Origin of the sequence: Escherichia sp. WS1450 (assembly GCF_046487395.1) — a bacterium.
Classification (GTDB): Bacteria; Pseudomonadota; Gammaproteobacteria; order Enterobacterales; family Enterobacteriaceae; genus Escherichia; species Escherichia coli.
This window is the reverse complement of record NZ_JBJQJO010000024.1, coordinates 1-57,211: the sequence shown is the minus strand read 5'-3', so window position 1 is coordinate 57,211 and position 57,211 is coordinate 1. Positions and strand designations below refer to the sequence as shown.

Sequence of the window (57,211 nt, the reverse complement as noted above, 5' to 3'; positions counted from 1 at the left end):
GCGCGATCAGCTTAAGGCTATGCCAGAAGCAAAACGCTCCTCGATGTTTCCCGACCCGTGGCGTACCAACCCGGTAGGCCGTTTCTGGGATCGCCTGCGTGGACGCGATGTCACGCCGCGCTATCTGGCTCGTTTGACCAAAGAAGAGCAGGAGAGCGAGCAAAAGTGGCGTACCGTCGGTACCATCCGCCGTTACATTCTGTTGATCCTGACGCTCGCGCAAACTGTCGTCGCGACCTGGTATATGAAGACCATTCTTCCTTATCAGGGTTGGGCGCTGATTAATCCTATGGATATGGTTGGTCAGGATTTGTGGGTTTCCTTTATGCAGCTTCTGCCTTATATGCTGCAAACCGGTATCCTGATCCTCTTTGCGGTACTGTTCTGTTGGGTGTCCGCCGGATTCTGGACGGCGTTGATGGGGTTCCTGCAACTGCTTATTGGTCGCGATAAATACAGTATATCTGCGTCAACAGTTGGCGATGAACCATTAAACCCGGAGCATCGCACGGCGTTGATCATGCCTATCTGTAACGAAGACGTGAACCGTGTTTTTGCTGGCTTGCGTGCAACGTGGGAATCAGTAAAAGCCACCGGGAATGCCAAACACTTTGATGTCTACATTCTGAGTGACAGTTATAACCCGGATATCTGCGTCGCAGAGCAAAAAGCCTGGATGGAGCTTATCGCTGAAGTCGGTGGCGAAGGTCAGATTTTCTATCGCCGCCGCCGTCGCCGCGTGAAGCGTAAAAGCGGTAATATCGATGACTTCTGCCGTCGCTGGGGCAGCCAGTACAGCTACATGGTGGTGCTGGATGCTGACTCGGTAATGACCGGTGATTGTTTATGCGGCCTGGTGCGCCTGATGGAAGCCAACCCGAACGCCGGGATCATTCAGTCGTCGCCGAAAGCGTCCGGTATGGATACGCTGTATGCGCGCTGTCAGCAGTTCGCGACCCGCGTGTATGGGCCACTGTTTACAGCCGGTTTGCACTTCTGGCAACTTGGCGAGTCGCACTACTGGGGACATAACGCGATTATCCGCGTGAAACCGTTTATCGAGCACTGCGCACTGGCTCCGCTGCCGGGCGAAGGTTCCTTTGCCGGTTCAATCCTGTCACATGACTTCGTGGAAGCAGCGTTGATGCGCCGTGCAGGTTGGGGGGTCTGGATTGCTTACGATCTCCCAGGTTCTTATGAAGAATTGCCGCCTAACTTGCTTGATGAGCTAAAACGTGACCGCCGCTGGTGCCACGGTAACCTGATGAACTTCCGTCTGTTCCTGGTGAAGGGTATGCACCCGGTTCACCGTGCGGTGTTCCTGACGGGCGTGATGTCTTATCTCTCCGCTCCGCTGTGGTTTATGTTCCTCGCGCTCTCTACTGCATTGCAGGTAGTGCATGCGTTAACCGAACCGCAATACTTCCTACAACCACGGCAGTTGTTCCCGGTGTGGCCGCAGTGGCGTCCTGAGCTGGCGATTGCACTTTTTGCTTCGACCATGGTGCTGTTGTTCCTGCCGAAGTTATTGAGCATTTTGCTTATCTGGTGCAAAGGAACGAAAGAATACGGCGGCTTCTGGCGCGTTACATTATCGTTGCTGCTGGAAGTGCTGTTTTCCGTGCTGCTGGCTCCGGTACGCATGCTGTTCCATACGGTCTTCGTCGTCAGCGCGTTCCTTGGCTGGGAAGTGGTGTGGAATTCACCGCAGCGTGATGATGACTCCACTTCCTGGGGTGAAGCGTTCAAACGCCACGGCTCACAGCTGCTGTTAGGGTTAGTGTGGGCTGTTGGGATGGCGTGGCTGGATCTGCGTTTCCTGTTCTGGCTGGCACCGATTGTCTTCTCGTTGATCCTGTCACCGTTTGTTTCGGTGATTTCCAGCCGTGCCACCGTTGGTCTGCGCACCAAACGCTGGAAACTGTTCCTGATCCCGGAAGAGTATTCACCGCCGCAGGTGCTGGTTGATACCGATCGGTTCCTTGAGATGAATCGCCAACGCTCCCTTGACGATGGCTTTATGCACGCAGTGTTTAACCCGTCATTTAACGCTCTGGCAACCGCAATGGCGACCGCGCGTCACCGGGCCAGTAAGGTGCTGGAAATCGCCCGTGACCGCCACGTTGAACAGGCGCTGAACGAGACGCCAGAGAAGCTGAATCGCGATCGTCGCCTGGTGCTGCTAAGCGATCCGGTGACGATGGCCCGTCTGCATTTCCGCGTCTGGAATTCCCCTGAGAGATATTCTTCATGGGTGAGTTATTACGAAGGGATAAAGCTCAATCCACTGGCATTGCGTAAACCGGATGCGGCTTCGCAATAAAAACGTAGTTGCCTGATGCGCTACGCTTATCAGGCCTACATCGCTCCTGCAATGTGTTGATTTTGCAAGATTTTGTAGGTCGGATAAGGCGTTCACGCCACATCTGGCAAAAACAACGAGCCAATAAAAATACCGGCGTTATGCCGGTATTTTTTTACGGAAGAGGTATCAAATGCGTTTAATTGTGGTGAGCATCATGGTGACCTTGCTGAGTGGCTGTGGCAGCATTATTAGTCGCACTATACCGGGGCAGGGGCATGGCAACCAATATTATCCCGGTGTGCAATGGGATGTGCGTGACTCCGCCTGGCGTTATGTCACAATCCTTGATCTGCCATTCTCCCTGGTTTTTGATACTTTACTGCTGCCGATCGACATTCATCATGGCCCGTATGAGTAATTAACGTTCATCCCACTCATCAGCTGCTGCGCGTCCTTCCTCGGTATCCAGCGGTGGCTCAAGCTGAAATTCCCCCTCGTCCCATTCATGTAATGTATTCTCTTCCTGCCACTCCTGGCGGATCTCTATCTCATCATAGTCGCCATCAAAGACACTTTGCGCGGCTTCACCGCTAAGCATAGGTAAACATTCACCTTCTTCCCCTTCGTCGGCAAAAAACTCAACTTGCCACATGATGTCGCCGTCCTGCAAAACGTATTTTTGGGCATTGAACTGTTGCACATTCGCATCTTCGGCGTCGATGCCGGGGTTGTCTGCAAGAAATTCTTCGCGTGCAGCGTCAATGGCTTCTTCAAGCGTTGCGTACATGGTCATCACGATTCTCCCTTTGAGTTGATGAGGTTTCAGGGAAAAGGATAGCTGATTCTCCGCTTTTGCAAGTATGAAAGGCGAAAAATCAGTTCGATACCTGGGGTATTCGACGACGACGTAGACTGTTCCATGAATAGGCTGCGTTGAATAACACTACGCCAGCGGTGACGAGAAATACCGCTCTGAAACCGTAGTTCGCTGAAATCGCGGCTCCCATCAATGGTCCGGTAACGTTTCCAATATCACGAAACGACTGGTTATAGCTGAAGATACGCCCGGCTATTTGGTTGCTCGAGTTGTAAACCAACAGTGTCTGTACGGCGGGGAGTAGTGCACCATCGGCGGCACCGAGCAAAAAACGTAAAATCCCAAGTTGTAATGGCGTCTGAACGTATGACATTGGGATCAACAGCAGTACAGAAAAGATCAGCGCCGTAATCAGGATCTTTTCGGGGCCGATTCGATCGCCAAGTTTGCCGAGTCGTGGTGCACTCAGCAGAGCCGCCACGCCTGGCACCGAGGCGATCATGCCACTGATAAAGGCGACGTTACTGACGTTACCCGCCAGTTCGCGGACATACAGCGTCAGAATGGGGGCAATTGAGCCCGTCGCCACCTGGATGATTAACGTAGTGACAAACAGGCTGAGTACCAGTTTCGGGTTTTTAAGTGATGTCACCACTTCCCGCATGTGCAGCATCTCTTTTTTGCTGACCGGCTGGAATTTTTCTCTGATGCAAAACAGGGTGACGAAAAAGCAGAGTATGAGCACACTGGCGGTAATAAAGAATACCGGACGTAAGCCGTAGCTATCGGCGAGCAGGCCGCCAGCCATTGGGCCGAGCAACGCACCACTAACGCCGCCTGTGGAGAGCGTACCCAGCGCCCAGCCGCTTTTATTACGCGGTACTTGTGTGGCGATAAGAGCATTAGCGTTGGGGACAAATCCGCCAAGTAACCCAAGAAGCGCCCGTAGGATCAAAAACTGCCAGATATTTTGTGCCAGCCCCATCAACACCATCACGATGCCCATGCCGAGGGCAGAGCGTAATAGCATGAGTTTGCGGCCTTTACGGTCGGCGAGTCCACCCCAAAACGGTGAGGCGATGGCCGAAAATAAAAATGTAATGCTGAAGACAATACCGGACCACATATTCAAGGCGGAGTGGCCCGTAACGCCAAGCTGCTCAACGTAGAGGGGTAAGAAGGGCATTACCAGGCTGAAGGCGGCACCCGTAAGAAAACAGCCTAGCCAGGCGACGATCAGGTTTCGTTTCCAGTTTATAGGGGTGTCATTTTCACAGGGTGACATAGCAATCCGCTGTTGGTGCGCCAGGCGCGGTGAACATAAGAAGAAAAGATAAGCACACTAATTATGCGCCCGACTTCCAGGGGGCGCAATCCAGAGAGCTTTTATCGCTAAATCAGGGGGATTTGCTGTGGTAATGCCGGATACCCTTCTGAAGCATCCGGCATGGGAGATTTAATAGCGTGAAGGAACGCCTTCCGGGCGTGTTTTAAAGCGACGGTGTAACCACATATACTGCTCTGGTGCCATCATGATGCATTTTTCGACCACTTTGTTCATCCACGCGGCGGTGGTTTCGGCATCATCCAGCGGCGGAGAACACTCTGGCGGCAGCATAATCAACTGATACCCTTTGCCATCTGGCTTACGGCGTGGAACGAAGGGCACCAGACATGCGCCGGACATCCGTGCCAGCATCCAGGTTCCGGTCGTGGTCGCAGCCTGCTCAACGGCAAACAACGGGACGAAAACGCTTGAGCGCGGGCCGTAATCATGATCCGGTGCGTACCAGACCACTTCGCCTTTTTTCAGGGCTTTAATCATGCCTTTTAAATCTTTGCGGTCGAGCATCGATTTATTTGAGCGCAAACGGCCCCAGGTTTGTAGCCAGTCAATCAGTGGATTATCGTTCGGGCGGTAAACGCCAATCCCCGGTTCCTGCATACCAAACTGCCGCGCACCCAGCTCCAGTGTCAGAAAATGGATGCCAACTAACAGGATGCCGCGTTTTTGCGCCTGCACGTCACGAATGTGTTCCATGCCGATCACTTCCGTCCAGCGGGCGATTCTGCGGTCCGGCCAGAACCACGCCATGCCAGTTTCCATCAGTCCCATGCCAACGGATTCGAAATTCTTCACCACCATTTTACGGCGTTCTTGTTCGCTCATTTCCGGGAAGCACAGTTCCAGGTTGCGATGCACAATTTTTGCGCGTCGTTTCATAAAACGTAACGCAAGTTTTCCTAATCCACAACCGAGGCGGTAGATAACCGGGTAGGGCAATTGCACGACTAACCAAAGTACGCCAATACCCAACCAGGTTAACCAATAACGCGGATGAAGTAGTGCGGTGGAGAACTTGGGTAGATTCGTCATATCAATCCTGTTTTTCAACCTATACGGGCAATTGTATGTATTGTCGCATTTTTTCGCCCGCAACCAAAATTTGTGGCTGAAGACTGGGCGAAATTGCCGCGCTTGTAAATAACAAATAATTTTTAATGCGCAAATGTAGCGTAAAATGTGTGGATGTTAATTATCGATAATTGCTATATCATGCCGCGGATTTTTACTTTCCCATCTCGCAGGAACCGTACACCATGCCAGTGTTACACAACCGCATTTCCAACGACGCGTTAAAAGCCAAAATGTTGGCTGAGAGCGAACCGCGAACCACCATTTCGTTTTATAAGTATTTCCACATCGCCGATCCTAAGGCGACCCGTGACGCTTTATATCAGCTGTTTACCGCGCTGAATGTTTTTGGGCGAGTGTATCTGGCGCATGAGGGTGTTAACGCGCAAATCAGCGTACCTGCGAGCAATGTTGAAACATTTCGCGCACAGCTCTATGCCTTCGACCCGGCTTTAGAGGGCTTACGCCTGAATATCGCGTTGGATGATGACGGGAAATCCTTCTGGGTTCTGCGCATGAAGGTACGCGATCGCATTGTTGCCGACGGTATTGACGATCCTCACTTTGATGCCAGCAATGTGGGTGAGTATCTGCAAGCGGCGGAAGTGAACGCCATGCTTGACGATCCCGATGCATTGTTTATCGACATGCGTAACCACTATGAGTATGAAGTGGGGCACTTTGAAAACGCGCTGGAAATTCCGGCAGATACCTTCCGTGAGCAGCTGCCAAAAGCAGTCGAGATGATGCAGGCACATAAAGATAAAAAAATCGTTATGTACTGCACCGGTGGCATTCGTTGTGAAAAGGCCAGTGCCTGGATGAAACATAACGGATTCAATAAAGTCTGGCATATCGAGGGCGGAATTATTGAATACGCCCGCAAGGCGCGCGAGCAGGGTTTACCGGTACGTTTTATTGGCAAAAATTTTGTTTTTGACGAGCGGATGGGCGAACGTATATCTGATGAGATTATCGCGCATTGCCACCAGTGCGGTGCGCCGTGCGACAGCCATACCAACTGTAAAAATGATGGCTGCCACCTGCTGTTTATTCAGTGTCCAGTATGTGCGGAAAAATACAAAGGTTGTTGTAGTGAGATTTGCTGCGAAGAAAGCGCGTTACCGCCTGAAGAACAGCGACGCCGTCGGGCAGGACGTGAAAATGGCAATAAGATCTTTAATAAGTCTCGTGGACGTCTGAATACAACACTGGGCATTCCTGATCCAACAGAATAAATATCATTGCCGGATGCGTGTCATCCGGCAACATTTCACTCTTACTTCTGCTGTACGCCTTCCACTGAAATAATCAGATCCACTTCCTGAGAAGCTGGACCTAAATCTGTTTTGATATTGAAGTCCTTGAGCTTAATTTTGCCTTCGGCCTCGAAGCCTGCACGTTTACCACCCCACGGGTCGTCGCCTTGACCAATTAATTTCGCTTCCAGCGTGACGGGTTTGGTTACGCCATTCAGCGTCAGATCGCCGGTAATATCCAGTTCGTCACCGTCTTTCTTCACGCTGGTGGAGGTGAATGTTGCCTGTGGATATTTTGCGGTATTGAGGAAATCTGCACTGCGAAGATGTTTATCGCGTTCGGCGTGATTAGTATCGACGCTGGTGGTGTTAATTGTCACATTCACTTTATCGGCAGCTGGATTTTTTTCATCAAAGGTAAAAGTACCGTCGAAATCTTTAAAGGTGCCATATAACCAGCTATAGCCAAGATGCTGGATGCGGAAGTTAACAAAGGCGTGCTGACCTTCTTTGTCAATTTTGTAATCGGCGGCAACCGCTGAACCGGCAGAGAACATCAGGGAAGCGAAGGTTAAACCAAGCAGACTTTTTTTCATTTTTTATACTCCATAGTCAGATGACGACTTTCCCAGCATGCGCTTCAGAGTGTCGTCTTTATCGATGAAATGATGCTTCAGGGCCATAAATCCATGCATAACGGACAGTACTACGACGCTCCACGCGAGCCAAAAATGCAGGGCACCGGCAAAGTCAGCCTGTGCGCCAGCGCGGCGAGGGTCGCGGGGACGTCAAACCAGCCAAAAACGCTGATCGGTTTACCATCGGCAGTTGAGATCAGATAGCCGCTGATGCCGATGGCGAACAGCAATAAGTACAATGCGAGATGTCCAGCCTTTGCGCCAAGACGAGTCATGGGCGAATAACTCTGCAGCGGACCCGGCGGTGGAGATATGACGCGCCACAGAACGCGAATAACCAGCCCCATCATTAACAAAATGCCGATGCTTTTATGCACTTCGGGTGCTTTGTGATACCAGCCATCGTAATAACTGAGCGTGACCATCCACAGACCTAAAGCAAACATGCCGTAGACAATAATTGCGCTTAGCCAATGGAAGGCCGCAGATATAACACCATAGCGTTCAGGGGTATTTGTGAATGACATAAGTGCATCCAAAACGAATTTGCGAGAGAAAGAAAATGGCGTGTCGGAGAATGAAATGCAACACAAAAATAACAAATTGAATGATATTTATTTTTATTTCAATAATTTTGAATTAATAATGAAAGAATCTTCATAAGTTTAGTGGATTCAGCATTTGGAAGGTCTGGTGAGTGCTGTAGAGGCAGGAAGAATCTCATTCAATTTTTCACGCTAAATGAAAGGGAGATTAAATATTTGTCAGTTTATGTCAGTACGGAAAACTAAAAATAAAACACATAGATCAGATCCATAATTGCCAACAATCCCCAGAGAAAAAGATAAAGCATCAGATGCTCGCGAATATTATTGATGAGATAGTGCAACAGCCGACGCATTAAATACTCCTGGAAAAACGGCCTCATTCTGGAGGCCGTAATGATGATTATTGGAAGCGGGAAAGCCTGAATGGCGTCAAATCAAAATCGCTTTTTTTGTCTTGCGCAAAATCGGCAGCTATTTCCCCTAAAACTGACGCAAATTTAAAACCGTGCCCACTCAGGCCGGTAATGAGCAGTGTATTATCGTGGCCGGGTAGGGTATCGATAATAAAATCTTCGTCAGGCGAATTATCATAGGTGCAGGCAGCGCCGTACAGGCAGCAACCGATACCCGGCAATACATTGCGCAAGAACGGGAAGGCTTCCGAACCATCGCTGACCACTTCCGCAAACGGAACACGTTCATCCGCTGAATGGATAACCTGGCCTCCGTTATGTTTGCCAATCTTCAACGCGTCGTTTTCTGCCGGAAAACCATAATATTGATCGCCATTGGGCAGTTCACCGGTAAACGCCGGGAATTTATTCTTCACGCTATAGCGACCATCGGCCTGATACCAGGCAAATACTTTGCGTATGGGCTGGACAGGCAGCTCCGGGAGCAGGTCTTTTACCCATGTTCCCGCGCAGACAATCGCTTTTTTCGCCTGATAATCACCGTCAGCCGTTTCAATAGTTACGCCATCATCGTCATGACGAATTGCGGTGACCGGGCAGTTGAACAGCTGCGCACAGCCCGCTTCCTTCGCCAGTTGGATCCAGGTTTTAATCGCCAGTTCGCTGCGCAAAAAACCGGAATCAGTCTCAAATAAGCCGATGTAGTTGTCCGGGACGCGTATTTCTGGCCAGCGGGCCATAATCCCTTGCGCATCGAGCTTTTCAACGTTGAGTTGCCATTGTTTGGCGCTGTGGGCGACGTTGGCGAGAAATGTGGAATCAGCCGGGCCAAGGTTAATGACGCCAGAGCGTACAAAAATGGGATCTTCTTCGTTGTGGCGGGAGAGTTCATCCCACAGCGTTTGCGCGCGGAGAACCAGTGGGACATACTTTTCGCCTTCACCATAAGCATGGCGAATTAATCGCGTATCGCCGTGGTGGCTGCCGTGTTGATGCGGTGGCATATGGGCGTCGGTCATAAGCACGTTTAAACCGGCGCGGGTTGCATAATACCCGGCGGCAGCGCCTACGGAACCGCTGCCAATAGTGATGAGATCGTATTTCATTTTTTTCTCTCTGCTCTCATGGTTTAAGCAGAGTAATTAACTGAATGCAGATATACAACCCAGAAATGGTAAAGGCACCGGTGAGGTGCCTTTTGGGTGGATGGTCATGTCATGTTAATGACGCCGATACTCGTTTACCGGGAAATCACCGGATTCAATTTTGGCGATTCCTGCTTCTAATATCGAAATAAATTGTCTGGCAACATCAGTGGTTAACCAGAGCGTCTGACCAACTTCAGTCCCTTCCTGCTCGGACTTATTTGGGGTCTGGTAGTGCAAACGCAACATCAGCGCATCATAGCTATCAACGGTGCTGATGTCCCACCCTACGAGCGGATGAGTCTGAATGACTTCATTATTTTTTTCCATCATGGCCCCCTAATTCGTGTTACTAGACAACGTTATTCGAGGTTCAATGCGTTTTTATCTGAAGCAACTTCAGTATACCAATAAGTAAGGGTATTCACCGAATTTTTAAAGGGGGGAACAGATAAATTTTTGCTTTTAAGATTTATATGAACAATAAAACAGCATGTCATTCATATTTTTTTAGCATATTGTGCAATTATTTTGAGGAAGTGTAGAAATTTTGTACTCGAAATTTGTAAGTAAAATAAAAAAGCCGGGGCGACCCGGCAAAAACAAAAATCACTGCATATTATTCGCTGACAAACCAGTCATCGGCGCTTTCCCACGTTTCCTGGAGAATTTCGCTAATGCGCTGTTTATCTTCTTTTGTCGCGCCAATAACCGATAAATTATTCGCTGCGGCATAACGTACCGATACGTGGCCTTCATTATCAGGAAACGCATACTGAATACGGCGGGAAAGTTCGCCAGCCAGGGCGTCAATAGCCCCAGCTGGCAATGGAGAAGTTTTCGCTATGGTGACTTCAATTCGCATAATAGCCCCCTGTTGAATATACTGGTTATTTATACAGGTAAAATAACCTAATGACAACAGGAAGCTACGATTTTTATTGTTTAACGGACCAGCGTACCGTTTCCCCAGCGAGGAATGGCACCAGGGTGTCATCAGTCAGTGCGATGCTTTCAGCAACCTGTTGCTCTTCACGTACCAGTTCGATGAATGTGTCGTTGACCGGCAACCCGTAGAACTGCGGGCCGTTTACAGAACAGAATGCTTCAAAGTGCTGCAGAGCATTCATCTCTTCAAAGACGGTAGCGTAACTGCCCAGCGCGGTTGGGGCGTTGAAGCAGCCCGCGCAGCCGCAGCTGCTCTCTTTGCGATGACGTGCATGCGGCGCAGAATCCGTACCGAGGAATACGCGATTAAAACCGCTGGCGACCAGTTCACGCAATGCCTGTTGGTGAATATTGCGTTTGAGGATGGGTAGACAATACAGATGTGGACGCACGCCACCAACCAGCATATGGTTGCGGTTAAACATCAGATGCTGCGGAGTGATGGTGGCAGCCAGCCGTTCATTTCCGTTACGGACATAGTCGGCAGCATCTTTGGTGGTGATGTGCTCAAAAACGACTTTCAGCGCAGTCAGGCGCTGGCGCAGCGGTTCCATCACGCTTTCAATAAAGCGCGCTTCACGATCAAAAATGTCGATATCTGCATGTGTCACTTCACCATGCACCAGTAACGGCATACCGATTTTTTCCATGCGCTCAAGTACCGGCATGATTGCGTCAACTGACGTCACGCCGTGACTGGAGTTAGTAGTTGCGTTTGCCGGGTAAAGTTTTGCAGCGGTGAACACGCCTTCGTTAAATCCACGCTCAAGCTCATTAGGGTCTAGTGAATCTGTCAAATAACAGGTCATCAGCGGGGTGAAATCGTGCCCGGCAGGTACGGCGTCAAGAATACGCTGGCGATACGCCACGGCAGCCTCAACGGTGGTCACGGGCGGAGCCAGATTGGGCATTACGATAGCCCGTCCATAAATTTCGCTGGTATACGGCACGACAGTTTTTAACATGTCGCCATCGCGGAGGTGAAGGTGCCAGTCGTCTGGGCGGCGGATCTTTAATACCTGGGATGGTGCAGTCATTAATCTCTATGCTCCGGCTGAAGGGATGTTTTTGCCGGACACAAAGGATAAGCGGAAACGTTTTCCTTTGCACGAAAAATAAAGGGCGCGAATGCGCCCTCGTGATTAATCAGTAAACGGAATGACAATTTCGCCTGGCTTCACTTCAATGCCTTTCGCCAGTTTCTTCGCCATTGCTTCGCCCTGGCTGCCATCTTCGCGCAGGACGTAAGCAGGTTGCTGGTTAAAGTAATTGCGTAATGCCTGGTTCAGATAGGGAAGCAACGTTTGCATCACCGTTTGCATTTTTTCCGGTTGTACCGTCGCATCGACCACTTCCATCTCTTTCAGGAAGATCGCGCCTTTTTCTTTATCAAACACGGGCAGCGCTTTCAGCTTCAGTTTCATGGTCGCTTTCTGGCTACCGAACAGGGAGTTCATGTCCAGATTGGCGTCTCCGGTTAGGGTAACCTTATTCGGCTCTTCGCGACCAATTTGGCTGGTCAGGTTTGTCAGAACAATATGGGCATCAGCCACGCCGGGTAAACCGATATCTTTTGAGAAATTATTATGTTTCGCAAGCGACTGGTTAATTTCTTGTTCGGTGATGGTGTATTGGGTGAGTTGATTACAGCCAACGAGCAGGCCACTGACGATCAATGCAGCGGCAAATAAAAACTTGTTCATGGTAGTCCTCGACATGAAATCTGCGTCAATATCCTGACACAACGCAGCATGTGTCACCAGCGATAAACGCGCCAGCAGAAAAAACTGAAAACGGCGGCAACCCGCGAATACAGGCTGCCGCGGCGGGTCAGGATTAAATCGCCATTGATGATAACAAATTGATTTGTGTCTGTTTCGCCATATTATCGCGGTAATCAGCAACGCGGCTTGGCCAGTTAATTCCGGCTACCAGCGTCAGATTACGCAGCAGCGGAAATAGCTGAATATCATCTTCCGAAAGTTCGCCATTCACGGCGTTCGGTTTGACGATCAGTTTGTCCAGCGCACGTAAATCATCGCTGATATTCTTAATCAGACCGTCAGAGTGGGCCAGCAGGTCGGCAAAATTACCCGCGCTGGCCTCTTTCTTGTCGACGAAATATTTGCGCGCGGCAGGAGTAGAAAACTCATCAAATGCCGATTTGGCAAAACGCGGCAACAGCAGTTTGTTGGCGTAGCCATTGACCTTGCGCAGCCACTCTTCAATGGCAGGGGAACGTTTGCCGGTCAGTAACGGTTTGCCGTCGAGTTTATCGACATAGTGAACGATGTCCATGCTTTCTGGCATATAGCGGCTGTCATCTTTTTGCAGAATGGGAACCTGTTTTTGACCGACCATCCGGGTGGGTGTTTCTGCGTCGTCGTTGAGCAGAACATGTAATTCGACGGGGATATTTTTCAGGCCGAAAATCATGCGGGCTTTGAGGCAGTAAGGGCAGTGATCGTAAATGTATAGCTTCACGTGACTCCTCCATTTGGCTGTCAGTTCACTTTCAGTATGGAGGAGTCAGGGGGGAGTATCAAATCAGGCGTCGCGTTCCAGCAAACGACGCGCGGCGCGTTTCTGACTAAACTGCCAACCCAGCGCAAGGAAAGTGAAGATGCCAATAATGCCCAGCATCATCCACGGAAGCTCTGGCTGGTGCGCCGATTTGCCCAGGTCAAACAGCCAACCGCCACCGATGTAACCAATAGCGCCGCCAATCGCCAGACCCAGACGGCTAAACCCCATATAGCTGCCGCGAGCTCTTGCGTCCGCCAGCGAAGCACTTAAGGTTTCACGCGCAGGCTCGGCAATGATCGACCCGATATAAAACAGACAAATCAGGGTGAAAAGTTGTTGCAGGCCGCTGACCATGCCCACCGGCATCATGCTTAATGACATTATCAACAGCCCAGCCATCAACCGGTGTTCCAGACGAAAATGCTTTTCACTCCAGCGGGCGATAGGATAGAGCAACGTTAACGACAGACACGCTTCAATGGCATACATCCATTTAACGGCAGAGGGCGCGCCCGCCACGTCGTTGACCATAATTGGCAGCATCAGCATCACTTGTACAGCCAGCATGTAGTAACCCGCCAGCGTCAGGACATAGGTGACAAAACGCTTGTCGCGCATCACGCGGGTCATGCCTTCGCGAACGGGCGTGCGTACGGTGGAGAGTTTCCATGCCGGTAACAACCACGCATTGAACGCTGCACACAGCACAAACAAAACTGCCCCTGTGGCGCAGACCAGGCGAAAGTCGTATTGCAACAGCCAGCTACCCAACAATGCGCCAATGACCGCACCGGCACTGTCCTGCATCATCAACAGCGAGAAAAAACGACCACGCTGTTGTGGACGGATTAGTTTCACCACCAGCGCCGAACGCGGCGGATCAAACAACGTGCCGCCGAGTCCCGAGAGCAGGCATGAAAACCACAATAGCCACGGTTCGTGGGCGATACCCATCGTGGCGAATCCGGCGGCACGCATCAGCATACCGGTAACAATCATCGGTTTGGCACCAAAGCGGTCGGCAATTGCTCCGCCGAAAATACCCAGACCTTGCTGAATAAATTGGCGTAGGCCGAGGGCAATACCGACCATGACGGGCCCAGCCCATTTGATCAACGAAGCGGATAGAGATCAGCGGGAAGACAACAAAGAACCCCAGCACGACCAGCATATTATCGATGAGCAGGAAATATTTACCCAGGTTCCTCGCCTGCGACACGCGGGACATTTCCCCTCCCGGGAAATAAAAGATGAGCACTTTCTATTCTGCATTGCCGCTAAGACTTTTCCCATCACTTCGGGGACAATATTTTTTTATCAAAACGTCGCTTTGATAGAGAGTTTTTATCAAATATGTGAATAATGCAGAAAATGGCATTCTGGACTTTTCACAGGGTCTGGTTGCGCAGGTATAGTAATACTTACAGCGTATTAAAGACGTTACGGGAAGGAGTAGGTATAGAATGTTTGGCTATCGCAGTAACGTGCCAAAAGTGCGCTTAACCACAGACCGACTGGTCGTGCGTCTGGTGCATGATCGTGATGCCTGGCGTCTTGCGGATTATTACGCAGAGAATCGCCATTTCCTCAAGCCCTGGGAGCCAGTGCGCGACGAAAGCCACTGTTATCCATCAGGCTGGCAGGCCAGGCTAGGGATGATTAACGAATTTCATAAACAAGGTTCAGCTTTCTACTTTGGCTTATTCGACCCGGACGAAAAAGAGATTATTGGCGTTGCCAATTTTTCCAATGTTGTTCGTGGTTCTTTTCATGCCTGCTATCTCGGTTATTCGATTGGGCAAAAATGGCAGGGCAAAGGACTCATGTTTGAAGCCCTGACCGCAGCCATTCGTTATATGCAGCGCACCCAACATATTCATCGCATTATGGCTAATTATATGCCGCACAATAAACGCAGCGGTGATTTACTGGCGCGACTGGGTTTTGAAAAAGAAGGCTATGCGAAAGACTATCTGTTGATTGATGGACAATGGCGCGATCACGTACTGACGGCATTAACTACCCCAGACTGGACGCCCGGCCGCTAAGGAGAATCTCATGAAATATCAACTTACTGCCCTTGAAGCTCGCGTGATTGGTTGCTTGCTGGAAAAGCAGGTGACCACGCCGGAGCAATACCCGCTCTCAGTCAATGGTGTAGTCACGGCCTGTAATCAGAAAACGAACCGTGAACCGGTCATGAATCTGAGTGAATCCGAAGTGCAGGAACAGCTGGATAATCTGGTCAAACGTCATTATCTACGCACAGTGAGCGGTTTTGGTAATCGGGTCACCAAATATGAGCAACGTTTTTGTAATTCAGAATTTGGCGATCTGAAACTGAGCGCCGCAGAAGTGGCGTTAATCACCACGTTGTTATTGCGTGGTGCCCAGACGCCGGGTGAACTGCGCAGCCGCGCCGCGCGAATGTATGAATTCAGCGATATGGCGGAAGTGGAGTCGACGCTGGAACAACTGGCAAATCGCGAAGATGGTCCTTTTGTGGTGCGTCTGGCCCGCGAACCGGGTAAACGTGAAAGCCGCTACATGCATCTTTTCAGTGGTGAGGTTGAAGATCAGCCGGCGGTAACGGATACGTCGAACGCGGTTGACGGTGATTTACAGGCCCGCGTCGAAGCTCTGGAAATCGAAGTGGCAGAACTGAAACAGCGTCTTGATTCGTTGCTGGCCCATCTGGGAGATTAAAGTGAAAAAATTACGTATCGGCGTAGTGGGATTAGGCGGCATTGCGCAAAAAGCGTGGTTACCGGTGCTGGCGGCAGCGTCTGACTGGACGTTACAAGGTGCGTGGTCGCCTACGCGCGCGAAAGCCCTGCCAATTTGTGAAAGCTGGCGCATTCCTTATGCCGATTCGTTATCCAGCCTTGCCGCCAGTTGCGATGCGGTTTTTGTGCATTCCAGCACCGCCAGCCACTTTGACGTGGTCAGTACGTTACTCAATGCGGGGGTACATGTCTGTGTCGATAAACCGCTGGCAGAAAATCTGCGCGATGCTGAACGGCTGGTGGAACTTGCGGCGCGGAAAAAACTGACGTTGATGGTCGGTTTTAACCGTCGTTTCGCACCACTCTACGGTGAGTTAAAAACGCAACTCGCCACCGCAGCCTCGCTAAGAATGGATAAACATCGTAGCAATAGCGTCGGGCCACACGATCTTTATTTCACGTTGCTGGATGATTATCTGCATGTGGTGGATACCGCGCTGTGGTTGTCGGGCGGTAAAGCCTCTCTGGATGGCGGTACGCTACTGACTAATGACGCTGGCGAAATGCTGTTTGCCGAGCACCATTTTTCGGCCGGTCCTTTGCAGATCACCACCTGTATGCATCGCCGTGCCGGAAGTCAGCGTGAAACCGTGCAGGCCGTGACTGACGGTGCGCTCATCGACATTACGGATATGCGCGAATGGCGTGAGGAGCGTGGGCAGGGTGTAGTGAATAAACCGATTCCTGGTTGGCAGAGTACGCTTGAGCAACGTGGATTTGTCGGCTGTGCGCGGCACTTCATTGAATGTGTGCAAAATCAGACAGTTCCGCAAACCGCCGGCGAACAGGCAGTTCGGGCGCAACGTATCGTTGACAAGATCTGGCGCGATGCGATGAGTGAATAAACCCTGTAACATCTGGCGGTAGCAATTCACCATAATCCAGGTAGACTATTCGCCTCTTTCAGCGCCTGCCTTGCAGGCGTTTTGCCCGTGGGTCTGGATTAGAACACCGATGAATTTATTAAAATCGCTGGCCGCAGTCAGCTCGATGACCATGTTTTCGCGTGTGCTTGGCTTCGCACGAGACGCAATTGTCGCCAGAATCTTTGGCGCAGGGATGGCAACCGACGCCTTTTTCGTCGCTTTTAAACTTCCTAACTTGTTACGCCGTATCTTTGCCGAAGGGGCATTTTCCCAGGCATTTGTACCGATTCTGGCGGAATATAAAAGTAAGCAGGGTGAAGACGCCACGCGGGTCTTTGTCTCTTATGTTTCTGGTCTGTTGACACTCGCGCTGGCGGTTGTGACGGTCGCTGGCATGCTCGCCGCACCGTGGGTGATCATGGTGACTGCGCCAGGCTTCGCTGACACAGCTGACAAATTTGCCCTGACCAGCCAGCTACTAAAGATTACCTTTCCCTATATCTTGCTGATCTCCCTGGCGTCGCTGGTGGGAGCGATTCTGAATACGTGGAACCGCTTCTCGATTCCGGCGTTTGCTCCAACACTGCTTAACATCAGCATGATTGGTTTCGCGCTGTTTGCCGCACCGTACTTTAACCCACCGGTGCTGGCGCTGGCGTGGGCTGTTACGGTCGGCGGCGTCCTGCAGCTGGTGTATCAGCTACCGCATCTGAAGAAGATCGGCATGCTGGTTTTGCCACGCATTAACTTCCACGATGCCGGAGCAATGCGCGTGGTGAAACAGATGGGACCGGCGATCCTTGGCGTCTCTGTGAGCCAGATCTCCTTAATCATCAACACCATTTTTGCCTCGTTTCTTGCTTCCGGTTCGGTGTCGTGGATGTATTACGCCGACCGCTTAATGGAGTTTCCGTCCGGTGTACTGGGCGTGGCTCTTGGCACCATTTTACTGCCGTCGCTGTCGAAAAGTTTTGCCAGTGGCAATCATGATGAATACAACCGTTTGATGGACTGGGGGCTGCGTCTTTGTTTCCTGTTGGCGCTGCCGAGTGCGGTTGCGTTGGGCATTCTTTCAGGTCCGTTGACCGTTTCGCTGTTCCAGTACGGTAAATTTACCGCCTTTGATGCGCTGATGACCCAGCGGGCGTTAATTGCCTACTCGGTGGGTTTGATTGGCCTGATTGTTGTGAAAGTGTTGGCTCCTGGCTTTTATTCCCGCCAGGACATTAAAACGCCAGTGAAAATTGCCATCGTTACGCTGATTTTAACGCAATTGATGAACCTGGCGTTTATCGGTCCGTTGAAACATGCCGGGCTGTCACTTTCTATTGGTCTGGCGGCGTGTCTGAATGCTTCGCTGCTTTACTGGCAGTTGCGTAAGCAGAAAATCTTTACCCCGCAACCTGGCTGGATGGCGTTTCTGTTGCGTCTGGTGGTGGCGGTACTGGTGATGTCGGGTGTGCTTTTAGGTATGTTACATATCATGCCGGAGTGGTCATTGGGTACCATGCCCTGGCGCTTACTGCGTTTAATGGCGGTCGTGCTGGCGGGGATTGCTGCGTACTTTGCTGCACTGGCGGTACTGGGCTTCAAAGTTAAAGAGTTTGCCCGCCGGACGGTGTAACAAGGCATTCCGGCCTGCAGTGCAGGCCGGAGATAATCTTCAGATCGAAATCTTTTTACTGCCGCGATGGGTTGTTGAGGTCTGACCGTTCGCTCCATATAGCGTCGGTTCCTGATGCGGTTTCAACATTTCCAACGCCTGTTGATTGCGCTCAATCTGTTCTTCCAGTAACCAGCCGTTATGTTGATTCATTTGGCGTAGTTGCTGCGTTTTCACAGTAATTTCCTGCCAGCGTTGACTAATATCAACGCTATTTGCTGTATTGGGTTCTTTCCTGCGTAACTGTTCGAGGTAATCCAGCGTCGCCAGCAGTGAGCTTTTTTGTTCTGTAATCCATTGCAACTGGCTGCCGTTGATCTGCCCCATAGAGAGATGTTGCTGCTCTTGATCCATTACCGTTTTGAGATCGTTAAGCACAGCGGACATCTGGTCGAGGATCTCTGCAAGACGCGTCATACGATCAGTTACTCTGCAAGTCTTGCTGCGCTTCGTTGATCAGCGCATCGGCAATTTTGCCGGTGTCCATTTTTAGTTCACCGTTACGAATTGCCAGTTTTAACGCTTCGACACGTTCAAGATTGATATCACTGCTGCCGGGTTGCATCAGTTTTGCTTGCGCGTCGCTTAACGTCACACTGGTGCTGGTGGAGGCGGTTGTTTTTGCCGCCCGGGTGTTCGTTACCGGCGCGTCAGTGGTTTCGCGCGGTTGAACGGTGCTTACGGGCTTCAGAGGCGAAGTGCGATCAATACTCATGGTTTATTCCTCATTGAGGGCGCTTTTATCATGTGTTGCTTATTTATCGGCAAGGGACGGGTAATCTTTAACAGCTTACAGGTTTATAAGAATATTCCCATCTGCATCAACAACGCCGCTGACCACTTGTCCCGATACCATGCGCACCCGCGCATTCTGTGCGACGGCAGCATTGTTCAGCGCCTGACCTTCTGCGTTGGCGCTAAACCCATCACCGCTGGCGATCACGTTGACGCGTTGTCCCGCTTTTACCCGCCATGCCTGGCGAAACTGGGTTAACTGGATAGGTTGATCGGGTGATAGATCGCGCAGGATAACGGCATCAACAAGTTGATTGATATCCAGCACCGTACGCGGTGGCAAGGTGTCCAGCCGTCCGCGTTTCAGTTTGACATTGCCAGCTTCCAGCTTTCCTCCCCGCACAATGGGCATTGCGGCAACCACATAATTTCCTGTGGCCTGCACATTAACCTGTAAATATCGTTTGTCGTTACCGCAGCGTGCCAACACATTCACATTGCCCCACAGGCGGGAATTATTGCTCATCGAAAGCAATGGCTGCTCGCACGGCGGTAGTAGATTGGGCGCTGTACGAATAGAAACACGAACCTCATCACTTACCCCCGCGAGCTGGGCGCTAAAAAAGGTGTGCAATTGCGATGTGAGATTGCTCGCCGCACTTAACGGACTGAACAGTATCGCGATGATCGCCACGCTACGTTTTATTGCCAGCATTTTCGCCCCCCAGCCATATCTACAACGTGAATTGTACCTGTCCGCAATGACCATCAACGGCATAAATAGCGACCCATTTTGCGTTTATTCCGCCGATAACGCGCGCGTAAAGGCATTTAAGCTGATGGCAGAATTTTGATACCTGCGGAGGAGATATGCTCGATAAGCTCGACGCCGCCTTACGTTTTCAACAAGAGGCGCTCAATCTGCGCGCCCAGCGTCAGGAAGTGCTGGCAGCAAACATCGCCAATGCCGATACCCCTGGTTATCAGGCTCGCGATATCGATTTTGCCAGTGAACTTAAAAAAGTCATGCAACGTGGACGGGATGCAACAAGCGTGGTTGCACTGACGATGACCTCAACGCAACACATTCCGGCGCAGGCGCTGACGCCTCCTACCGCAGAACTGCAATACCGTATTCCGGACCAGCCTTCGCTTGACGGTAATACCGTCGATATGGATCGCGAACGCACCCAGTTTGCCGATAACAGCCTGCAATACCAGATGAGCCTTAGTGCGTTGAGCGGGCAAATCAAAGGCATGATGAACGTTTTACAGAGCGGAAATTAACGGATGGCACTGCTGAATATTTTTGATATCGCCGGGTCGGCGTTAACTGCCCAGTCCCAGCGCCTGAACGTGGCGGCCAGTAATCTGGCGAATGCTGATAGCGTGACCGGTCCCGATGGACAGCCATATCGGGCAAAACAGGTGGTATTCCAGGTTAACGCTGCACCAGGTGCTGCGACAGGCGGCGTAAAGGTTGCCGATGTTATAGAAAGTCAGGCCCCGGACAAACTGGTTTATGAACCGGGTAATCCGCTGGCGGATGCAAAGGGCTACGTGAAAATGCCAAACGTTGATGTCGTCGGAGAGATGGTTAACACCATGTCGGCGTCACGCAGCTATCAGGCCAATGTTGAAGTGCTCAACACGGTGAAAAGCATGATGCTGAAAACCCTTACGCTCGGTCAATAAAGGAGAAAACTATGTCCATTGCGGTAACCACCACCGATCCGACAAATACCGGCGTCAGCACCACCAGTAGTAGTTCGCTCACGGGCAGCAACGCCGCAGATTTACAAAGCAGTTTTCTGACTTTGTTGGTGGCGCAGCTGAAAAACCAGGACCCGACCAATCCAATGGAAAACAACGAGCTGACGTCGCAATTGGCTCAAATCAGCACGGTCAGCGGGATTGAAAAACTCAATACCACGCTCGGATCTATTTCCGGACAGATTGATAACAGCCAGTCGTTACAGGCCAGTAACCTGATCGGTCACGGCGTGATGATCCCCGGCACCACTGTTCTTGCGGGAACCGGCAGTGAAGAAGGGGCTGTGACCACGACCACGCCGTTTGGTGTTGAGCTGCAACAGGCGGCAGACAAAGTGACGGCCACCATCACCGATAAAAACGGTGCGGTTGTCCGTACCATTGATATCGGTGAACTGACTGCCGGAGTCCACAGTTTCACCTGGGACGGTACGTTGACTGACGGCAGCACTGCGCCGAACGGTTCTTACAACGTAGCGATTAGCGCCAGTAACGGTGGTACACAACTGGTTGCCCAGCCGCTGCAGTTTGCTCTGGTGCAGGGTGTGATCCGCGGCAACAACGGTAATACGCTGGATCTCGGCACTTACGGCACCACCACCCTCGACGAAGTACGGCAGATAATTTAAGCCTTCACATTTCAGGAGTCAGTCATGGCCTTTTCTCAAGCGGTTAGCGGATTAAACGCTGCCGCCACCAACCTCGATGTTATTGGCAACAATATCGCCAACTCCGCCACCTACGGCTTTAAATCAGGCACGGCCTCTTTTGCCGATATGTTTGCCGGTTCGAAAGTGGGACTGGGGGTAAAAGTTGCCGGTATCACCCAGGACTTTACCGATGGCACGACCACCAACACCGGGCGAGGTCTGGACGTTGCTATCAGCCAGAACGGTTTTTTCCGTCTGGTAGACAGCAACGGTTCGGTGTTCTACAGCCGTAACGGACAATTTAAGCTGGATGAAAACCGTAACCTGGTGAATATGCAAGGTTTACAGCTGACGGGTTACCCGGCAACCGGTACGCCGCCGACTATTCAGCAAGGGGCGAATCCGACCAATATTTCGATCCCGAATACCCTGATGGCAGCGAAAACTACCACCACGGCATCGATGCAGATCAACCTGAATTCCAGCGATGCGCTTCCTGCTGTTACGCCATTCAGCGCTGGCAATGCGGATAGCTATAACAAAAAAGGTTCGGTGACTGTTTTCGACAGTCAGGGTAATGCTCATGACATGAGCGTGTACTTTGTGAAGACCGGGGATAATAACTGGCAGGTCTACACCCAGGATAGCAGTGATCCAACAGGTACAGCTGAGCCTGCAATGACGCTGGTGTTTAATGCCAATGGCGTTCTGACCTCAAATCCAACAGCGAATATTACCACTGGCGCAATTAACGGTGCAGAACCCGCCACGTTTAGCCTGAGCTTCCTCAACTCCATGCAGCAAAATACCGGCGCTAACAACATTGTGGCAACCACCCAGAACGGCTACAAACCGGGCGATCTGGTGAGTTATCAAATCAATGATGACGGTACGGTTGTCGGCAACTATTCCAACGAACAAACCCAACTGCTGGGGCAGATTGTACTGGCGAACTTTGCCAACAACGAAGGTCTGGCATCCGAAGGCGACAACGTCTGGTCTGCGACGCAATCTTCTGGTGTGGCGCTGTTGGGGACAGCAGGGACGGGCAACTTTGGCACCCTGACCAACGGTGCGCTGGAAGCGTCCAACGTCGATCTCAGTAAAGAACTGGTCAATATGATCGTTGCCCAGCGTAACTATCAGTCTAACGCCCAGACCATCAAAACCCAGGACCAGATCCTCAACACGCTGGTTAACTTACGCTAATCGCTGACGGGATAGCTCAATGGATCACGCAATTTATACCGCGATGGGAGCAGCCAGCCAGACGCTGAATCAACAGGCGGTAACTGCCAGTAATCTGGCCAATGCCTCAACGCCCGGTTTTCGCGCGCAGTTAAACGCCTTGCGCGCAGTGCCGGTGGAAGGGCTTTCACTGCCTACGCGCACGCTGGTAACGGCGTCAACGCCGGGTGCAGACATGACGCCCGGCAAGATGGATTACACCTCGCGCCCGCTGGACGTTGCGTTGCAGCAGGATGGCTGGCTGGCCGTGCAGACCGCTGACGGCAGCGAAGGGTATACGCGTAATGGCAGCATTCAGGTTGATCCCACCGGGCAACTGACAATTCAGGGGCATCCGGTGATAGGCGAGGCGGGGCCAATTGCTGTGCCGGAAGGGGCGGAAATCACTATTGCTGCCGATGGCACAATCTCGGCGCTGAATCCGGGCGATCCGGCAAATACGGTTGCGCCAGTGGGGCGTCTGAAACTGGTGAAAGCCACGGGCAGCGAAGTGCAGCGCGGTGACGACGGCATTTTTCGTTTAAGCGCGGAAAGCCAGGCCACGCGTGGGCCGGTACTGCAGGCAGATCCAACCTTGCGTGTGATGTCGGGAGTTCTGGAAGGCAGTAACGTCAATGCCGTTGCGGCAATGAGCGACATGATTGCCAGCGCGCGGCGTTTTGAAATGCAGATGAAGGTGATCAGCAGCGTCGATGATAACGCAGGCCGTGCCAACCAACTGCTGTCGATGAGTTAATTAAACGATTGATGACATTGCAATAAAAGCGCGCGGACTATTCTCTCGCCCATTTTGGGAGAGGTTAGGGTGAGGGGAAATGCGCACCGCCGCGTGCTTCTGCTCTGCTTGTCAGCAATCCACTACAGGACATTTTATGATCAGTTCATTATGGATCGCCAAAACGGGCCTGGATGCCCAGCAAACCAATATGGACGTCATTGCCAACAACCTGGCAAACGTCAGTACCAACGGTTTTAAGCGTCAGCGCGCGGTATTTGAAGATCTGCTTTATCAAACCATTCGCCAGCCCGGTGCTCAGTCTTCCGAACAAACGACCTTACCTTCCGGGTTACAAATCGGCACGGGGGTGCGCCCGGTCGCCACTGAACGCTTACACAGCCAGGGCAACCTGTCGCAAACCAATAACAGCAAAGATGTCGCGATTAAAGGGCAGGGCTTTTTCCAGGTAATGTTGCCAGATGGCTCATCAGCCTATACCCGTGACGGCTCTTTCCAGGTGGATCAGAACGGGCAGCTGGTGACGGCTGGTGGTTTTCAGGTGCAGCCAGCGATCACCATACCGGCGAATGCGCTAAGTATCACCATCGGTCGTGATGGCGTGGTCAGCGTAACACAACAAGGCCAGGCAGCTCCGGTTCAGGTTGGGCAGCTCAATCTCACCACCTTTATGAATGATACCGGACTGGAGAGTATTGGCGAAAACCTCTACACCGAAACGCAATCCTCCGGTGCACCGAACGAAAGCACGCCGGGCCTGAACGGCGCGGGACTGCTGTATCAAGGGTATGTCGAAACGTCTAACGTCAACGTGGCGGAAGAACTGGTCAATATGATTCAGGTGCAACGCGCTTACGAAATCAACAGTAAAGCGGTATCCACCACCGATCAGATGCTGCAAAAACTGACGCAACTCTAAGGCATAACCGGTGGCAGATTCACCGGTTTACTGATTTTTGAAGATGATAGCCATGCAAAAAAACGCTGCGCATACTTATGCCATTTCCAGCTTGTTGGTGCTTTCACTAACCGGCTGCGCCTGGATACCCTCCACGCCGCTGGTACAGGGGGCGACCAGTGCACAACCGGTTCCCGGTCCGACGCCCGTCGCCAACGGTTCTATTTTCCAGTCTGCTCAGCCGATTAACTATGGCTATCAACCGCTGTTTGAAGATCGTCGACCACGCAATATTGGCGATACGCTGACCATCGTGTTGCAGGAGAACGTCAGCGCCAGCAAAAGCTCCTCTGCGAATGCCAGCCGTGACGGTAAAACTAATTTTGGCTTTGATACTGTGCCGCGCTATTTGCAGGGGCTGTTTGGTAACGCTCGTGCCGATGTCGAAGCCTCCGGTGGTAACACGTTCAACGGAAAAGGCGGGGCCAATGCCAGCAATACCTTTAGCGGCACGTTGACGGTGACGGTTGACCAGGTACTGGTCAACGGCAACCTGCATGTGGTGGGTGAAAAACAGATCGCCATTAATCAGGGTACCGAATTTATTCGCTTCTCTGGTGTAGTTAATCCACGCACTATCAGCGGCAGCAATACCGTACCGTCTACTCAGGTGGCGGATGCGCGCATTGAATACGTAGGCAATGGCTACATTAACGAAGCGCAAAATATGGGCTGGTTGCAGCGTTTCTTCCTCAACCTGTCACCAATGTAAGTGAGGCTGTGGTGATTAAATTTCTCTCTGCATTAATTCTTTTACTGGTTACCACGGCAGCTCAGGCTGAGCGTATTCGCGATCTCACCAGTGTTCAGGGGGTAAGGCAAAACTCACTGATTGGCTATGGCCTGGTGGTGGGGCTTGATGGTACAGGTGACCAGACAACTCAGACGCCGTTTACCACACAAACGCTTAATAACATGCTCTCACAGCTGGGAATTACCGTTCCGACGGGCACTAATATGCAGCTAAAAAACGTCGCTGCGGTTATGGTGACAGCGTCACTTCCACCGTTTGGACGTCAGGGGCAAACCATCGATGTGGTGGTTTCTTCCATGGGTAATGCCAAAAGCTTGCGTGGAGGTACGTTGTTGATGACACCGCTTAAGGGCGTTGACAGTCAGGTGTATGCGCTGGCGCAGGGCAATATTCTGGTTGGCGGCGCAGGGGCCTCCGCTGGCGGTAGCAGTGTTCAGGTGAACCAACTGAACGGTGGACGGATCACCAATGGTGCGGTTATTGAACGTGAATTGCCCAGCCAGTTTGGCGTCGGGAATACCCTTAATTTGCAACTTAACGACGAAGATTTCAGTATGGCGCAGCAAATCGCTGACACCATCAACCGCGTGCGTGGATATGGCAGCGCCACCGCGTTAGATGCGCGGACTATTCAGGTGCGCGTACCGAGTGGCAACAGTTCCCAGGTCCGTTTCCTTGCCGATATCCAGAATATGCAGGTTAATGTTACCCCGCAGGACGCTAAAGTAGTGATTAACTCGCGCACCGGTTCGGTGGTGATGAATCGCGAAGTGACCCTCGACAGCTGCGCGGTAGCGCAGGGAAATCTTTCAGTAACAGTTAATCGCCAGGCCAATGTCAGCCAGCCAGATACACCGTTTGGTGGTGGGCAGACTGTGGTTACTCCACAAACGCAGATCGATTTACGCCAGAGCGGCGGTTCGCTGCAAAGCGTACGTTCCAGCGCCAGCCTTAATAACGTGGTGCGTGCGCTCAATGCGCTGGGCGCTACGCCGATGGATCTGATGTCCATACTGCAATCAATGCAAAGTGCGGGATGTCTGCGGGCAAAACTGGAAATCATCTGATGATCAGCGACAGCAAACTACTGGCAAGTGCGGCCTGGGATGCACAATCGCTCAACGAACTTAAGGCGAAAGCGGGCGAAGATCCGGCGGCAAATATCCGTCCGGTGGCCCGCCAGGTGGAAGGGATGTTCGTGCAGATGATGTTGAAAAGCATGCGCGACGCTTTACCAAAAGATGGCCTGTTCAGCAGCGAGCACACTCGCCTGTATACCAGTATGTATGACCAGCAGATTGCCCAACAGATGACGGCGGGCAAAGGTCTGGGGCTGGCAGAGATGATGGTTAAACAGATGACGCCAGAACAACCATTGCCAGAGGAGTCCACGCCAGCAGCACCGATGAAATTCCCGCTCGAAACCGTGGTGCGTTATCAAAATCAGACGCTTTCGCAGCTGGTGCAAAAGGCCGTACCACGTAACTACGATGATTCGCTGCCGGGTGACAGTAAAGCATTCCTCGCGCAACTCTCGTTGCCCGCCCAACTGGCAAGCCAGCAAAGCGGTGTGCCACATCATTTGATCCTCGCTCAGGCGGCGCTGGAATCTGGCTGGGGACAACGGCAAATCCGCCGTGAAAACGGCGAGCCGAGCTATAACCTGTTTGGCGTCAAAGCCTCTGGCAACTGGAAAGGGCCATTCACTGAAATCACCACGACTGAATATGAAAATGGCGAAGCGAAGAAAGTAAAAGCGAAGTTTCGGGTCTACAGCTCGTATCTGGAAGCATTGTCGGATTACGTTGGGCTGTTAACGCGTAACCCGCGCTACGCCGCCGTGACGACCGCCGCGAGTGCGGAGCAGGGGGCGCAGGCCCTACAGGACGCGGGCTATGCCACCGATCCTCACTATGCCCGCAAACTCACCAACATGATTCAGCAGATGAAATCGATAAGCGACAAGGTGAGCAAAACCTACAGCATGAACATTGATAATCTGTTCTGAATAACTCAAGTCCGGCGGGTCGCTGCCGATAATACTCTGTAATTGAAGGCTTATAAGGAACCTCCATGTCCAGCTTGATCAATAACGCCATGAGCGGACTGAACGCGGCCCAGGCGGCGTTAAATACGGCAAGTAATAATATCTCCAGCTATAACGTTGCCGGATATACCCGCCAAACCACTATTATGGCGCAGGCCAATAGCACGTTGGGCGCTGGCGGCTGGGTTGGCAATGGCGTCTACGTTTCTGGTGTGCAGCGTGAGTATGATGCGTTTATTACCAACCAGTTACGTGCGGCGCAGACGCAAAGTAGCGGCCTGACTGCCCGCTATGAGCAGATGTCGAAAATCGACAATATGCTCTCCACCAGTACCTCTTCGCTGGCAACACAGATGCAGGATTTCTTCACCAGCCTGCAAACGCTGGTGAGTAACGCGGAAGATCCGGCAGCGCGCCAGGCGCTGATTGGGAAATCAGAAGGGTTGGTGAATCAGTTTAAAACCACCGATCAATATCTGCGCGACCAGGACAAACAGGTCAATATCGCGATAGGTGCCAGTGTTGATCAGATCAACAATTACGCTAAACAAATCGCCAGCCTGAACGATCAAATCTCCCGCCTGACAGGCGTGGGGGCAGGGGCATCACCTAACAATCTGCTGGATCAACGCGATCAACTGGTGAGCGAATTAAACCAGATTGTTGGCGTAGAAGTCAGCGTTCAGGATGGTGGCACTTATAACATCACGATGGCCAATGGCTACTCACTGGTTCAGGGAAGTACGGCGCGGCAACTTGCGGCAGTTCCTTCCAGCGCCGACCCTTCTCGTACGACTGTCGCTTATGTTTATGGGACGGCAGGCAATATTGAGATCCCGGAGAAATTACTGAATACCGGGTCGCTGGGCGGCATTCTGACATTCCGTTCTCAGGATCTTGACCAGACGCGTAATACGCTTGGACAACTGGCGCTGGCATTTGCCGAGGCTTTCAACACCCAACACAAAGCCGGATTTGATGCTAACGGCGATGCCGGTGAAGATTTCTTTGCTATCGGTAAGCCCGCGGTTCTGCAAAACACGAAAAACAAAGGTGACGTTGCGATCGGTGCAACGGTAACTGATGCCTCCGCGGTACTGGCGACAGATTACAAAATCTCGTTCGATAATAATCAGTGGCAGGTCACCCGCCTTGCCAGCAATACCACTTTTACGGTGACGCCGGATGCCAACGGTAAAGTGGCATTTGATGGTCTGGAGTTGACGTTTACAGGAACGCCTGCCGTTAACGACAGCTTCACGCTGAAACCGGTAAGTGACGCCATCGTCAACATGGATGTATTAATCACCGACGAAGCGAAAATCGCCATGGCGAGCGCAGAAGATGCGGGTGATAGCGACAACCGCAACGGTCAGGCCCTGCTCGATCTGCAAAGCAACAGTAAAACGGTGGGCGGTGCGAAATCCTTTAACGACGCTTATGCCTCGTTAGTGAGTGATATCGGTAATAAAACCGCGACGTTGAAAACCAGTAGCACCACTCAAGGTAATGTGGTGACGCAGCTTTCCAATCAGCAGCAGTCGATTTCCGGTGTCAATCTCGATGAGGAGTACGGAAATCTGCAACGTTTTCAGCAGTATTACCTCGCGAATGCGCAGGTTCTGCAGACGGCAAACGCGATTTTTGATGCGCTGATTAACATTCGCTAAGGGGAGATAAAATGCGTTTCAGTACCCAGATGATGTACCAGCAAAACATGCGCGGCATCACCAATTCTCAGGCAGAATGGATGAAGTACGGCGAACAGATGTCGACGGGTAAGCGAGTCGTTAACCCTTCAGATGATCCCATTGCTGCATCACAAGCTGTTGTTCTCTCCCAGGCACAGGCGCAAAACAGCCAGTACACGCTGGCGCGTACTTTCGCCACTCAAAAAGTGTCACTGGAAGAGAGTGTACTTAGCCAGGTCACCACCGCTATCCAGAATGCTCAGGAAAAAATTGTCTACGCCAGCAATGGCACCTTGAGTGACGATGACCGTGCCTCGCTGGCTACGGATATTCAGGGGCTTCGTGACCAGTTGCTGAATCTGGCGAACACCACTGACGGTAACGGGCGCTACATTTTTGCCGGTTATAAAACAGAAACTGCGCCGTTTAGTGAGGCGGATGGCAAATACGAAGGCGGAGCAGAAAGTATTAAACAACAGGTCGATGCTTCGCGTTCGATGGTGATAGGGCACACGGGTGACAAAATTTTCGACAGTATTACCAGCAACGCGGTAGCGGAACCAGACGGTAGCGCTTCTGAAACCAATCTTTTTGCCATGCTGGATAGCGCCATCGCAGCCCTAAAAACGCCGGTCGCGGATAGCGAAGCGCATAAAGAAACCGCCGCTGCGGCACTGGATAAAACCAACCGCGGACTGAAAAACTCGCTGAACAATGTGCTGACTGTTCGCGCGGAATTAGGCACGCAGCTGAACGAACTGGAGTCGCTGGATTCATTAGGTAGCGATCGCGCTTTAGGGCAAACGCAGCAGATGAGCGATCTGGTTGATGTGGACTGGAATGCAACTATTTCATCTTACATCATGCAGCAAACGGCATTGCAGGCATCGTATAAAGCATTTACCGATATGCAGGGATTGTCGCTGTTCCAGCTCAACAAATAAGCTCGCTTTAAAACATATCATGAAACTGGGTATGTTTTCTCTGCCTGCTCTGGGATCGCCGGGGCGGGCATTTTTTTGCATGAGACATAACGAACTATTTAAGACATTCCTGCAAATCAGCCAATGTTGCCATCAGTATCATAGAATCGACAGGCGATGGTTCAAACCCCACTCGCAGATAAAACTCACGGGCCTGGTCTGATAACGCATGGACCAACATTCCGCGAATACCAATGACTTCAGCCGCCTGTAGTACTCGTAGACCGGCATCTCTGACCATCGCACGACCGATGCCCTGACCCTGTAATGATTTATCTATTGCCAGACGACCAAGTACTACAACAGGGATCGGTTCTGGCATATTTCGGCGAAATCGTCCTGTCGCGACATACGTTTCAACGGCGCTGGAAGCAAGCGAATAATATGCCAAAACGTTGCTATACGTATCACAGCTAACAAATGTACGTGATGCGCCGGCAAGCTGATTTTTTAGGGCTCTCTGCTTTAGCCAGTTATCCATCGTTTCTACTCCCGAGCAAAAAGAGGTGAATTGATGCCTTGCCATGAGTGGCTCGGGGGCCTGAATCATTTTTTTTGCTCCCACGGCGCGGGTGTTTGCATGGTTTTGCGTAATGCAGCATTGGGCGCGGGGGGCTGATCCAGACGATTCAAAAATAGCTGGTAATCATCAGAATCGATCCTGAAAATTCTCTGCTCAATGAGCGCCTCTTCAGCTGCGGCTCTGGCGGCCTCAAGGACAAATTCGGTGCGATTTTTTCCTCGGGCTTTAGCGGCCCGGTCAATAAGATCGCGTTCTGCGGGTTTTATGCGCAAATTTAAAGATTCGCGCCTGGTTGGAATGTTATTGGCTGCTGGCATAAATATATCCTTCGGCTTTGCATGGATGATAATTATACAGCGCATGTAACGCTAATGTCATTACAACAAAGATGCTACCCTGAAATAAAAAAGCCCTGGCAGTTACCAGGGCTTGATTACTTGAGCTAATTATTACTCAACAGGTTGCGGACGCGCAGGAGCGGCAGAGGCATGATGCGTTGCCGTATGACCACCTGCAGCACCTTTACCTTCGAAGGCAAAAGTAGGGCGCTGCCAGTCACTGTGACGCGGTGCCTCCGGAACATATTCCGGTGCCGGAGCGCGCGTCATTGGCGCGGTAGCGTGGTTATGCTCAACGGTGACCTCAGGTTTAACCGCGGCTACCGTTTCAACTTCTGCTGCGACTTCGGCGACGACTGGCGCGGCAGGTTGAGCAACAACTTCAGGTTCAGCAACCACAACCTCAGCAGTTTCGGCAACTTCTTCAATATCTGCCGTCTCTTCCTGCGGTTCAACCACCGGTTCTGCGTGTTCTGCAACTTCCTGGGCTATGGCAACATCAGACTCGGTAATCACCTGCGGCTGTTCAGTTACCGCGGCGGCAATCACTTCAGGATGCGTCGTTTCAACCACTTCCGGTTGCGGTTCGGCAACCTGAACGGGGGCTTCTACAACTTCAGCCACTTCTTCAACAACCGGTGCGCTAACAACAGGTTCGACAGCGGCGGCGACAGGGACCTCAGTCACCATCGGCTGCACTTGTACTTCTTCCTGTTCGCGCTGCTCTTCAACCTGTACATCTTGCGGACGTACAATTGGATAGCGGATCCAGACTTTGCCAGAGGCCAGTTCCGGAGATGCGCACGCTACGGTCAACGGCATTGGCGATTGGGTTGGATAACGCTCGTCACGATAGCGACGACGACGCTGACCACTCACGCGCAGGTGACGAGGCGAGCGGCGAGAACGACGCGGCATGCCACCGTTGTCACGGTTATCGGCATTGTTCTCTTCTTGCTGTTCTGGTGCAGCTTGCGCTACGACTGGCAGCGGGACTTTCACCAGTTCTGTGCGTGGAGCTGGCGCTTCCTGAACAATTGGTTCGGCAGCGACAGTTTCTTCAACCACCGGTGCGACTACCGCTTCTTCGGCTACGCTTTGCTCGTAACGCACTTTCTGATTGAGCTGACGCTGTTTACGACGCGGCTGAACCGGACGTACACGTTCTTCCTGTTCGGTTTCCTGAACAGATTGCTCTTCAACATTCAGCGCCTTCGCTTCTTGTTGCGCCTGACGTTTATCATCGTTACGGCGGCGGCTACGTTCACGACGCGGCGCTTGCTGCTCGTCGGTGGTACGTGCTTTTTCCGTTACCTCAGCCTGCTGACGGCTCTCACGCGTCTCGGCAGTCTGCTGCTGTGCCTGGCGACGATTACGACGGTTTTCTTCGCGATTATCGCTGCCTTCAGTACGTTCACTACGGGTGTCGCGGCGCTCATTACGGTCACGGCGGTTGTTCTGACGAGGCTTGCGACGATCCTGTTGACGTTCCGGTTTCGCTTCTGCTTTCGGTGCTGGTTGCTCGGCCGGTTTGGTTTCTTCACCACCGCTGAATAGCGCTTTCAGTGCGCCGAAGAAGCGGCTCAACAACCCTGGTTGTGCAGGAGATGCTGGTGTTGCCGTTGCAGCTTTAGGTGCTGGGGCTACAACAGGGGCGGCAGGTTCAGCTGGGGTTGGAGCTGGCGGCACATCCGGCATGGCAAAGGTTGCCAGCGCAGGTTGTTCAGGACGCTTACGTTCAGCGAACTCTTCTTCAGACGGCAGCGCCATCGCTTCTTCATGCAGCTTCGGCAGCATGTAGCTTAAGGTTGGAGTTTCTTCCCCTTTACGCACGCGCAGCACATGGTAGTGCGGGGTTTCCATCTGATCGTTTGGCACAATCACACAGCGCACGCCGTCCTGACGAGTTTCAATCGCATTCACTGCAGAACGTTTTTCATTCAGCAGGTAAGACGCGATTGGCACAGGAACAATGGCGTGAACTTCCTGAGTGTTCTCTTTCAGCGCTTCTTCTTCGATCAGACGCAGAATAGAGAGCGACAACGATTCGTTGTCACGCACGGTACCGGTACCGGAGCAGCGCGGGCAGACGTGATGGCTGGATTCACCCAGTGATGGGCTCAGACGCTGACGGGACATTTCCAGCAGGCCAAAGCGAGAAATATGGCTGATTTGAATACGCGCCCGGTCCTGACGCACCGCTTCACGCAGACGGTTTTCTACCGCACGCTGGTGGCGTACTGGCGTCATGTCGATGAAGTCGATAACAATCAGGCCGCCGAGGTCACGCAGGCGCAGCTGACGAGCAATCTCATCGGCAGCTTCGAGGTTGGTGTTAAACGCGGTTTCTTCGATATCGCCGCCGCGGGTCGCGCGTGCGGAGTTGATGTCGATGGCGGTTAACGCTTCGGTGCTGTCGATAACAATGGAACCACCGGATGGCAGACGAACTTCACGCTGGAAGGCGGACTCAATCTGTGACTCGATCTGGTAGTGGCTGAACAGCGGGATCTCGCCGGTGTACAGTTTGATTTTGCTGCTGAAATCCGGGCGACCTAATGCAGCGATATGCTGGCGTGCCAGTTCGAGCACTTTCGGGTTATCGATAAGGATTTCGCCGATGTCCTGACGTAAGTAATCGCGGAATGCGCGAACGATTACGTTGCTCTCCTGATGAATCAGGAACGGAGCTGGGCGGCTTTCAGCGGCTTTTTTGATGGCTTCCCAGTGTTTCAGACGGAAGCTTAAATCCCATTGCAGCGCCTCAGCAGATTTGCCGACGCCAGCGGTGCGCACGATAAGCCCCATGCCTTCCGGCAGTTCAAGGCTTGCCAGTGCTTCTTTTAATTCGGTACGGTCGTCGCCTTCGATACGACGAGAAATGCCACCCGCGCGCGGGTTGTTCGGCATCAGAACCAGATAGCTACCCGCCAGACTGATAAAGGTGGTTAATGCCGCGCCTTTGTTGCCGCGCTCTTCTTTATCGATCTGAACAATGACTTCCTGACCTTCACGCAACACATCTTTAATGTTGGGACGACCATGAGCACTGTAGTTAGCAGGGAAATATTCGCGGGCAATTTCTTTTAGTGGGAGGAAACCGTGACGTTCAGCGCCGTAATCAACAAAAGCAGCTTCCAGACTCGGTTCAATGCGGGTGATTTTACCTTTGTAGATGTTTGCCTTTTTCTGCTCGTGCCCTGGACTTTCGATATCCAGGTCATACAGACGCTGCCCATCTACAAGGGCAACGCGCAACTCTTCCTGCTGAGTTGCGTTGATTAACATTCTTTTCATCGTAACTTACTCATTATTCTTACATTGACGACTAAGCTGCGGGCAAAGTAACGCCTTTCCGGGTGTGAACCGATGGCCTCGTGTCTAGTCGCGTCGCCAACCTCACGGTTATCGTCAGCTCAAAGAGGCGCAGAGTGTCGGTTGCCCGTTTTTCATGCGGAAAAACAGCGCAATTATCAAAGAAACAGACTGGGTATTACTCTCCAGAAATATTTCCATCTACCGGTAAGGACTGCAACCCGCAGCCCGCTAACTGCCTGAAAGATCAATACGTCTTACGCCATTGCTGCGTGGATGATCGGTCGGGCAAAATGGGTTATTCCGTAAAATTTCTTGTTTTAACAAGGATGGACACGGAAACGGCCTCATTATTCCACTGCAAGCCTTGTTATAGCAAGATGACTTTTACCATTTATCACCCGCTTACTCACAGTTTTTTCACTTCTTGCTGGTGATTGGTTTAATAACCATCAATAAAGTGATCACGTAGTGAAGTAATAAGGTGCAAAACTAAATATAAGCATAGAAAAATGAGTGGCGCGAATCCTGTTGGCTAATTAGAATCGCCCACCATGAAAATAGAGACTCCATCCGTAAAAATTGTTGCTATCACCGCTGACGAAGCGGGGCAACGTATCGATAACTTTTTGCGTACCCAATTGAAAGGCGTACCAAAAAGTATGATTTACCGTATTTTGCGTAAAGGCGAAGTGCGGGTGAACAAAAAACGTATTAAGCCTGAATATAAACTCGAAGCGGGTGATGAGGTGCGTATCCCACCGGTTCGCGTTGCTGAACGGGAAGAAGAGGCGGTTTCGCCACATCTGCAAAAGGTGGCGGCGCTGGCGGACGTCATCTTATATGAAGATGACCATATCCTGGTGCTGAATAAACCTTCCGGTACGGCGGTACATGGCGGTAGTGGTTTAAGCTTCGGCGTTATCGAAGGTTTGCGGGCGTTGCGCCCGGAAGCGCGGTTCCTTGAACTGGTTCATCGTCTCGACCGGGACACTTCAGGTGTGTTGCTGGTAGCGAAAAAACGCTCGGCGTTGCGTTCTCTGCATGAGCAATTACGTGAAAAAGGGATGCAAAAAGATTACCTGGCGCTGGTGCGCGGTCAGTGGCAGTCGCATGTGAAGAGCGTTCAAGCGCCGTTATTGAAAAATATTCTGCAAAGCGGCGAACGTATCGTGCGTGTGAGTCAGGAAGGCAAACCGTCGGAAACACGCTTTAAAGTGGAAGAACGCTATGCTTTTGCCACCCTGGTGCGTTGTAGCCCGGTAACAGGGCGTACTCATCAGATCCGTGTTCATACACAGTATGCGGGTCATCCGATTGCCTTTGACGATCGCTACGGTGACCGTGAATTTGACAGACAGCTCACTGAAGCAGGCACGGGATTAAATCGCCTGTTCCTGCACGCTGCAGCGTTGAAGTTTACTCATCCGGGGACCGGTGAGGTGATGCGTATCGAAGCGCCGATGGATGAAGGTTTGAAGCGTTGTTTGCAAAAGCTGCGTAACGCGCGCTAATACAAGCATATAAACCTGATAATGGGCGGTTGGCCTGATAAGGCGTTTACGCCGCATCAGGCCGCCAGCACCGATTGCCGGATGCGAAGTAACCGCATCCGGCGCAAACAACTATCCCATCAGCGGGTTTTTCCCTTCCCGACGTAACATCTGACACAGCGCGATTAGCGGTAAACCAACCAGCGTGTTAGGATCACGCCCCTCTAAACGCTCAAACAGCGTAATGCCAAATCCTTCACTCTTAAAGCTACCCGCGCAGTGCAGGGGATGCTCTTTACGCACGTAATTATCAATCTCCGCCTCGCTCAGGTGACGGAAATGGACGTCAAAAGGCTCCACTTCTGTTTGTAGATGCCCATTCGCCGAATTAAACAACGCCAGTCCAGTATAGAAGGTGACGATATTGCCGCTGGCTTTGCGTAATTGCAGACGGGCATTTTCTTCCGTTAACGGTTTACCGGTGATTTCGCCATCAAGAACACATACCTGGTCTGAACCAATAATTAAATGATCCGGATAACGTGACGCCAGAGATTGCGCTTTTTCTTGTGCCAGTCGAAGCACCAACTGTCGCGGTGATTCGTCGCTGCGTGGGGTTTCGTCGACCTCTGGTGCTGCACATTCAAAAGAGATTTGCAGTTTTTCCAGAAGAGCGCGACGCCAGGGCGAGGTGGAGGCTAAAATAAGTTTAGGCATATTTTTTTCCATCAGATATAGCGTATTGATGATAGCCATTTTAAACTATGCGCTTCGTTTTGCAGGTTGATGTTCGTTATCAGCACTGAACGAAAATAAAGCAGTAACCCGCAATGTGTGCGAATTATTGGCAAAAGGCAACCACAGGCTGCCTTTTTCTTTGACTCTATGACGTTACAAAGTTAATATGCGCGCCCTATGCAAAAGGTAAAATTACCCCTGACTCTCGATCCGGTTCGTACGGCTCAAAAACGCCTTGATTACCAGGGTATCTATACTCCTGATCAGGTTGAGCGCGTCGCCGAATCCGTAGTCAGTGTGGACAGTGATGTGGAATGCTCCATGTCGTTCGCTATCGATAACCAACGTCTCGCAGTGTTAAACGGCGATGCGAAGGTGACGGTAACGCTCGAGTGTCAGCGTTGCGGGAAGCCGTTTACTCATCAGGTCTACACAACGTATTGTTTTAGTCCTGTGCGTTCAGACGAACAGGCTGAAGCACTGCCGGAAGCGTATGAACCGATTGAGGTTAACGAATTCGGTGAAATCGATCTGCTTGCAATGGTTGAAGATGAAATCATCCTCGCCTTGCCGGTAGTTCCGGTGCATGATTCTGAACACTGTGAAGTGTCCGAAGCGGACATGGTCTTTGGTGAACTGCCTGAAGAAGCGCAAAAGCCAAACCCATTTGCCGTATTAGCCAGCTTAAAGCGTAAGTAATTGGTGCTCCCCGTTGGATCGGGGATAAACCGTAATTGAGGAGTAAGGTCCATGGCCGTACAACAGAATAAACCAACCCGTTCCAAACGTGGCATGCGTCGTTCCCATGACGCGCTGACCGCAGTCACCAGCCTGTCTGTAGACAAAACTTCTGGTGAAAAACACCTGCGTCACCACATCACTGCCGACGGTTACTACCGCGGCCGCAAGGTCATCGCTAAGTAATCACGCGTCTGCGTGATGAAGCTTAGTGAGGATTTTCCCCAGGCAACTGGGGAAAGACCAAACCGGGCGGCGACGATACCTTGACACGTCTAACCCTGGCGTTAGATGTCATGGGAGGGGATTTTGGCCCTTCCGTGACAGTGCCTGCAGCATTGCAGGCACTGAATTCTAATTCGCAACTCACTCTTCTTTTAGTCGGCAATCCCGACGCCATCACGCCATTACTTGCTAAAGCTGACTTTGAACAACGTTCGCGTCTGCAGATTATTCCTGCGCAGTCAGTTATCGCCAGTGATGCCCGGCCTTCGCAAGCTATCCGCGCCAGTCGTGGGAGTTCAATGCGCGTGGCCCTGGAGCTGGTGAAAGAAGGTCGAGCGCAAGCCTGTGTCAGTGCCGGTAATACCGGGGCGCTGATGGGGCTGGCAAAATTATTACTCAAGCCCCTGGAGGGGATTGAGCGTCCGGCGCTGGTGACGGTATTACCGCATCAGCAAAAGGGCAAAACGGTGGTCCTCGATTTAGGGGCCAACGTCGATTGTGACAGCACAATGTTGGTGCAATTTGCCATTATGGGCTCAGTCCTGGCTGAAGAGGTGGTGGAAATTCCCAATCCTCGCGTGGCGTTGCTCAATATTGGTGAAGAAGAAGTAAAGGGTCTCGACAGTATTCGAGATGCCTCAGCGGTGCTTAAAACAATCCCTTCTATCAATTATATCGGCTATCTTGAAGCCAATGAGTTGTTAACTGGCAAGACAGATGTGCTGGTTTGTGATGGCTTTACAGGAAATGTCACATTAAAGACGATGGAAGGTGTTGTCAGGATGTTTCTTTCTCTGCTGAAATCTCAGGGTGAAGGGAAAAAACGGTCGTGGTGGCTACTGTTATTAAAGCGTTGGCTACAAAAGAGCCTGACGAGGCGATTCAGTCACCTCAACCCCGACCAGTATAACGGCGCCTGTCTGTTAGGATTGCGCGGCACGGTGATAAAAAGTCATGGTGCAGCCAATCAGCGAGCTTTTGCGGTCGCGATTGAACAGGCAGTGCAGGCGGTGCAGCGACAAGTTCCTCAGCGAATTGCCGCTCGCCTGGAATCTGTATACCCAGCTGGTTTTGAGCTGCTGGACGGTGGCAAAAGCGGAACTCTGCGGTAGCAGGACGCTGCCAGCGAACTCGCAGTTTGCAAGTGACGGTATATAACCGAAAAGTGACTGAGCGTACATGTATACGAAGATTATTGGTACTGGCAGCTATCTGCCCGAACAAGTGCGGACAAACGCCGATTTGGAAAAAATGGTGGACACCTCTGACGAGTGGATTGTCACTCGTACCGGTATCCGCGAACGCCACATTGCCGCGCCAAACGAAACCGTTTCAACCATGGGCTTTGAAGCGGCGACACGCGCAATTGAGATGGCGGGCATTGAGAAAGACCAGATTGGCCTGATCGTTGTGGCAACGACTTCTGCTACGCACGCTTTCCCGAGCGCAGCTTGTCAGATTCAAAGCATGCTGGGCATTAAAGGTTGCCCGGCATTTGACGTTGCAGCAGCCTGCGCAGGTTTCACCTATGCATTAAGCGTAGCCGATCAATACGTGAAATCTGGGGCGGTGAAGTATGCTCTGGTCGTCGGTTCCGATGTACTGGCGCGCACCTGCGATCCAACCGATCGTGGGACTATTATTATTTTTGGCGATGGCGCGGGCGCTGCGGTGCTGGCTGCCTCTGAAGAGCCGGGAATCATCTCCACCCATCTGCATGCCGACGGTAGCTATGGTGAGTTGCTGACGCTGCCTAATGCTGACCGTGTGAATCCAGAGAATTCAATTCATCTGACGATGGCGGGCAACGAGGTCTTCAAGGTTGCGGTAACAGAACTGGCGCACATCGTTGATGAGACGCTGGCGGCGAATAATCTTGACCGTTCTCAACTGGACTGGCTGGTTCCGCATCAGGCTAACCTGCGTATTATCAGTGCAACGGCGAAAAAACTCGGCATGTCGATGGACAATGTCGTGGTGACGCTGGATCGCCACGGTAATACCTCTGCGGCCTCTGTCCCGTGCGCGCTGGATGAAGCTGTACGTGACGGGCGCATTAAGCCGGGGCAGTTGGTTCTGCTTGAAGCCTTTGGCGGTGGATTCACCTGGGGCTCCGCGCTGGTTCGTTTCTAGGATAAGGATTAAAACATGACGCAATTTGCATTTGTGTTCCCTGGACAGGGTTCTCAAACCGTTGGAATGCTGGCTGATATGGCGGCGAGTTATCCAATTGTCGAAGAAACGTTTGCTGAAGCTTCTGCGGCGCTGGGCTACGACCTGTGGGCGCTGACCCAGCAGGGGCCAGCTGAAGAACTGAATAAAACCTGGCAAACCCAGCCAGCGCTGTTGACTGCATCTGTTGCGCTGTACCGCGTATGGCAGCAGCAGGGCGGTAAAGCACCGGCATTGATGGCCGGTCACAGCCTGGGGGAATACTCCGCGCTGGTTTGCGCTGGTGTGATTGATTTCGCTGATGCGGTGCGTCTGGTTGAGATGCGCGGCAAGTTCATGCAAGAAGCCGTACCGGAAGGCACGGGCGCTATGGCGGCAATCATCGGTCTGGATGATGCGTCTATTGCGAAAGCGTGTGAAGAAGCTGCAGAAGGTCAGGTCGTTTCTCCGGTAAACTTTAACTCTCCGGGACAGGTGGTTATTGCCGGTCATAAAGAAGCAGTTGAGCGTGCTGGCGCTGCCTGTAAAGCTGCGGGCGCAAAACGCGCTCTGCCGTTACCAGTGAGCGTACCGTCTCACTGTGCGCTGATGAAACCAGCAGCCGACAAACTGGCAGTAGAATTAGCGAAAATCACCTTTAACGCACCAACAGTTCCTGTTGTGAATAACGTTGATGTGAAATGCGAAACCAATGGTGATGCCATCCGTGACGCACTGGTACGTCAGTTGTATAACCCGGTTCAGTGGACGAAGTCTGTTGAATACATGGCAGCGCAAGGCGTAGAACATCTCTATGAAGTCGGCCCGGGCAAAGTGCTTACTGGCCTGACGAAACGCATTGTCGACACCCTGACCGCCTCGGCGCTGAACGAACCTTCAGCGATGGCAGCGGCGCTCGAGCTTTAAAAGAGGAAAATCATGAGTTTTGAAGGAAAAATCGCACTGGTAACCGGTGCAAGCCGCGGAATTGGCCGCGCAATTGCTGAAACGCTCGCAGCCCGTGGCGCGAAAGTTATTGGCACTGCGACCAGTGAAAATGGCGCTCAGGCGATCAGTGATTATTTAGGTGCCAACGGCAAAGGTCTGATGTTGAATGTGACCGACCCGGCATCTATCGAATCTGTTCTGGAAAAAATTCGCGCAGAATTTGGTGAAGTGGATATCCTGGTCAATAATGCCGGTATCACTCGTGATAACCTGTTAATGCGAATGAAAGATGAAGAGTGGAACGATATTATCGAAACCAACCTTTCATCTGTTTTCCGTCTGTCAAAAGCGGTAATGCGCGCTATGATGAAAAAGCGTCATGGTCGTATTATCACTATCGGTTCTGTGGTTGGTACCATGGGAAATGGCGGTCAGGCCAACTACGCTGCGGCGAAAGCGGGCTTGATCGGCTTCAGTAAATCACTGGCGCGCGAAGTTGCGTCACGCGGTATTACTGTAAACGTTGTTGCTCCGGGCTTTATTGAAACGGACATGACACGTGCGCTGAGCGATGACCAGCGTGCGGGTATCCTGGCGCAGGTTCCTGCGGGTCGCCTCGGCGGCGCACAGGAAATCGCCAACGCGGTTGCATTCCTGGCATCCGACGAAGCAGCTTACATCACGGGTGAAACTTTGCATGTGAACGGCGGGATGTACATGGTCTGACCGCGATTTGCACAAAATGCTCATGTTGCGCGCAGTCTGCGTGGTTATGAGTAATAATTAGTGCAAAATGATTTGCGTTATTGGGGGGTAAGGCCTCAAAATAACGTAAAATCGTGGTAAGACCTGCCGGGATTTAGTTGCAAATTTTTCAACATTTTATACACTACGAAAACCATCGCGAAAGCGAGTTTTGATAGGAAATTTAAGAGTATGAGCACTATCGAAGAACGCGTTAAGAAAATTATCGGCGAACAGCTGGGCGTTAAGCAGGAAGAAGTTACCAACAATGCTTCTTTCGTTGAAGACCTGGGCGCGGATTCTCTTGACACCGTTGAGCTGGTAATGGCTCTGGAAGAAGAGTTTGATACTGAGATTCCGGACGAAGAAGCTGAGAAAATCACCACCGTTCAGGCTGCCATTGATTACATCAACGGCCACCAGGCGTAAGTGAACATCTCCAGGCGGTCGTTCGACCGCCTGAGTTTTATCTTTTTGTCCCACTAGAATCATTTTTTCCCTCCCTGGAGGACAAACGTGTCTAAGCGTCGTGTAGTTGTGACCGGACTGGGCATGTTGTCTCCTGTCGGCAATACCGTAGAGTCTACCTGGAAAGCTCTGCTTGCCGGTCAGAGTGGCATCAGCCTAATCGACCATTTCGATACTAGCGCCTATGCAACGAAATTTGCTGGCTTAGTAAAGGATTTTAACTGTGAGGACATTATCTCGCGCAAAGAACAGCGCAAGATGGATGCCTTCATTCAATATGGAATTGTCGCTGGCGTTCAGGCCATGCAGGATTCTGGCCTTGAAATAACGGAAGAGAACGCAACCCGCATTGGTGCCGCAATTGGCTCCGGGATTGGCGGCCTCGGACTGATCGAAGAAAACCACACATCTCTGATGAACGGTGGTCCACGTAAGATCAGCCCATTCTTCGTTCCGTCAACGATTGTGAACATGGTGGCAGGTCATCTGACTATCATGTATGGCCTGCGTGGCCCGAGCATCTCTATCGCGACCGCCTGTACTTCCGGCGTGCACAACATTGGCCATGCTGCGCGTATTATCGCGTATGGCGATGCTGACGTGATGGTTGCAGGTGGCGCAGAGAAAGCCAGTACGCCGCTGGGCGTTGGTGGTTTTGGCGCGGCACGTGCATTATCTACCCGCAATGATAACCCGCAAGCGGCGAGCCGCCCGTGGGATAAAGAGCGTGATGGTTTCGTACTGGGCGATGGTGCCGGTATGCTGGTACTTGAAGAGTACGAACACGCGAAAAAACGCGGTGCGAAAATTTACGCTGAACTCGTCGGCTTTGGTATGAGCAGCGATGCTTATCATATGACGTCACCGCCAGAAAATGGCGCAGGCGCAGCTCTGGCAATGGCAAATGCTTTGCGTGATGCAGGCATTGAAGCGAGTCAGATTGGCTACGTTAACGCGCACGGTACTTCTACGCCGGCTGGCGATAAAGCTGAAGCGCAGGCGGTGAAAACCATCTTCGGTGAAGCTGCAAGCCGTGTGTTGGTAAGCTCCACGAAATCTATGACCGGTCACCTGTTAGGTGCGGCGGGTGCAGTAGAATCTATCTACTCCATCCTGGCGCTGCGCGATCAGGCTGTTCCGCCAACCATCAACCTGGATAACCCGGATGAAGGTTGCGATCTGGATTTCGTACCGCACGAAGCGCGTCAGGTTAGCGGAATGGAATACACTCTGTGTAACTCCTTCGGCTTCGGTGGCACTAATGGTTCTTTGATCTTTAAAAAGATCTAAATTGTCATTTTCCACCCTTATAAAAGGTCCGCTTGCGGGCCTTTTTTCTTAGCTTTTATTCCGACTTGTTCCGTAGTGAACATGCTGCCACACTAACAATTCTCTGATAAGGAGCCGGTATGTTCTTAATTAACGGTCATAAGCAGGAATCGCTGGCAGTAAGCGATCGGGCAACGCAGTTTGGTGATGGTTGTTTTACCACCGCCAGAGTTATCGACGGTAAAGTCAGTTTGTTATCGGCGCATATCCAGCGACTACAGGATGCTTGTCAGCGGTTGATGATTTCCTGTGACTTCTGGCCTCAGCTTGAACTAGAGATGAAAACGCTGGCAGCAGAACAGCAAAATGGTGTGCTGAAAGTGGTGATCAGTCGCGGTAGTGGCGGGCGAGGATACAGCACATTGAACAGCGGACCGGCAACGCGGATTCTCTCCGTTACGGTTTATCCCGCACATTACGACCGTTTGCGTAACGAGGGGATGACGTTGGCGCTAAGCCCGGTGCGGCTGGGGCGCAATCCTCATCTTGCAGGTATTAAACATCTTAATCGGCTTGAGCAAGTATTGATCCGCTCTCATCTTGAGCAGACAAACGCTGATGAGGCGCTGGTCCTTGACAGCGAAGGGTGGGTTACGGAATGCTGTGCGGCTAATTTGTTCTGGCGGAAGGGCAACGTAGTTTATACGCCGCGACTGGATCAGGCAGGTGTTAACGGCATTATGCGACAATTCTGTATCCGTTTACTGGCACAATCCTCTTATCAGCTTGTCGAAGTGCAAGCCTCGCTGGAGGAGGCGTTGCAGGCAGATGAAATGGTTATTTGTAATGCGTTAATGCCAGTGATACCCGTACGTGCCTGTGGCGATGTCTCCTTTTCGTCAGCAACGTTATATGAATATTTAGCCCCACTTTGTGAGCGCCCGAATTAGTCATGAAAAAAGTGTTATTGATTATCTTGTTATTGCTGGTGGTACTGGGTATCGCCGCTGGTGTGGGCGTCTGGAAGGTTCGCCATCTTGCCGACAGCAAATTGCTTATCAAAGAAGAGACGATATTTACCCTAAAGCCAGGGACCGGACGTCTGGCGCTCGGTGAACAGCTTTATGCCGATAAGATCATCAATCGCCCACGGGTTTTCCAATGGCTGCTGCGTATCGAACCGGATCTTTCTCACTTTAAAGCCGGGACTTACCGCTTTACACCGCAGATGACCGTACGTGAGATGCTGAAATTGCTGGAAAGCGGTAAAGAAGCACAGTTCCCTCTGCGACTGGTAGAAGGGATGCGTTTGAGCGATTACCTCAAGCAATTGCGTGAGGCCCCGTATATCAAGCATACGCTGAGCGACGATAAGTACGCCACCGTAGCGCAGGCACTTGAACTGGAAAACCCAGAGTGGATTGAAGGTTGGTTCTGGCCAGACACCTGGATGTATACCGCCAATACCACCGATGTCGCGTTACTCAAGCGAGCGCACAAGAAAATGGTGAAAGCGGTCGATAGCGCCTGGGAAGGGCGTGCGGACGGTCTGCCCTATAAAGATAAAAACCAGCTGGTGACGATGGCATCAATTATCGAAAAAGAAACCGCCGTTGCCAGTGAACGCGATCAGGTTGCCTCGGTATTTATCAACCGGTTACGCATTGGTATGCGCCTGCAGACCGACCCGACCGTGATTTACGGGATGGGAGAGCGTTATAATGGCAAACTTTCTCGTGCAGACCTGGAAACGCCGACAGCGTATAACACCTATACCATTACCGGTTTGCCGCCAGGTGCAATAGCTACGCCGGGGGCGGATTCGCTGAAGGCTGCTGCGCATCCGGCAAAAACGCCGTATCTCTATTTTGTGGCCGATGGTAAAGGTGGTCACACGTTTAATACCAATCTTGCCAGTCATAACAAGTCTGTGCAGGATTATCTGAAAGTGCTTAAGGAAAAAAATGCGCAGTAAGTATATCGTCATTGAGGGGCTGGAAGGCGCAGGCAAAACTACCGCGCGTAACGTGGTGGTTGAGACGCTCGAGCAACTGGGTATCCGCGACATGGTTTTCACTCGGGAACCTGGCGGTACGCAACTTGCCGAAAAGTTAAGAAGCCTGGTGCTGGATATCAAATCGGTAGGCGATGAAGTCATTACCGATAAAGCCGAAGTTCTGATGTTTTATGCCGCGCGTGTTCAACTGGTAGAAACGGTCATCAAACCTGCGCTGGCTAACGGCACCTGGGTGATTGGCGATCGCCACGATCTCTCCACTCAAGCCTATCAGGGTGGAGGACGTGGTATTGACCAACATATGCTGGCAACACTGCGTGATGCTGTTCTCGGGGATTTTCGCCCCGACTTAACGCTCTATCTCGATGTTACCCCGGAGGTTGGCTTAAAACGCGCGCGTGCGCGCGGCGAGCTGGATCGTATTGAGCAAGAATCTTTCGATTTCTTTAATCGCACCCGCGCCCGCTATCTGGAACTGGCAGCACAAGATAAAAGCATTCATACCATTGATGCCACCCAGCCGCTGGAGGCCGTGATGGATGCAATCCGCACTACCGTGACCAACTGGGTGAAGGAGTTGGACGCATGAGATGGTATCCATGGTTACGACCTGATTTCGAAAAACTGGTAGCCAGCTATCAGGCCGGAAGAGGTCACCATGCGCTACTCATTCAGGCGTTACCGGGCATGGGCGATGATGCTTTAATCTACGCCCTGAGCCGTTATTTACTCTGCCAACAACCGCAGGGCCACAAAAGTTGCGGTCACTGTCGTGGATGTCAGTTGATGCAGGCTGGCACGCATCCCGATTATTACACCCTGGCTCCCGAAAAAGGGAAAAATGCGCTGGGCATTGATGCGGTACGTGAAGTCACCGAAAAGTTAAATGAGCACGCACGCTTAGGTGGTGCGAAAGTTGTCTGGGTAACCGATGCTGCCTTACTGACTGACGCCGCGGCTAACGCATTGCTGAAAACGCTTGAAGAGCCACCAGCAGAAACGTGGTTTTTCCTTGCTACCCGCGAGCCAGAACGTTTACTGGCAACATTGCGTAGTCGTTGTCGGTTGCATTACCTTGCGCCGCCGCCGGAACAGTACGCCGTGACCTGGCTTTCACGCGAAGTGACTATGTCACAGGATGCACTACTTGCCGCATTGCGCTTAAGCGCCGGTTCGCCTGGGGCGGCACTGGCGTTGTTTCAGGGAGATAACTGGCAGGCTCGTGAAACATTGTGTCAGGCGCTGGCATATAGCGTGCAATCGGGCGACTGGTATTCGCTGCTAGCGGCCCTTAATCATGAACAAGCTCCGGCGCGTTTACACTGGCTGGCAACGTTGCTGATGGATGCGCTAAAACGCCATTATGGCGCTGCGCAGGTGACCAATGTTGATGTGCCGGGGCTGGTCGTCGAACTGGCAAACCATCTTTCTCCCTCGCGCCTGCAGGCTATACTGGGGGATGTTTGCCACATTCGTGAACAGTTAATGTCTGTCACAAGCATCAACCGCGAGCTTCTCATCACCGATCTTTTACTGCGTATTGAGCATTACCTGCAACCGGGCGTTGTGCTACCGGTTCCTCATCTTTAAGAGAGACATCATGTTTTTAGTCGACTCACACTGCCATCTCGATGGTCTGGATTATGAATCTTTGCATAAGGACGTGGATGACGTTCTGGCGAAAGCCGCCGCACGCGATGTGAAATTTTGTCTGGCAGTCGCCACAACATTACCGGGTTATTTACATATGCGGGATCTGGTAGGCGAACGTGACAACGTCGTATTTTCTTGTGGCGTGCATCCACTCAACCAGAATGATCCCTACGATGTAGAAGATTTACGCCGTCTGGCGGCAGAAGTGGGCGTTGTTGCGCTGGGTGAAACCGGGTTGGATTATTATTACACGCCGGAAACTAAAGTACGTCAGCAAGAGTCCTTCATTCATCATATCCAGATTGGTCGTGAACTGAACAAGCCGGTTATCGTCCATACCCGTGACGCCCGCGCCGATACGCTGGCAATTCTGCGCGAAGAAAAAGTGACGGATTGCGGTGGCGTACTACACTGTTTTACAGAGGACAGAGAAACGGCGGGTAAATTACTGGATCTCGGATTTTACATCTCCTTTTCCGGCATTGTGACCTTCCGTAATGCGGAGCAACTGCGCGATGCCGCGCGTTATGTCCCCCTGGATCGGTTACTGGTGGAAACTGACTCACCTTACCTTGCGCCGGTGCCGCATCGAGGAAAAGAGAATCAACCTGCGATGGTTCGTGACGTTGCAGAATACATGGCTGTGTTGAAAGGTGTTGCCGTTGAAGAACTGGCGCAGGTAACCACCGATAACTTCGCCCGTCTGTTTCACATCGACGCTTCCCGCCTTCAATCCATCCGTTGAATGAGTTTTTTTAAAGCTCGTAATTAATGGCTAAAACGAGTAAAGTTCACCGCCTAAAATTGGGCGGTGAATAACCACGTTTGAAATATTGTGACATATGTTTTGTCAAAATGTGCAACTTCTCCAATGATCTGAAGTTGAAACGTGATAGCCGTCAAACAAATTGGCACTGAATTATTTTACTCTGTGTAATAAATAAAGGGCGCTTAGATGCCCTGTACACGGCGAGGCTCTCCCCCCTTGCCACGCGTGAGAACGTAAAAAAGCACCCATACTCAGGAGCACTCTCAATTATGTTTAAGAATGCATTTGCTAACCTGCAAAAGGTCGGTAAATCGCTGATGCTGCCGGTATCCGTACTGCCTATCGCAGGTATTCTGCTGGGCGTCGGTTCCGCGAATTTCAGCTGGCTGCCCGCCGTTGTATCGCATGTTATGGCAGAAGCAGGCGGTTCCGTCTTTGCAAACATGCCACTGATTTTTGCGATCGGTGTCGCCCTCGGCTTTACCAATAACGATGGCGTATCCGCGCTGGCCGCAGTTGTTGCCTATGGCATCATGGTTAAAACCATGGCCGTGGTTGCGCCACTGGTACTGCATTTACCTGCTGAAGAAATCGCCTCTAAACACCTGGCGGATACTGGCGTACTCGGAGGGATTATCTCCGGTGCGATTGCAGCGTATATGTTTAACCGTTTCTACCGTATTAAGCTGCCTGAGTATCTTGGCTTCTTTGCCGGTAAACGCTTTGTGCCGATCATTTCTGGCCTGGCTGCCATCTTTACTGGCGTTGTGCTGTCCTTCATTTGGCCGCCGATTGGTTCTGCAATCCAGACCTTCTCTCAGTGGGCTGCTTACCAGAACCCGGTAGTTGCGTTTGGCATTTACGGTTTCATCGAACGTTGCCTGGTACCGTTTGGTCTGCACCACATCTGGAACGTACCTTTCCAGATGCAAATTGGTGAATACACCAACGCAGCAGGTCAGGTTTTCCACGGCGACATTCCGCGTTATATGGCGGGTGACCCGACTGCGGGTAAACTGTCTGGTGGCTTCCTGTTCAAAATGTACGGTCTGCCAGCTGCCGCAATTGCTATCTGGCACTCTGCTAAACCAGAAAACCGCGCGAAAGTGGGCGGTATTATGATCTCCGCGGCGCTGACCTCGTTCCTGACCGGTATCACCGAGCCGATCGAGTTCTCCTTCATGTTCGTTGCGCCGATCCTGTACATCATCCACGCGATTCTGGCAGGCCTGGCATTCCCAATCTGTATTCTTCTGGGGATGCGTGACGGTACGTCGTTCTCGCACGGTCTGATCGACTTCATTGTTCTGTCTGGTAACAGCAGCAAACTGTGGCTGTTCCCGATCGTCGGTATCGGTTATGCAATTGTTTACTACACCATCTTCCGCGTGCTGATTAAAGCACTGGATCTGAAAACGCCGGGTCGTGAAGATGCGACTGAAGATGCAAAAGCGACAGGTACCAGCGAAATGGCACCGGCTCTGGTTGCTGCATTTGGTGGTAAAGAAAACATTACTAACCTCGACGCATGTATTACCCGTCTGCGCGTCAGCGTTGCTGATGTGTCTAAAGTGGATCAGGCTGGCCTGAAGAAACTGGGCGCAGCGGGCGTAGTGGTTGCTGGTTCTGGTGTTCAGGCGATTTTCGGTACTAAATCCGATAACCTGAAAACCGAGATGGATGAGTACATCCGTAACCACTAATCCGTAAGACGTTGGGGAGACTAAGGCAGCCGGATGGCTGCCTTTTTTACAGGTGTTATTCAGAATTGATACGTGCCGGTAATGCTGAAATTACGCGGTGCGCCGTAGACGATAGAACCTTCCACGTTGGTATCATAGGTTTTGTCGAACAGGTTATTGACGTTCCCCTGTAACGAGAAGTTTTTCGTCACCTGGTAGCGGGTGAAGAGATCCACCAGCGCGTAGCTACCTTGCTCGGCGCGGAAGGTGCCATACGGTGTCACGGTGTCGGTATACACGCGATTTTGCCAGTTAACACCACCGCCGACCGTCAACTCTGGCATGACAGGCAACCGATAGCGGGTGAACATTTTAACCGTGGTGCGTGGCAGATTAGGATTAACGGCGTTTCCTTCGTTATCTTCTGCAATATAGCGCGTTGCGCCAAACGTCAGCTGCCAGTTGTCGGTAATTGCGCCGTTGAGTTCAAATTCCACACCTTTACTGACTGTCCCATCCACCGCTTTATAGGCGGTTTCGCCGTTGCTGCCGGGGATAGGTGTACCGGTGGACTGAGCGACATTATCCTGCTCAATACGGAAGATGGCTAACGTGGTGGTCAGACGGCTATTCATCCAGTCCGATTTCAGACCCAGCTCGTAGTTGTTACCGATGATTGGAGCCAGATATTTGCCTGAACTGTCACGATCATTTTGCGGCTGGAAAATAGAGGTATAGCTGGCGTAGGTCGACCAGTTGTCATTGATGTCAAATACCAAACCAGCATAAGGCGTGGTGTGGTTTTTCTCCATGCTGTAAGTCAGCGTATCAACCCGCCAGTTGGTATAACGTGCGCCGAGGATCAGATGCAGCGGATCGGCAAGGGTGACTCGAGTGGCAGCATATAACGATTTCATATGTGTGGTATCGTCCTGCGCCAGACTCTGTGGTGACCAGTCGGTTTGTGGGAAATTGCCATTAAAGTTGTAGAAACTGCCCATTTCATCCGGGAAGATGTTGGCCCATGAACTGAAGTAACGATTGTTTTGTTTGCTGTAACTGCCACCAAACATTAGATTGTGCTGACGACCAAACAATTCATAACTACCGTCAGCGAACAAATCCAGCGCATCAACTTTACGTTTGCCGCTGTTCCAACCGGTGCCGCCGACATAATCAAAGCCAGGTCCATAATTACTGTATGGCCCAACCAGCATACCATCCGCTTTGTTTACATAGGCATCGACATACATCATTTTGCTGTCAAATTCGACTTCGGAGTGGGTGGCATTCAGTGTCGCTTGCCAGGTATCAGCAAACCGCTGCTTGAGGGTCATAAAGACCTTGTTGATCTCTTTATCGTTATACGCCCAGTCAGGTGCGGTACTGCGTGCGCGATCGTAACTGTTGCTGCTGCCATCAGTATTCCAGCGCGGTAAACCGCCCCAGGTTGGGCTATTAACATCAATGCGCTGATATTCGTAACCGGCTGAAAGCGTCGTAAGATCGCCTAAATCAGCATCGACAATGCCGGAGAAGAAGGTCTTTTCACTGTTGTAGCGGTCCAGCCATGAGTCGTTATTCTGGTAGCCACCGACAATTCGCGCGCGGATTTTACCATCTTCGGTGAGTGGGCTTTGTAAATCCGCCACATACCGTTCTTTGTTCCAGCTACCGTATTCCGCCGAGACATCGCCTTTAAATTCACGACTGGTCGCGTGTTTTCGAACCATATTAATTGCCGCAGATGGATTACCCGTCCCGGTCATGAGTCCTGTCGCGCCACGCACTACTTCTACGCGTTCAAACAGTGCCATATCAGAAAGTGCGTCGCCCAGATTCCAGCGCGATTCAAAATAGGTGGGGATACCATCAACCATATAGTTATCGATCTGGAATCCGCGGGAATAATAAAGAGCACGATCGGAATCCGCCTGACTTTTGCTGATCCCCAGCGTGTTTTCCATCACTTCGCCCAGCGTTTGCAACTGCTGATCTTCCATCCGCTGCTGGCTAACAATAGTGACCGACTGAGGAATATCACGTTGAGTCATCTGCATTTTGGTACCTGCAGAGGTAGACGTTACGCTGTAATCATTTTCGCCATCATCTGGAGCTGTGGCTGAACCCTCAACAATCACCGTTTCTTCAGTGGCTGGTGCAGCAAAAGCGGCAGAAGGTAATAGTGCCAGTACAATGCAACCGGCAAGGAGTGACGGTTTGGTGATGGCTTGATATTGATTATCCCTGTTAAATTGTGTTGAAAGCATTTGAAATCTCTAGGTTTATGTTGTCGTCAGGCTCATGCCGGAGGAGGGTGATGAGCGGTTATATTTAGTGTGCGAATAATTTTGCATGTAAATGCAAATGAGAAATATACGCATTCATATTTGACGTGTAAACCAAACAGAGAATGTCTTTTCAGCGCATTCGCAGGCAGAAATGGGAATAATGGCGATATATACGGCAGCAAAACGATTTTTTGCTTAAGAAATCGTGAGTTAAGGTTGAAAGAGCAGGTTTAACTCGACCATACTCTATACTCGCAGTGTGGCGCGGCGTAGCATGGCGCAACGCATGGCTATTTGAAAAAGGAAAATGTCGTGGCAGAAGAAACTATATTCAGCAAAATTATTCGTCGTGAGATCCCCTCCGATATCGTCTACCAGGATGATCTGGTAACGGCGTTTCGCGATATTTCGCCGCAAGCGCCAACGCATATTCTGATCATTCCGAATATCCTCATTCCGACTGTGAACGACGTGTCTGCTGAGCATGAGCAGGCGCTGGGACGCATGATCACCGTAGCGGCAAAAATTGCTGAGCAAGAAGGTATTGCCGAAGATGGCTATCGTCTGATCATGAACACCAACCGCCACGGCGGACAAGAGGTTTACCACATCCATATGCACTTGTTGGGTGGCCGTCCGCTGGGACCAATGCTGGCGCATAAAGGTCTGTAACGATGAGAAAAGGATGCTTTGGGCTGGTGTCTCTGGCGTTGTTACTGCTGGTGGGCTGTCGTTCACATCCGGAAATTCCGGTGAATGATGAGCAATCGCTGGTGATGGAGTCATCTTTATTGGCTGCGGGCATCAGTGCAGAAAAGCCCGTCCTTTCGACGTCTGATATTCAACCTTCAGCATCCTCAACGCTTTATAACGAAAGGCAAGAACCCGTTACCGTTCATTATCGTTTTTACTGGTATGACGCCAGAGGGCTGGAGATGCATCCTCTGGAAAGGCCACGCAGCGTTACCATTCCCGCACATTCGGCGGTAACGCTGTACGGCAGCGCCAATTTTCTGGGGGCGCACAAAGTCAGACTTTATCTATATTTGTAAGGGGTGAATCTTGATGACCAAAATGAGTCGCTACGCCTTGATTACCGCGCTGGCGATGTTTCTCGCCGGGTGTGTGGGGCAACGTGAACCTGCGCCGGTAGAAGAAGTGAAACCAGCGCCGGAACAACCAGCCGAGCCGCAACAGCCTGTCCCCACAGTGCCATCGGTGCCGACGATACCGCAGCAGCCAGGCCCAATTGAGCACGAAGATCAAACTGCACCGCCTGCGCCGCATATTCGCCATTATGACTGGAATGGCGCAATGCAGCCGATGGTCAGTAAGATGCTTGGGGCTGACGGCGTGACTGCGGGTAGCGTCCTGCTGGTTGATAGCGTTAACAACCGTACTAACGGTTCGCTGAATGCCGCAGAAGCGACCGAAACGCTGCGAAATGCGCTGGCTAATAACGGTAAATTTACCCTGGTTTCCGCCCAGCAGCTGTCGATGGCAAAGCAACAGTTAGGTTTGTCGCCGCAGGACAGTTTAGGCACCCGTAGTAAAGCCATAGGCATTGCCCGCAATGTCGGCGCTCATTACGTGCTGTACTCCAGCGCCTCTGGCAACGTTAACGCTCCGACCCTACAAATGCAGCTGATGCTGGTGCAGACGGGTGAAATTATCTGGTCAGGTAAAGGTGCCGTTTCGCAGCAATAATCCCATCACGCGCGACGAATTGCTGTCGCGCTTTTTCCCGCAATTTCATCCCGTCACGACGTTTAATAGTGGGCTTAGTGGCGGGAGTTTTCTCATTGAACATCAGGGCCAGCGTTTTGTTGTGCGTCAGCCGCACGATCCTGATGCGCCGCGGTTCGCGTTCTTGCGCCAGTATCGGGCTTTATCACAACTACCCGCATGCATTGCACCGAAGCCGCATTTATATCTCCGTGACTGGATGGTGGTCGACTACCAGCCCGGCGAGGTAAAAACGTATTTGCCGGATACCAACGAACTGGCAGGCTTGCTGTATTATCTACATCAACAACCGCGTTTTGGCTGGCGAATAACGCTGTTGCCGTTACTGGAACTGTACTGGCAGCAAAGCGATCCGGCTCGGCGGACAGTGGGTTGGCTGCGAATGTTAAAACGTCTGCGCAAAGAGCGGGAACCACGGCCTTTACGCTTAAGTCCATTGCATATGGATGTCCACGCCGGAAATTTAGTGCATAGCGCGTCAGGGTTAAAACTCATCGACTGGGAGTATGCCGGAGATGGTGATATCGCGCTGGAACTGGCGGCGGTGTGGGTGGAAAATACTGACCAGCACCGGCAATTGGTCAATGACTATGCCACTCGCGCGAAGATTTATCCGGCGCAATTATGGCGTCAGGTCAGGCGATGGTTTCCCTGGCTGCTGATGCTCAAAGCAGGGTGGTTTGAGTACCGCTGGCGACAAACCGGCGATCAACAATTTATCAGGCTGGCCGATGACACCTGGCGGCAGCTATTAATAAAACAATAAGGAGAGCAGTGTGGGTCCAGTAATGTTGGATGTCGAAGGTTACGAACTGGACGCGGAAGAGCGTGAAATACTGGCGCATCCGCTGGTGGGAGGGCTGATTCTCTTTACGCGTAACTATCATGATCCTGCCCAGTTACGTGAACTGGTGCGACAGATCCGCGCAGCTTCGCGCAATCATCTGGTGGTGGCGGTAGATCAGGAAGGTGGACGCGTGCAGCGTTTTCGTGAAGGTTTTACCCGCTTGCCAGCGGCACAATCATTCGCTGCGCTGTTGGGAATGGAAGAAGGCGGAAAACTGGCGCAAGAGGCAGGTTGGTTGATGGCCAGCGAAATGATTGCTATGGATATTGATATCAGCTTTGCGCCAGTGCTGGACGTCGGGCATATCAGCGCGGCGATTGGCGAGCGTTCTTATCATGCCGATCCCGAAAAAGCCCTGGCAATTGCCAGCCGGTTTATTGATGGTATGCATGAAGCCGGAATGAAAACTACCGGGAAACACTTCCCAGGACACGGTGCAGTAACGGCAGACTCACACAAAGAAACACCGTGTGACCCACGTCCGCAAGCGGAGATTCGCGCTAAAGATATGTCGGTCTTCAGTTCCTTAATCCGCGAGAATAAACTCGACGCCATTATGCCTGCGCATGTGATCTACAGTGATGTCGATCCGCGTCCGGCGAGCGGTTCTCCCTACTGGCTGAAAACCGTTTTGCGTCAGGAACTGGGTTTTGATGGCGTGATTTTCTCTGACGATTTATCGATGGAAGGTGCCGCAATTATGGGCAGTTATGCCGAACGCGGGCAGGCATCACTGGACGCGGGTTGCGATATGATCCTGGTCTGCAATAATCGTAAAGGGGCCGTCAGCGTGTTAGATAATCTGTCACCGATCAAGGCAGAACGTGTTACACGTTTGTATCATAAAGGTTCATTTTCGCGACAGGAACTGATGGACTCGGCTCGCTGGAAAGCGATCAGCGCCCGTCTGAATCAGTTACATGAACGCTGGCAGGAAGAGAAAGCAGGTCACTAACCCTGGCTTATGTGAGGAAGCGATGATTATCTATTTACACGGTTTTGACTCTAACAGTCCGGGTAACCACGAGAAAGTCTTACAATTGCAGTTTATTGACCCGGATGTACGCTTGATAAGCTACAGTACGCGGCATCCGAAACATGATATGCAGCATCTGCTTAAAGAAGTGGACAAAATGTTGCAGCTGAACGTCGACGAGCGTCCGCTGATTTGCGGCGTTGGTCTGGGCGGATACTGGGCGGAACGGATTGGTTTTCTTTGCGACATCCGCCAGGTGATCTTCAACCCTAATTTGTTCCCTTATGAGAACATGGAAGGCAAGATTGATCGCCCGGAAGAGTATGCCGATATTGCCACTAAGTGTGTGACCAACTTCCGTGAGAAGAATCGCGATCGTTGCCTGGTGATTTTGTCGCGTAATGATGAAGCGCTTAACAGCCAGCGGACATCTGAAGAGTTGCATCATTATTACGAGATTGTCTGGGACGAAGAGCAGACGCACAAATTCAAGAATATCTCCCCGCATTTACAGCGCATTAAAGCGTTCAAAACCCTCGGGTAAATGCCCTCGTCGCATCAGGTAACCTTGCCGGTACCTGATGCGCATTTTATCAGGCCTACCAAACGTCCTCCATACACCCCTCACGCTATATCACTCTCACAAACTCGCTCAAATAATAAACAATAAACTCTGTTTTTTGATCTCACCCGGTAAAGTCGCCTATCTTTTCAGCAACAAAACTTGATTAACATCAATTTTGGTATGACCAATGCACCATTCATGTTATTCTCAATAGCTAAGAACATTTTCATTGCTGTAACCTGTTGTTAATTAAGAGCTATGTTAATAACCATTAATTAACAATTGGTTAATAAATTTAAGGGGGTCACGTTGACTACGCCATTGAAAAAAATTGTGATTGTCGGCGGCGGTGCTGGTGGGCTGGAAATGGCAACACAGCTGGGGCATAAGCTGGGACGCAAGAAAAAAGCCAAAATCACGCTGGTCGATCGTAACCACAGCCACCTGTGGAAACCGCTGCTGCACGAAGTGGCGACTGGCTCGCTTGATGAAGGCGTCGATGCGTTGAGCTATCTGGCCCATGCGCGTAATCATGGTTTCCAGTTCCAGCTGGGTTCCGTCATTGATATTGATCGTGAAGCGAAAACAATCACTATTGCAGAACTGCGCGACGAAAAAGGTGAATTGCTGGTTCCAGAACGTAAAATCGCCTATGACACCCTGGTAATGGCGCTGGGTAGCACCTCCAACGATTTCAATACGCCAGGTGTCAAAGAGAACTGCATTTTCCTCGATAACCCGCACCAGGCGCGTCGCTTCCACCAGGAGATGCTGAATCTGTTCCTGAAATACTCCGCCAACCTGGGCGCGAATGGCAAAGTGAACATTGCGATTGTCGGCGGCGGCGCGACGGGTGTAGAACTCTCCGCTGAATTGCACAACGCGGTCAAGCAACTGCACAGTTACGGTTATAAAGGTCTGACCAACGAAGCCCTGAACGTAACGCTGGTAGAAGCGGGCGAACGTATTTTGCCTGCATTGCCGCCACGTATCTCTGCTGCGGCCCATAGTGAGTTAACGAAACTTGGCGTTCGCGTGCTGACGCAAACCATGGTCACCAGTGCTGATGAAGGCGGCCTGCACACTAAAGATGGCGAATATATTGAGGCTGATCTGATGGTGTGGGCAGCCGGGATCAAAGCGCCAGACTTCCTGAAAGATATCGGTGGTCTTGAAACCAACCGTATCAACCAGCTGGTGGTGGAACCGACGCTGCAAACCACCCGCGATCCAGACATATACGCTATTGGCGACTGCGCGTCATGCCCGCGTCCGGAAGGGGGCTTTGTTCCGCCGCGTGCGCAGGCCGCACACCAGATGGCAACCTGCGCAATGAACAACATTCTGGCGCAGATGAACGGTAAGCCGCTGAAAAATTATCAGTATAAAGATCACGGTTCGCTGGTATCGCTGTCGAACTTCTCCACCGTCGGTAGCCTGATGGGTAACCTGACGCGCGGCTCAATGATGATTGAAGGACGAATTGCGCGCTTTGTGTACATCTCGCTATACAGAATGCATCAGATTGCGCTGCATGGTTACTTTAAAACCGGATTAATGATGCTGGTGGGGAGTATTAACCGCGTTATCCGTCCACGTTTGAAGTTGCATTAATCGGCTTGCACTGGCGGATGCGGCGTAAACGCCTTATCCGCCCTGGACAAATGTTACGAGCGGTAGGCCTGATAAGACGCGTTAATGAACTGCACCCCAAATGTTGGACATAATCTGACATCTGAAGGTGCAGTTTATGAAACATTCATTTGAAGTAAAACTTGCCGCTGTAAATCATTACCTGGCTGGTCATGCA

Annotated in this window: 59 protein-coding genes and 2 pseudogenes (1 of these 61 cut by a window edge); 40 read left to right on the top strand and 21 right to left on the bottom strand. The window is 51.6% G+C overall.

Translation table 11 applies throughout. From position 1 onward, the window contains the following. Positions 1-2,323: the 3' portion of a glucans biosynthesis glucosyltransferase MdoH gene (mdoH, locus tag ACJHYR_RS22015; RefSeq protein WP_071593594.1), read on the top strand. It extends 221 nt beyond the left edge of the window; the window shows 2,323 of its 2,544 coding nt (coding positions 222-2,544); the start codon falls outside the window, past its left edge; the stop codon is at positions 2,321-2,323. A 172-nt stretch (positions 2,324-2,495) separates the two neighbouring features. After that, a complete protein-coding gene (locus tag ACJHYR_RS22010) occupies positions 2,496-2,723 on the top strand; it encodes a YceK/YidQ family lipoprotein (protein ID WP_001237205.1) in 228 nt (75 codons plus the stop codon). Here ACJHYR_RS22010 and ACJHYR_RS22005 read toward each other — a convergent pair whose 3' ends face one another. The 3 genes from ACJHYR_RS22005 to lpxL form a co-directional block, all read right to left on the bottom strand. Then, positions 2,724-3,098, bottom strand: coding sequence for a MysB family protein (locus ACJHYR_RS22005; protein WP_000180056.1), 375 nt, complete (start codon positions 3,096-3,098; stop codon positions 2,724-2,726). An 82-nt stretch (positions 3,099-3,180) separates the two neighbouring features. After that, on the bottom strand, positions 3,181-4,407 hold the full coding sequence (gene mdtG / locus ACJHYR_RS22000) for a multidrug efflux MFS transporter MdtG (protein ID WP_001586897.1): 1,227 nt from the start codon (positions 4,405-4,407) through the stop codon (positions 3,181-3,183). A 171-nt stretch (positions 4,408-4,578) separates the two neighbouring features. After that, positions 4,579-5,499: a kdo(2)-lipid IV(A) lauroyltransferase gene (gene lpxL / locus ACJHYR_RS21995; protein WP_000183364.1), complete on the bottom strand. Its 921-nt coding sequence runs from the start codon at positions 5,497-5,499 to the stop codon at positions 4,579-4,581. A 224-nt stretch (positions 5,500-5,723) separates the two neighbouring features. Between lpxL and ACJHYR_RS21990 the strand changes: the two genes are divergently transcribed. Next, entirely contained in the window at positions 5,724-6,776 is a 1,053-nt protein-coding gene (locus tag ACJHYR_RS21990; protein WP_001586898.1) for a rhodanese-related sulfurtransferase, read from the top strand. 41 nt (positions 6,777-6,817) lie between these two features. On the opposite strand, the gene ACJHYR_RS21985 is transcribed toward ACJHYR_RS21990, so the two are convergent. The 10 genes and pseudogenes from ACJHYR_RS21985 to mdtH all read right to left on the bottom strand — a co-directional run bounded on the left by ACJHYR_RS21985 (position 6,818) and on the right by mdtH (position 14,243). Continuing rightward, positions 6,818-7,393 carry a YceI family protein gene (locus tag ACJHYR_RS21985; protein ID WP_000749261.1) on the bottom strand — a complete coding sequence of 192 codons (576 nt, stop codon included), beginning with the start codon at positions 7,391-7,393 and terminating at the stop codon, positions 6,818-6,820. 3 nt (positions 7,394-7,396) lie between these two features. Then, positions 7,397-7,962 (bottom strand): annotated as a pseudogene (locus tag ACJHYR_RS21980) (cytochrome b). A gap of 260 nt (positions 7,963-8,222) precedes the next feature. Continuing rightward, positions 8,223-8,336 (bottom strand): YceO family protein, encoded by a 114-nt coding sequence (locus tag ACJHYR_RS21975; RefSeq protein WP_001253418.1) that lies wholly within the window; start codon positions 8,334-8,336, stop codon positions 8,223-8,225. Positions 8,337-8,383: 47 nt separating this feature from the next. Beyond that, positions 8,384-9,502, bottom strand: a complete 1,119-nt coding sequence (gene solA / locus ACJHYR_RS21970) for an N-methyl-L-tryptophan oxidase (RefSeq protein WP_059327954.1) — start codon at positions 9,500-9,502, stop codon at positions 8,384-8,386. A gap of 114 nt (positions 9,503-9,616) precedes the next feature. Beyond that, positions 9,617-9,871 (bottom strand): biofilm formation regulator BssS, encoded by a 255-nt coding sequence (gene bssS, locus ACJHYR_RS21965; RefSeq protein WP_000414437.1) that lies wholly within the window; start codon positions 9,869-9,871, stop codon positions 9,617-9,619. Between the two features lie 289 nt (positions 9,872-10,160). Continuing rightward, positions 10,161-10,406: a DNA damage-inducible protein I gene (gene dinI, locus ACJHYR_RS21960; RefSeq protein ID WP_001217754.1), complete on the bottom strand. Its 246-nt coding sequence runs from the start codon at positions 10,404-10,406 to the stop codon at positions 10,161-10,163. Between the two features lie 73 nt (positions 10,407-10,479). After that, complete coding sequence (pyrC, locus tag ACJHYR_RS21955) at positions 10,480-11,526, bottom strand: dihydroorotase (protein WP_000126547.1); 1,047 nt, start codon at positions 11,524-11,526, stop codon at positions 10,480-10,482. 105 nt (positions 11,527-11,631) lie between these two features. Continuing rightward, positions 11,632-12,192 carry a lipoprotein gene (locus tag ACJHYR_RS21950; protein ID WP_001295443.1) on the bottom strand — a complete coding sequence of 187 codons (561 nt, stop codon included), beginning with the start codon at positions 12,190-12,192 and terminating at the stop codon, positions 11,632-11,634. Between the two features lie 133 nt (positions 12,193-12,325). Then, positions 12,326-12,973, bottom strand: coding sequence for a glutaredoxin 2 (gene grxB / locus ACJHYR_RS21945; RefSeq protein WP_000780912.1), 648 nt, complete (start codon positions 12,971-12,973; stop codon positions 12,326-12,328). 63 nt (positions 12,974-13,036) lie between these two features. After that, positions 13,037-14,243: pseudogene (gene mdtH / locus ACJHYR_RS21940) on the bottom strand (multidrug efflux MFS transporter MdtH). A 235-nt stretch (positions 14,244-14,478) separates the two neighbouring features. Between mdtH and rimJ the strand changes: the two are divergent. The 4 genes from rimJ to murJ all read left to right on the top strand — a co-directional run bounded on the left by rimJ (position 14,479) and on the right by murJ (position 18,291). Next, a complete protein-coding gene (gene rimJ, locus ACJHYR_RS21935) occupies positions 14,479-15,063 on the top strand; it encodes a ribosomal protein S5-alanine N-acetyltransferase (RefSeq protein ID WP_000468186.1) in 585 nt (194 codons plus the stop codon). 10 nt (positions 15,064-15,073) lie between these two features. Continuing rightward, positions 15,074-15,721, top strand: a complete 648-nt coding sequence (locus ACJHYR_RS21930; RefSeq protein WP_000877119.1) for a YceH family protein — start codon at positions 15,074-15,076, stop codon at positions 15,719-15,721. Between the two features lies 1 nt (position 15,722). Then, positions 15,723-16,646, top strand: a complete 924-nt coding sequence (locus ACJHYR_RS21925; RefSeq protein WP_000736161.1) for a Gfo/Idh/MocA family protein — start codon at positions 15,723-15,725, stop codon at positions 16,644-16,646. A gap of 109 nt (positions 16,647-16,755) precedes the next feature. Then, a complete protein-coding gene (gene murJ / locus ACJHYR_RS21920) occupies positions 16,756-18,291 on the top strand; it encodes a murein biosynthesis integral membrane protein MurJ (RefSeq protein WP_001050683.1) in 1,536 nt (511 codons plus the stop codon). Positions 18,292-18,330: 39 nt separating this feature from the next. Here murJ and flgN read toward each other — a convergent pair whose 3' ends face one another. The 3 genes from flgN to flgA form a co-directional block, all read right to left on the bottom strand. Continuing rightward, positions 18,331-18,747 (bottom strand): flagella biosynthesis chaperone FlgN, encoded by a 417-nt coding sequence (gene flgN / locus ACJHYR_RS21915; protein WP_001586903.1) that lies wholly within the window; start codon positions 18,745-18,747, stop codon positions 18,331-18,333. Between the two features lie 4 nt (positions 18,748-18,751). Further along, positions 18,752-19,045: a flagellar biosynthesis anti-sigma factor FlgM gene (gene flgM / locus ACJHYR_RS21910; RefSeq protein WP_000020884.1), complete on the bottom strand. Its 294-nt coding sequence runs from the start codon at positions 19,043-19,045 to the stop codon at positions 18,752-18,754. Between the two features lie 75 nt (positions 19,046-19,120). Continuing rightward, positions 19,121-19,780: a flagellar basal body P-ring formation chaperone FlgA gene (gene flgA / locus ACJHYR_RS21905; RefSeq protein ID WP_059327953.1), complete on the bottom strand. Its 660-nt coding sequence runs from the start codon at positions 19,778-19,780 to the stop codon at positions 19,121-19,123. 155 nt (positions 19,781-19,935) lie between these two features. On the opposite strand from flgA, the gene flgB reads away from it, so the two are divergent. The 11 genes from flgB to flgL all read left to right on the top strand — a co-directional run bounded on the left by flgB (position 19,936) and on the right by flgL (position 29,866). Continuing rightward, a complete protein-coding gene (flgB, locus tag ACJHYR_RS21900) occupies positions 19,936-20,352 on the top strand; it encodes a flagellar basal body rod protein FlgB (RefSeq protein WP_000884702.1) in 417 nt (138 codons plus the stop codon). A gap of 3 nt (positions 20,353-20,355) precedes the next feature. Further along, positions 20,356-20,760, top strand: coding sequence for a flagellar basal body rod protein FlgC (flgC, locus tag ACJHYR_RS21895; protein WP_001196460.1), 405 nt, complete (start codon positions 20,356-20,358; stop codon positions 20,758-20,760). Between the two features lie 11 nt (positions 20,761-20,771). Beyond that, positions 20,772-21,467 (top strand): flagellar hook assembly protein FlgD, encoded by a 696-nt coding sequence (gene flgD, locus ACJHYR_RS21890; protein WP_000020484.1) that lies wholly within the window; start codon positions 20,772-20,774, stop codon positions 21,465-21,467. Between the two features lie 24 nt (positions 21,468-21,491). Then, a complete protein-coding gene (flgE, locus tag ACJHYR_RS21885) occupies positions 21,492-22,697 on the top strand; it encodes a flagellar hook protein FlgE (RefSeq protein WP_000885841.1) in 1,206 nt (401 codons plus the stop codon). A gap of 19 nt (positions 22,698-22,716) precedes the next feature. Further along, positions 22,717-23,472: a flagellar basal-body rod protein FlgF gene (flgF, locus tag ACJHYR_RS21880; protein ID WP_000349311.1), complete on the top strand. Its 756-nt coding sequence runs from the start codon at positions 22,717-22,719 to the stop codon at positions 23,470-23,472. Positions 23,473-23,608: 136 nt separating this feature from the next. Further along, positions 23,609-24,391, top strand: coding sequence for a flagellar basal-body rod protein FlgG (gene flgG / locus ACJHYR_RS21875; RefSeq protein ID WP_000625837.1), 783 nt, complete (start codon positions 23,609-23,611; stop codon positions 24,389-24,391). Positions 24,392-24,443: 52 nt separating this feature from the next. Further along, positions 24,444-25,142 (top strand): flagellar basal body L-ring protein FlgH, encoded by a 699-nt coding sequence (gene flgH / locus ACJHYR_RS21870; RefSeq protein ID WP_001295442.1) that lies wholly within the window; start codon positions 24,444-24,446, stop codon positions 25,140-25,142. 11 nt (positions 25,143-25,153) lie between these two features. Continuing rightward, a complete protein-coding gene (gene flgI, locus ACJHYR_RS21865; protein ID WP_000589326.1) occupies positions 25,154-26,251 on the top strand; it encodes a flagellar basal body P-ring protein FlgI in 1,098 nt (365 codons plus the stop codon). Further along, positions 26,251-27,192 (top strand): flagellar assembly peptidoglycan hydrolase FlgJ, encoded by a 942-nt coding sequence (gene flgJ / locus ACJHYR_RS21860; RefSeq protein ID WP_001586904.1) that lies wholly within the window; start codon positions 26,251-26,253, stop codon positions 27,190-27,192. The genes flgI and flgJ overlap by 1 nt, the downstream gene beginning before the upstream one ends. Positions 27,193-27,257: 65 nt before the next feature. Beyond that, positions 27,258-28,901, top strand: coding sequence for a flagellar hook-associated protein FlgK (gene flgK / locus ACJHYR_RS21855; RefSeq protein WP_072837565.1), 1,644 nt, complete (start codon positions 27,258-27,260; stop codon positions 28,899-28,901). Positions 28,902-28,912: 11 nt separating this feature from the next. Further along, on the top strand, positions 28,913-29,866 hold the full coding sequence (flgL, locus tag ACJHYR_RS21850; RefSeq protein ID WP_001586905.1) for a flagellar hook-associated protein FlgL: 954 nt from the start codon (positions 28,913-28,915) through the stop codon (positions 29,864-29,866). Positions 29,867-29,960: 94 nt separating this feature from the next. On the opposite strand, the gene ACJHYR_RS21845 is transcribed toward flgL, so the two are convergent. From ACJHYR_RS21845 to rne, 3 genes are all read right to left on the bottom strand, one after another. Further along, positions 29,961-30,455, bottom strand: a complete 495-nt coding sequence (locus tag ACJHYR_RS21845) for a GNAT family N-acetyltransferase (protein WP_000613626.1) — start codon at positions 30,453-30,455, stop codon at positions 29,961-29,963. Further along, on the bottom strand, positions 30,452-30,745 hold the full coding sequence (locus tag ACJHYR_RS21840) for a DUF1778 domain-containing protein (protein WP_001110447.1): 294 nt from the start codon (positions 30,743-30,745) through the stop codon (positions 30,452-30,454). Before ACJHYR_RS21840 ends, ACJHYR_RS21845 begins: the two co-directional genes overlap by 4 nt. A 132-nt stretch (positions 30,746-30,877) precedes the next feature. Beyond that, on the bottom strand, positions 30,878-34,063 hold the full coding sequence (gene rne, locus ACJHYR_RS21835) for a ribonuclease E (protein ID WP_001522867.1): 3,186 nt from the start codon (positions 34,061-34,063) through the stop codon (positions 30,878-30,880). A 572-nt stretch (positions 34,064-34,635) separates the two neighbouring features. Here rne and rluC point away from each other — a divergent pair. Then, entirely contained in the window at positions 34,636-35,595 is a 960-nt protein-coding gene (gene rluC, locus ACJHYR_RS21830) for a 23S rRNA pseudouridine(955/2504/2580) synthase RluC (protein WP_001586906.1), read from the top strand. Between the two features lie 111 nt (positions 35,596-35,706). Here the strand turns inward: rluC and yceF are convergent, their stop codons facing one another. Further along, positions 35,707-36,291 carry a 7-methyl-GTP pyrophosphatase gene (gene yceF / locus ACJHYR_RS21825; RefSeq protein WP_001125202.1) on the bottom strand — a complete coding sequence of 195 codons (585 nt, stop codon included), beginning with the start codon at positions 36,289-36,291 and terminating at the stop codon, positions 35,707-35,709. Positions 36,292-36,489: 198 nt separating this feature from the next. Between yceF and yceD the strand changes: the two genes are divergently transcribed. The 14 genes from yceD (at position 36,490) to ptsG (ending at position 48,997) form a co-directional block, all read left to right on the top strand. Beyond that, positions 36,490-37,011 (top strand): 23S rRNA accumulation protein YceD, encoded by a 522-nt coding sequence (gene yceD, locus ACJHYR_RS21820; RefSeq protein WP_001174481.1) that lies wholly within the window; start codon positions 36,490-36,492, stop codon positions 37,009-37,011. A gap of 51 nt (positions 37,012-37,062) precedes the next feature. Next, on the top strand, positions 37,063-37,236 hold the full coding sequence (gene rpmF / locus ACJHYR_RS21815) for a 50S ribosomal protein L32 (RefSeq protein ID WP_000290727.1): 174 nt from the start codon (positions 37,063-37,065) through the stop codon (positions 37,234-37,236). Between the two features lie 80 nt (positions 37,237-37,316). Next, entirely contained in the window at positions 37,317-38,387 is a 1,071-nt protein-coding gene (plsX, locus tag ACJHYR_RS21810; protein ID WP_000197578.1) for a phosphate acyltransferase PlsX, read from the top strand. 67 nt (positions 38,388-38,454) lie between these two features. Further along, entirely contained in the window at positions 38,455-39,408 is a 954-nt protein-coding gene (gene fabH, locus ACJHYR_RS21805) for a beta-ketoacyl-ACP synthase III (protein WP_000288132.1), read from the top strand. Positions 39,409-39,423: 15 nt separating this feature from the next. Beyond that, positions 39,424-40,353, top strand: a complete 930-nt coding sequence (gene fabD, locus ACJHYR_RS21800) for an ACP S-malonyltransferase (protein WP_000191364.1) — start codon at positions 39,424-39,426, stop codon at positions 40,351-40,353. Between the two features lie 12 nt (positions 40,354-40,365). Then, complete coding sequence (gene fabG, locus ACJHYR_RS21795; protein ID WP_000007233.1) at positions 40,366-41,100, top strand: 3-oxoacyl-ACP reductase FabG; 735 nt, start codon at positions 40,366-40,368, stop codon at positions 41,098-41,100. A gap of 210 nt (positions 41,101-41,310) precedes the next feature. Further along, on the top strand, positions 41,311-41,547 hold the full coding sequence (gene acpP / locus ACJHYR_RS21790) for an acyl carrier protein (RefSeq protein ID WP_000103754.1): 237 nt from the start codon (positions 41,311-41,313) through the stop codon (positions 41,545-41,547). 87 nt (positions 41,548-41,634) lie between these two features. After that, positions 41,635-42,876 carry a beta-ketoacyl-ACP synthase II gene (gene fabF, locus ACJHYR_RS21785; protein ID WP_000044679.1) on the top strand — a complete coding sequence of 414 codons (1,242 nt, stop codon included), beginning with the start codon at positions 41,635-41,637 and terminating at the stop codon, positions 42,874-42,876. Between the two features lie 119 nt (positions 42,877-42,995). After that, positions 42,996-43,805 (top strand): aminodeoxychorismate lyase, encoded by an 810-nt coding sequence (pabC, locus tag ACJHYR_RS21780; protein WP_000478678.1) that lies wholly within the window; start codon positions 42,996-42,998, stop codon positions 43,803-43,805. Positions 43,806-43,807: 2 nt separating this feature from the next. Next, on the top strand, positions 43,808-44,830 hold the full coding sequence (gene yceG, locus ACJHYR_RS21775) for a cell division protein YceG (RefSeq protein ID WP_000756838.1): 1,023 nt from the start codon (positions 43,808-43,810) through the stop codon (positions 44,828-44,830). Next, positions 44,820-45,461: a dTMP kinase gene (gene tmk / locus ACJHYR_RS21770; protein ID WP_001257002.1), complete on the top strand. Its 642-nt coding sequence runs from the start codon at positions 44,820-44,822 to the stop codon at positions 45,459-45,461. Before yceG ends, tmk begins: the two co-directional genes overlap by 11 nt. Beyond that, on the top strand, positions 45,458-46,462 hold the full coding sequence (gene holB / locus ACJHYR_RS21765) for a DNA polymerase III subunit delta' (protein WP_001267925.1): 1,005 nt from the start codon (positions 45,458-45,460) through the stop codon (positions 46,460-46,462). The genes tmk and holB overlap by 4 nt, the downstream gene beginning before the upstream one ends. 10 nt (positions 46,463-46,472) lie before the next feature. Then, complete coding sequence (locus tag ACJHYR_RS21760; RefSeq protein ID WP_000480254.1) at positions 46,473-47,270, top strand: metal-dependent hydrolase; 798 nt, start codon at positions 46,473-46,475, stop codon at positions 47,268-47,270. Between the two features lie 293 nt (positions 47,271-47,563). Then, positions 47,564-48,997, top strand: a complete 1,434-nt coding sequence (gene ptsG / locus ACJHYR_RS21755) for a PTS glucose transporter subunit IIBC (protein WP_000475719.1) — start codon at positions 47,564-47,566, stop codon at positions 48,995-48,997. A gap of 59 nt (positions 48,998-49,056) precedes the next feature. On the opposite strand, the gene fhuE is transcribed toward ptsG, so the two are convergent. Then, a complete protein-coding gene (gene fhuE / locus ACJHYR_RS21750; protein ID WP_000953475.1) occupies positions 49,057-51,246 on the bottom strand; it encodes a ferric-rhodotorulic acid/ferric-coprogen receptor FhuE in 2,190 nt (729 codons plus the stop codon). 333 nt (positions 51,247-51,579) lie between these two features. Between fhuE and hinT the strand changes: the two genes are divergently transcribed. The 7 genes from hinT to ndh all read left to right on the top strand — a co-directional run bounded on the left by hinT (position 51,580) and on the right by ndh (position 57,015). Continuing rightward, the gene (gene hinT / locus ACJHYR_RS21745) at positions 51,580-51,939 is read left to right on the top strand and encodes a purine nucleoside phosphoramidase (protein WP_000807125.1); all 360 of its coding nucleotides are present in this window, start codon (positions 51,580-51,582) and stop codon (positions 51,937-51,939) included. A gap of 2 nt (positions 51,940-51,941) precedes the next feature. Continuing rightward, positions 51,942-52,319, top strand: a complete 378-nt coding sequence (locus tag ACJHYR_RS21740; protein ID WP_001225281.1) for a YcfL family protein — start codon at positions 51,942-51,944, stop codon at positions 52,317-52,319. Between the two features lie 13 nt (positions 52,320-52,332). Continuing rightward, positions 52,333-52,974: a penicillin-binding protein activator LpoB gene (gene lpoB, locus ACJHYR_RS21735; protein ID WP_000164439.1), complete on the top strand. Its 642-nt coding sequence runs from the start codon at positions 52,333-52,335 to the stop codon at positions 52,972-52,974. Next, positions 52,955-53,779, top strand: coding sequence for a thiamine kinase (gene thiK / locus ACJHYR_RS21730; protein WP_001116589.1), 825 nt, complete (start codon positions 52,955-52,957; stop codon positions 53,777-53,779). Before lpoB ends, thiK begins: the two co-directional genes overlap by 20 nt. Before the next feature lie 10 nt (positions 53,780-53,789). Then, positions 53,790-54,815, top strand: a complete 1,026-nt coding sequence (gene nagZ, locus ACJHYR_RS21725) for a beta-N-acetylhexosaminidase (protein WP_000529284.1) — start codon at positions 53,790-53,792, stop codon at positions 54,813-54,815. A 22-nt stretch (positions 54,816-54,837) separates the two neighbouring features. Continuing rightward, entirely contained in the window at positions 54,838-55,380 is a 543-nt protein-coding gene (ycfP, locus tag ACJHYR_RS21720) for an alpha/beta hydrolase YcfP (protein ID WP_000587933.1), read from the top strand. Between the two features lie 330 nt (positions 55,381-55,710). Continuing rightward, a complete protein-coding gene (ndh, locus tag ACJHYR_RS21715) occupies positions 55,711-57,015 on the top strand; it encodes an NADH-quinone dehydrogenase (RefSeq protein WP_001295966.1) in 1,305 nt (434 codons plus the stop codon). The last annotated feature ends 196 nt before the right edge of the window (positions 57,016-57,211 follow it).

Bases quoted from the DNA above. Each gene is read 5' to 3' on its own strand.
- holB (WP_001267925.1), top strand. From the start codon at position 45,458: ATGAGATGGTATCCATGGTTACGACCTGATTTCGAAAAACTGGTAGCC.
- flgG (WP_000625837.1), top strand. From the start codon at position 23,609: ATGATCAGTTCATTATGGATCGCCAAAACGGGCCTGGATGCCCAGCAA.
- ACJHYR_RS21990 (WP_001586898.1), top strand. From the start codon at position 5,724: ATGCCAGTGTTACACAACCGCATTTCCAACGACGCGTTAAAAGCCAAA.
- yceF (WP_001125202.1), bottom strand. From the start codon at position 36,291: ATGCCTAAACTTATTTTAGCCTCCACCTCGCCCTGGCGTCGCGCTCTT.
- flgJ (WP_001586904.1), top strand. From the start codon at position 26,251: ATGATCAGCGACAGCAAACTACTGGCAAGTGCGGCCTGGGATGCACAA.
- bssS (WP_000414437.1), bottom strand. From the start codon at position 9,871: ATGGAAAAAAATAATGAAGTCATTCAGACTCATCCGCTCGTAGGGTGG.
- rne (WP_001522867.1), bottom strand. From the start codon at position 34,063: ATGAAAAGAATGTTAATCAACGCAACTCAGCAGGAAGAGTTGCGCGTT.
- flgH (WP_001295442.1), top strand. From the start codon at position 24,444: ATGCAAAAAAACGCTGCGCATACTTATGCCATTTCCAGCTTGTTGGTG.
- acpP (WP_000103754.1), top strand. From the start codon at position 41,311: ATGAGCACTATCGAAGAACGCGTTAAGAAAATTATCGGCGAACAGCTG.
- rluC (WP_001586906.1), top strand. From the start codon at position 34,636: ATGAAAATAGAGACTCCATCCGTAAAAATTGTTGCTATCACCGCTGAC.
- solA (WP_059327954.1), bottom strand. From the start codon at position 9,502: ATGAAATACGATCTCATCACTATTGGCAGCGGTTCCGTAGGCGCTGCC.
- fabD (WP_000191364.1), top strand. From the start codon at position 39,424: ATGACGCAATTTGCATTTGTGTTCCCTGGACAGGGTTCTCAAACCGTT.
- lpoB (WP_000164439.1), top strand. From the start codon at position 52,333: ATGACCAAAATGAGTCGCTACGCCTTGATTACCGCGCTGGCGATGTTT.
- ACJHYR_RS22010 (WP_001237205.1), top strand. From the start codon at position 2,496: ATGCGTTTAATTGTGGTGAGCATCATGGTGACCTTGCTGAGTGGCTGT.
- murJ (WP_001050683.1), top strand. From the start codon at position 16,756: ATGAATTTATTAAAATCGCTGGCCGCAGTCAGCTCGATGACCATGTTT.
- ACJHYR_RS21975 (WP_001253418.1), bottom strand. From the start codon at position 8,336: ATGCGTCGGCTGTTGCACTATCTCATCAATAATATTCGCGAGCATCTG.
- ACJHYR_RS21740 (WP_001225281.1), top strand. From the start codon at position 51,942: ATGAGAAAAGGATGCTTTGGGCTGGTGTCTCTGGCGTTGTTACTGCTG.
- yceD (WP_001174481.1), top strand. From the start codon at position 36,490: ATGCAAAAGGTAAAATTACCCCTGACTCTCGATCCGGTTCGTACGGCT.
- ACJHYR_RS21950 (WP_001295443.1), bottom strand. From the start codon at position 12,192: ATGAACAAGTTTTTATTTGCCGCTGCATTGATCGTCAGTGGCCTGCTC.
- yceG (WP_000756838.1), top strand. From the start codon at position 43,808: ATGAAAAAAGTGTTATTGATTATCTTGTTATTGCTGGTGGTACTGGGT.
- flgN (WP_001586903.1), bottom strand. From the start codon at position 18,747: ATGACGCGTCTTGCAGAGATCCTCGACCAGATGTCCGCTGTGCTTAAC.
- ACJHYR_RS21760 (WP_000480254.1), top strand. From the start codon at position 46,473: ATGTTTTTAGTCGACTCACACTGCCATCTCGATGGTCTGGATTATGAA.
- ACJHYR_RS21845 (WP_000613626.1), bottom strand. From the start codon at position 30,455: ATGATTCAGGCCCCCGAGCCACTCATGGCAAGGCATCAATTCACCTCT.
- fabG (WP_000007233.1), top strand. From the start codon at position 40,366: ATGAGTTTTGAAGGAAAAATCGCACTGGTAACCGGTGCAAGCCGCGGA.
- ptsG (WP_000475719.1), top strand. From the start codon at position 47,564: ATGTTTAAGAATGCATTTGCTAACCTGCAAAAGGTCGGTAAATCGCTG.
- dinI (WP_001217754.1), bottom strand. From the start codon at position 10,406: ATGCGAATTGAAGTCACCATAGCGAAAACTTCTCCATTGCCAGCTGGG.
- flgF (WP_000349311.1), top strand. From the start codon at position 22,717: ATGGATCACGCAATTTATACCGCGATGGGAGCAGCCAGCCAGACGCTG.
- flgE (WP_000885841.1), top strand. From the start codon at position 21,492: ATGGCCTTTTCTCAAGCGGTTAGCGGATTAAACGCTGCCGCCACCAAC.
- mdtG (WP_001586897.1), bottom strand. From the start codon at position 4,407: ATGTCACCCTGTGAAAATGACACCCCTATAAACTGGAAACGAAACCTG.
- fabH (WP_000288132.1), top strand. From the start codon at position 38,455: ATGTATACGAAGATTATTGGTACTGGCAGCTATCTGCCCGAACAAGTG.
- flgB (WP_000884702.1), top strand. From the start codon at position 19,936: ATGCTCGATAAGCTCGACGCCGCCTTACGTTTTCAACAAGAGGCGCTC.
- ACJHYR_RS21840 (WP_001110447.1), bottom strand. From the start codon at position 30,745: ATGCCAGCAGCCAATAACATTCCAACCAGGCGCGAATCTTTAAATTTG.
- fhuE (WP_000953475.1), bottom strand. From the start codon at position 51,246: ATGCTTTCAACACAATTTAACAGGGATAATCAATATCAAGCCATCACC.
- flgM (WP_000020884.1), bottom strand. From the start codon at position 19,045: ATGAGTATTGATCGCACTTCGCCTCTGAAGCCCGTAAGCACCGTTCAA.
- rpmF (WP_000290727.1), top strand. From the start codon at position 37,063: ATGGCCGTACAACAGAATAAACCAACCCGTTCCAAACGTGGCATGCGT.
- flgD (WP_000020484.1), top strand. From the start codon at position 20,772: ATGTCCATTGCGGTAACCACCACCGATCCGACAAATACCGGCGTCAGC.
- flgL (WP_001586905.1), top strand. From the start codon at position 28,913: ATGCGTTTCAGTACCCAGATGATGTACCAGCAAAACATGCGCGGCATC.
- ACJHYR_RS22005 (WP_000180056.1), bottom strand. From the start codon at position 3,098: ATGACCATGTACGCAACGCTTGAAGAAGCCATTGACGCTGCACGCGAA.
- ACJHYR_RS21985 (WP_000749261.1), bottom strand. From the start codon at position 7,393: ATGAAAAAAAGTCTGCTTGGTTTAACCTTCGCTTCCCTGATGTTCTCT.
- ACJHYR_RS21930 (WP_000877119.1), top strand. From the start codon at position 15,074: ATGAAATATCAACTTACTGCCCTTGAAGCTCGCGTGATTGGTTGCTTG.
- lpxL (WP_000183364.1), bottom strand. From the start codon at position 5,499: ATGACGAATCTACCCAAGTTCTCCACCGCACTACTTCATCCGCGTTAT.
- pyrC (WP_000126547.1), bottom strand. From the start codon at position 11,526: ATGACTGCACCATCCCAGGTATTAAAGATCCGCCGCCCAGACGACTGG.
- pabC (WP_000478678.1), top strand. From the start codon at position 42,996: ATGTTCTTAATTAACGGTCATAAGCAGGAATCGCTGGCAGTAAGCGAT.
- ycfP (WP_000587933.1), top strand. From the start codon at position 54,838: ATGATTATCTATTTACACGGTTTTGACTCTAACAGTCCGGGTAACCAC.
- rimJ (WP_000468186.1), top strand. From the start codon at position 14,479: ATGTTTGGCTATCGCAGTAACGTGCCAAAAGTGCGCTTAACCACAGAC.
- flgA (WP_059327953.1), bottom strand. From the start codon at position 19,780: ATGCTGGCAATAAAACGTAGCGTGGCGATCATCGCGATACTGTTCAGT.
- flgK (WP_072837565.1), top strand. From the start codon at position 27,258: ATGTCCAGCTTGATCAATAACGCCATGAGCGGACTGAACGCGGCCCAG.
- tmk (WP_001257002.1), top strand. From the start codon at position 44,820: ATGCGCAGTAAGTATATCGTCATTGAGGGGCTGGAAGGCGCAGGCAAA.
- flgC (WP_001196460.1), top strand. From the start codon at position 20,356: ATGGCACTGCTGAATATTTTTGATATCGCCGGGTCGGCGTTAACTGCC.